The organism is Paraburkholderia sp. GAS333 (genome assembly GCF_050435665.1).
Classification (GTDB): Bacteria; Pseudomonadota; Gammaproteobacteria; order Burkholderiales; family Burkholderiaceae; genus Paraburkholderia; species Paraburkholderia fungorum_A.
On sequence record NZ_JBNDKS010000012.1, the window covers coordinates 57,672 to 115,342 of the forward strand.

Annotated in this window: 45 protein-coding genes and 6 pseudogenes (1 of these 51 only partly in view); 25 read left to right on the forward strand and 26 right to left on the reverse strand. The window is 56.1% G+C overall.

Features of this window, described 5'->3' with window-relative positions; all coding sequences use genetic code 11:
• Positions 1-1,885, forward strand: partial view of a molybdopterin cofactor-binding domain-containing protein gene (locus ABH945_RS34380; protein ID WP_429253609.1) — the 3' portion only. Its footprint begins 380 nt before the window's first position; only the last 1,885 of its 2,265 coding nucleotides appear in the window; its start codon lies off the left edge, out of view; it ends in the stop codon at positions 1,883-1,885.
• A gap of 59 nt (positions 1,886-1,944) precedes the next feature.
• Positions 1,945-2,739, forward strand: coding sequence for an SDR family NAD(P)-dependent oxidoreductase (locus ABH945_RS34385; RefSeq protein WP_429253610.1), 795 nt, complete (start codon positions 1,945-1,947; stop codon positions 2,737-2,739).
• An 80-nt stretch (positions 2,740-2,819) separates the two neighbouring features.
• Here the strand turns inward: ABH945_RS34385 and ABH945_RS34390 are convergent, their stop codons facing one another.
• Both ABH945_RS34390 and ABH945_RS34395 read right to left on the reverse strand, forming a co-directional pair.
• Positions 2,820-3,347, reverse strand: coding sequence for a DsbA family protein (locus ABH945_RS34390; RefSeq protein ID WP_429253611.1), 528 nt, complete (start codon positions 3,345-3,347; stop codon positions 2,820-2,822).
• Positions 3,344-3,865, reverse strand: a complete 522-nt coding sequence (locus ABH945_RS34395; protein ID WP_429253612.1) for a redoxin domain-containing protein — start codon at positions 3,863-3,865, stop codon at positions 3,344-3,346. The genes ABH945_RS34390 and ABH945_RS34395 overlap by 4 nt, the downstream gene beginning before the upstream one ends.
• A gap of 348 nt (positions 3,866-4,213) precedes the next feature.
• Here ABH945_RS34395 and ABH945_RS34400 point away from each other — a divergent pair, with 348 nt between their 5' ends.
• Positions 4,214-4,396, forward strand: a complete 183-nt coding sequence (locus ABH945_RS34400) for an H-NS family nucleoid-associated regulatory protein (RefSeq protein WP_429253662.1) — start codon at positions 4,214-4,216, stop codon at positions 4,394-4,396.
• 211 nt (positions 4,397-4,607) lie between these two features.
• Complete coding sequence (locus ABH945_RS34405) at positions 4,608-5,018, forward strand: DoxX family protein (protein WP_429253613.1); 411 nt, start codon at positions 4,608-4,610, stop codon at positions 5,016-5,018.
• 42 nt (positions 5,019-5,060) lie between these two features.
• Here the strand turns inward: ABH945_RS34405 and ABH945_RS34410 are convergent, their stop codons facing one another.
• The 3 genes and pseudogenes from ABH945_RS34410 to ABH945_RS34420 all read right to left on the reverse strand — a co-directional run bounded on the left by ABH945_RS34410 (position 5,061) and on the right by ABH945_RS34420 (position 10,185).
• The gene (locus tag ABH945_RS34410) at positions 5,061-6,674 is read right to left on the reverse strand and encodes a Na+/H+ antiporter (RefSeq protein ID WP_429253614.1); all 1,614 of its coding nucleotides are present in this window, start codon (positions 6,672-6,674) and stop codon (positions 5,061-5,063) included.
• A 21-nt stretch (positions 6,675-6,695) separates the two neighbouring features.
• Positions 6,696-8,443, reverse strand: a pseudogene (gene dld, locus ABH945_RS34415) (D-lactate dehydrogenase).
• A 266-nt stretch (positions 8,444-8,709) separates the two neighbouring features.
• Positions 8,710-10,185: a mechanosensitive ion channel domain-containing protein gene (locus ABH945_RS34420; protein WP_429253615.1), complete on the reverse strand. Its 1,476-nt coding sequence runs from the start codon at positions 10,183-10,185 to the stop codon at positions 8,710-8,712.
• Between the two features lie 249 nt (positions 10,186-10,434).
• Between ABH945_RS34420 and ABH945_RS34425 the strand changes: the two genes are divergently transcribed.
• From ABH945_RS34425 to ABH945_RS34445, 5 genes are all read left to right on the forward strand, one after another.
• Positions 10,435-10,953, forward strand: coding sequence for a Dps family protein (locus ABH945_RS34425; RefSeq protein ID WP_429253616.1), 519 nt, complete (start codon positions 10,435-10,437; stop codon positions 10,951-10,953).
• A gap of 463 nt (positions 10,954-11,416) precedes the next feature.
• The gene (katG, locus tag ABH945_RS34430; protein WP_429253617.1) at positions 11,417-13,597 is read left to right on the forward strand and encodes a catalase/peroxidase HPI; all 2,181 of its coding nucleotides are present in this window, start codon (positions 11,417-11,419) and stop codon (positions 13,595-13,597) included.
• A gap of 100 nt (positions 13,598-13,697) precedes the next feature.
• The gene (locus ABH945_RS34435) at positions 13,698-14,828 is read left to right on the forward strand and encodes an NADH:flavin oxidoreductase/NADH oxidase (RefSeq protein WP_429253618.1); all 1,131 of its coding nucleotides are present in this window, start codon (positions 13,698-13,700) and stop codon (positions 14,826-14,828) included.
• A gap of 529 nt (positions 14,829-15,357) precedes the next feature.
• Positions 15,358-16,518, forward strand: a complete 1,161-nt coding sequence (locus ABH945_RS34440) for an NAD-dependent formate dehydrogenase (protein WP_429253619.1) — start codon at positions 15,358-15,360, stop codon at positions 16,516-16,518.
• Positions 16,519-16,615: 97 nt separating this feature from the next.
• Positions 16,616-17,947, forward strand: coding sequence for an NAD(P)/FAD-dependent oxidoreductase (locus ABH945_RS34445; protein ID WP_429253620.1), 1,332 nt, complete (start codon positions 16,616-16,618; stop codon positions 17,945-17,947).
• 201 nt (positions 17,948-18,148) lie between these two features.
• On the opposite strand, the gene ABH945_RS34450 is transcribed toward ABH945_RS34445, so the two are convergent.
• Complete coding sequence (locus tag ABH945_RS34450; RefSeq protein WP_429253621.1) at positions 18,149-18,931, reverse strand: LysR substrate-binding domain-containing protein; 783 nt, start codon at positions 18,929-18,931, stop codon at positions 18,149-18,151.
• A gap of 373 nt (positions 18,932-19,304) precedes the next feature.
• Here ABH945_RS34450 and ABH945_RS34455 point away from each other — a divergent pair, with 373 nt between their 5' ends.
• The gene (locus tag ABH945_RS34455; RefSeq protein WP_429253622.1) at positions 19,305-19,940 is read left to right on the forward strand and encodes a hypothetical protein; all 636 of its coding nucleotides are present in this window, start codon (positions 19,305-19,307) and stop codon (positions 19,938-19,940) included.
• A 52-nt stretch (positions 19,941-19,992) separates the two neighbouring features.
• Positions 19,993-21,120 (forward strand): annotated as a pseudogene (gene istA, locus ABH945_RS34460) (IS21 family transposase); the annotation flags it as partial.
• Between the two features lie 388 nt (positions 21,121-21,508).
• On the opposite strand, the gene ABH945_RS34465 reads toward istA (ABH945_RS34460), so the two are convergent.
• The 5 genes and pseudogenes from ABH945_RS34465 to ABH945_RS34485 form a co-directional block, all read right to left on the reverse strand.
• Complete coding sequence (locus ABH945_RS34465) at positions 21,509-22,351, reverse strand: tetratricopeptide repeat protein (RefSeq protein WP_429253623.1); 843 nt, start codon at positions 22,349-22,351, stop codon at positions 21,509-21,511.
• Positions 22,348-23,286, reverse strand: a complete 939-nt coding sequence (locus ABH945_RS34470; protein ID WP_429253624.1) for a Ku protein — start codon at positions 23,284-23,286, stop codon at positions 22,348-22,350. The genes ABH945_RS34465 and ABH945_RS34470 overlap by 4 nt, the downstream gene beginning before the upstream one ends.
• A gap of 263 nt (positions 23,287-23,549) precedes the next feature.
• Complete coding sequence (locus tag ABH945_RS34475; protein ID WP_429253663.1) at positions 23,550-23,786, reverse strand: hypothetical protein; 237 nt, start codon at positions 23,784-23,786, stop codon at positions 23,550-23,552.
• A gap of 61 nt (positions 23,787-23,847) precedes the next feature.
• Positions 23,848-24,047: pseudogene (locus ABH945_RS34480) on the reverse strand (hypothetical protein); the annotation flags it as partial.
• Between the two features lie 646 nt (positions 24,048-24,693).
• Complete coding sequence (locus ABH945_RS34485) at positions 24,694-24,837, reverse strand: hypothetical protein (RefSeq protein WP_429253625.1); 144 nt, start codon at positions 24,835-24,837, stop codon at positions 24,694-24,696.
• Positions 24,838-25,544: 707 nt separating this feature from the next.
• Between ABH945_RS34485 and ABH945_RS34490 the strand changes: the two genes are divergently transcribed.
• The 5 genes from ABH945_RS34490 to ABH945_RS34510 all read left to right on the forward strand — a co-directional run bounded on the left by ABH945_RS34490 (position 25,545) and on the right by ABH945_RS34510 (position 29,960).
• Positions 25,545-26,024, forward strand: a complete 480-nt coding sequence (locus ABH945_RS34490) for a hypothetical protein (RefSeq protein WP_429253626.1) — start codon at positions 25,545-25,547, stop codon at positions 26,022-26,024.
• 33 nt (positions 26,025-26,057) lie between these two features.
• Positions 26,058-27,557, forward strand: coding sequence for a hypothetical protein (locus tag ABH945_RS34495; protein ID WP_429253627.1), 1,500 nt, complete (start codon positions 26,058-26,060; stop codon positions 27,555-27,557).
• Between the two features lie 266 nt (positions 27,558-27,823).
• Positions 27,824-28,510, forward strand: a complete 687-nt coding sequence (locus tag ABH945_RS34500) for an MFS transporter (RefSeq protein WP_429253628.1) — start codon at positions 27,824-27,826, stop codon at positions 28,508-28,510.
• 4 nt (positions 28,511-28,514) lie between these two features.
• Positions 28,515-29,600 carry an amidase gene (locus tag ABH945_RS34505; protein ID WP_429253629.1) on the forward strand — a complete coding sequence of 362 codons (1,086 nt, stop codon included), beginning with the start codon at positions 28,515-28,517 and terminating at the stop codon, positions 29,598-29,600.
• Positions 29,601-29,636: 36 nt separating this feature from the next.
• The gene (locus ABH945_RS34510; protein ID WP_429253630.1) at positions 29,637-29,960 is read left to right on the forward strand and encodes an amidase family protein; all 324 of its coding nucleotides are present in this window, start codon (positions 29,637-29,639) and stop codon (positions 29,958-29,960) included.
• Positions 29,961-30,534: 574 nt separating this feature from the next.
• Here the strand turns inward: ABH945_RS34510 and ABH945_RS34515 are convergent.
• Together ABH945_RS34515 and ABH945_RS34520 are read right to left on the reverse strand one after the other, a co-directional pair.
• Positions 30,535-31,893, reverse strand: a complete 1,359-nt coding sequence (locus ABH945_RS34515) for an MFS transporter (RefSeq protein ID WP_429253631.1) — start codon at positions 31,891-31,893, stop codon at positions 30,535-30,537.
• A 65-nt stretch (positions 31,894-31,958) separates the two neighbouring features.
• Positions 31,959-32,609 (reverse strand): 4-carboxy-4-hydroxy-2-oxoadipate aldolase/oxaloacetate decarboxylase, encoded by a 651-nt coding sequence (locus ABH945_RS34520; protein ID WP_429253632.1) that lies wholly within the window; start codon positions 32,607-32,609, stop codon positions 31,959-31,961.
• A gap of 87 nt (positions 32,610-32,696) precedes the next feature.
• Between ABH945_RS34520 and ABH945_RS34525 the strand changes: the two genes are divergently transcribed.
• The 3 genes from ABH945_RS34525 to ABH945_RS34535 all read left to right on the forward strand — a co-directional run bounded on the left by ABH945_RS34525 (position 32,697) and on the right by ABH945_RS34535 (position 37,336).
• Positions 32,697-33,590 carry a LysR family transcriptional regulator gene (locus ABH945_RS34525; RefSeq protein WP_429253633.1) on the forward strand — a complete coding sequence of 298 codons (894 nt, stop codon included), beginning with the start codon at positions 32,697-32,699 and terminating at the stop codon, positions 33,588-33,590.
• A 1,479-nt stretch (positions 33,591-35,069) separates the two neighbouring features.
• On the forward strand, positions 35,070-36,407 hold the full coding sequence (locus ABH945_RS34530; protein ID WP_429253634.1) for a hypothetical protein: 1,338 nt from the start codon (positions 35,070-35,072) through the stop codon (positions 36,405-36,407).
• A gap of 17 nt (positions 36,408-36,424) precedes the next feature.
• Positions 36,425-37,336, forward strand: a complete 912-nt coding sequence (locus ABH945_RS34535) for a restriction endonuclease (RefSeq protein WP_429253635.1) — start codon at positions 36,425-36,427, stop codon at positions 37,334-37,336.
• Positions 37,337-37,388: 52 nt separating this feature from the next.
• Here ABH945_RS34535 and ABH945_RS34540 read toward each other — a convergent pair.
• Positions 37,389-37,995: pseudogene (locus ABH945_RS34540) on the reverse strand (ISKra4-like element ISBusp5 family transposase); the annotation flags it as partial.
• Between the two features lie 194 nt (positions 37,996-38,189).
• On the opposite strand from ABH945_RS34540, the gene ABH945_RS34545 reads away from it, so the two are divergent.
• Positions 38,190-39,527, forward strand: coding sequence for a hypothetical protein (locus ABH945_RS34545; RefSeq protein WP_429253636.1), 1,338 nt, complete (start codon positions 38,190-38,192; stop codon positions 39,525-39,527).
• A gap of 231 nt (positions 39,528-39,758) precedes the next feature.
• On the opposite strand, the gene ABH945_RS34550 is transcribed toward ABH945_RS34545, so the two are convergent.
• From ABH945_RS34550 to ABH945_RS34600, 11 genes are all read right to left on the reverse strand, one after another.
• Positions 39,759-41,780 (reverse strand): DUF3732 domain-containing protein, encoded by a 2,022-nt coding sequence (locus ABH945_RS34550; RefSeq protein WP_429253637.1) that lies wholly within the window; start codon positions 41,778-41,780, stop codon positions 39,759-39,761.
• A complete protein-coding gene (locus ABH945_RS34555) occupies positions 41,777-42,259 on the reverse strand; it encodes a three component ABC system middle component (RefSeq protein ID WP_429253638.1) in 483 nt (160 codons plus the stop codon). The genes ABH945_RS34550 and ABH945_RS34555 overlap by 4 nt, the downstream gene beginning before the upstream one ends.
• Positions 42,256-43,482: an ABC-three component system protein gene (locus ABH945_RS34560; RefSeq protein WP_429253639.1), complete on the reverse strand. Its 1,227-nt coding sequence runs from the start codon at positions 43,480-43,482 to the stop codon at positions 42,256-42,258. The genes ABH945_RS34555 and ABH945_RS34560 overlap by 4 nt, the downstream gene beginning before the upstream one ends.
• Positions 43,483-43,813: 331 nt before the next feature.
• Positions 43,814-45,343 carry a UvrD-helicase domain-containing protein gene (locus ABH945_RS34565; RefSeq protein ID WP_429253640.1) on the reverse strand — a complete coding sequence of 510 codons (1,530 nt, stop codon included), beginning with the start codon at positions 45,341-45,343 and terminating at the stop codon, positions 43,814-43,816.
• Positions 45,340-47,100, reverse strand: a complete 1,761-nt coding sequence (locus ABH945_RS34570; RefSeq protein WP_429253641.1) for an ATP-dependent nuclease — start codon at positions 47,098-47,100, stop codon at positions 45,340-45,342. The genes ABH945_RS34565 and ABH945_RS34570 overlap by 4 nt, the downstream gene beginning before the upstream one ends.
• Before the next feature lie 86 nt (positions 47,101-47,186).
• Complete coding sequence (locus ABH945_RS34575) at positions 47,187-47,822, reverse strand: SLATT domain-containing protein (protein WP_429253642.1); 636 nt, start codon at positions 47,820-47,822, stop codon at positions 47,187-47,189.
• A gap of 194 nt (positions 47,823-48,016) precedes the next feature.
• Positions 48,017-49,417, reverse strand: coding sequence for a reverse transcriptase domain-containing protein (locus tag ABH945_RS34580; protein ID WP_429253643.1), 1,401 nt, complete (start codon positions 49,415-49,417; stop codon positions 48,017-48,019).
• 948 nt (positions 49,418-50,365) lie between these two features.
• Entirely contained in the window at positions 50,366-50,806 is a 441-nt protein-coding gene (locus ABH945_RS34585) for a hypothetical protein (RefSeq protein ID WP_429253644.1), read from the reverse strand.
• 211 nt (positions 50,807-51,017) lie between these two features.
• The gene (locus tag ABH945_RS34590; RefSeq protein WP_429253645.1) at positions 51,018-51,416 is read right to left on the reverse strand and encodes a hypothetical protein; all 399 of its coding nucleotides are present in this window, start codon (positions 51,414-51,416) and stop codon (positions 51,018-51,020) included.
• The gene (locus ABH945_RS34595) at positions 51,413-51,742 is read right to left on the reverse strand and encodes a BPSL0761 family protein (protein WP_429253646.1); all 330 of its coding nucleotides are present in this window, start codon (positions 51,740-51,742) and stop codon (positions 51,413-51,415) included. The genes ABH945_RS34590 and ABH945_RS34595 overlap by 4 nt, the downstream gene beginning before the upstream one ends.
• Before the next feature lie 562 nt (positions 51,743-52,304).
• Positions 52,305-52,547, reverse strand: a complete 243-nt coding sequence (locus ABH945_RS34600; protein ID WP_429253664.1) for a DUF6471 domain-containing protein — start codon at positions 52,545-52,547, stop codon at positions 52,305-52,307.
• 161 nt (positions 52,548-52,708) lie between these two features.
• On the opposite strand from ABH945_RS34600, the gene ABH945_RS34605 reads away from it, so the two are divergent.
• The 3 genes and pseudogenes from ABH945_RS34605 (at position 52,709) to ABH945_RS34615 (ending at position 54,576) form a co-directional block, all read left to right on the forward strand.
• Positions 52,709-53,227 carry an HAD domain-containing protein gene (locus tag ABH945_RS34605; protein WP_429253647.1) on the forward strand — a complete coding sequence of 173 codons (519 nt, stop codon included), beginning with the start codon at positions 52,709-52,711 and terminating at the stop codon, positions 53,225-53,227.
• Positions 53,221-53,718: pseudogene (locus ABH945_RS34610) on the forward strand (TniQ family protein); the annotation flags it as partial. The gene ABH945_RS34605 and the pseudogene ABH945_RS34610, both read left to right, overlap by 7 nt.
• A 102-nt stretch (positions 53,719-53,820) precedes the next feature.
• A complete protein-coding gene (locus ABH945_RS34615; RefSeq protein ID WP_429253665.1) occupies positions 53,821-54,576 on the forward strand; it encodes a hypothetical protein in 756 nt (251 codons plus the stop codon).
• Between the two features lie 183 nt (positions 54,577-54,759).
• Here ABH945_RS34615 and ABH945_RS34620 read toward each other — a convergent pair whose 3' ends face one another.
• Positions 54,760-55,725 (reverse strand): hypothetical protein, encoded by a 966-nt coding sequence (locus ABH945_RS34620; RefSeq protein WP_429253648.1) that lies wholly within the window; start codon positions 55,723-55,725, stop codon positions 54,760-54,762.
• A gap of 212 nt (positions 55,726-55,937) precedes the next feature.
• Between ABH945_RS34620 and istA (ABH945_RS34625) the strand changes: the two genes are divergently transcribed.
• The gene (gene istA / locus ABH945_RS34625; protein WP_429253649.1) at positions 55,938-56,948 is read left to right on the forward strand and encodes an IS21 family transposase; all 1,011 of its coding nucleotides are present in this window, start codon (positions 55,938-55,940) and stop codon (positions 56,946-56,948) included.
• Positions 56,945-57,666: pseudogene (istB, locus tag ABH945_RS34630) on the forward strand (IS21-like element helper ATPase IstB). Before istA (ABH945_RS34625) ends, istB begins: the two are co-directional and overlap by 4 nt.
• Positions 57,667-57,671 lie beyond the last annotated feature (5 nt).

Below are 57,671 nucleotides of genomic sequence, written 5' to 3' on the forward strand. Positions count from 1 at the left end.
CAGTCACACGATTGCCGACAGCGGCAGCGCACTGCTCAATGCGTCGGCTCAGGTACGTGGACTGCTGGTCAACGCCGCCGCACAACACTTCGGCGTAGCCAGTGCGCTGCTAGTTGCGCACGATGCAGTGATCAAGGCACCGGACGGCCGCAGCATGACGTACGGCGAAGCGGTTGGACTTGTCGATCTGCATCGCGTGGCCTTACCGGTCTCGCCGTTGAAGAACCCCGCGAGTTTCGACATGATCGGCACGTCGCTGCCACGCGTGGATATCCCGCGCAAGGTAACCGGCGGCGTAGCCTACGTCCAGGACATGATCCTGCCGGGCATGGTGCACGCTCGCGTAGTGATGCCGCCCGTCTACGAGGCGCAGTTGTTGCAGACAAATACGCCCGCGATTCAAACAATGCCGGGCGTGCTTAAGGTGGTCAGAAACGGCAGCATGCTCGCCGTGATCGCCAGCGGCGAATGGCAAGCAGTGCAGGCACAACGCGCGCTCGCTGCGGGATGCCAGTGGACGGTCGGCCGCCCGCTGCCCAATCCCGCCACCGTGCACCGCGATCTGAAGACGATTGCCACCGAACACATCGAAATCGCCAACACGCACGATATCGCCGGCGCGGCCGTCAAAACGCTTGGCGCGACCTATACGAAACGCTACATGATGCACGGCTCGATAGGGCCGTCCTGTGCAATCGGCCAGTTCAAGGACGGCGCCATGACCGTCTGGACGCATTCGCAAGGCGTCTATCCACTACGCGACGGACTCGCCGAAATGCTGTCGATGCCGAAGGACAAGATCCGGTGCATTCACGTCGAGGGCTCCGGTTGCTACGGTCATAACGGCGCTGACGACGTCGCCGCTCACGCCGCGTTGCTCGCGCTCGAGATGAAAGGCCGACCGGTACGCGTGCAGTGGATGCGCGAACAGGAACACACATGGGATCATTACACGCCCGCAATGGTTACCGAAGTGAGCGCCTCACTTGATGCGAGCGGCAGCATCGTCGACTGGAACTACGCTCTGTGGAGCAGTTCGCACAACGAGCGCATCGTTAACGCGGGACGGCTCATTCCCGCGCAGTGGCTCGCGAAACCGTTCGTACCTGCACCTTCGGTGCCGATGGTACAACCCGAAGGCGGCGGCGACCGCAACGCAATTCCCCTGTATGCATTACCGAACATGCACGTGATGAACAATTTCTCGCCGACCATGCCACTGCATTCGTCCGCGATGCGCTCGCTTGGCGCGCACATGAACGTCTACACGATCGAGACATTCATGGACGAACTGGCCACCTCCGCCGGCACCGACCCAGTAGTGTTCCGGCTGAAGCATATGCATGATCCGCGCGCCCGCGACGTCATCAAACTCGCTGCCGATCAATTCGGTTGGCCGCGAGCACCGCGCAAACGCAATCACGGCGTCGGGTTCGCGTTCGCGAAGTACAAGAACCTGATGGCCTATGTGGCGATCGCGGTAGAAGTATCCGTCGTGCCCGAAACGGGTCAAGTGATTCTCGAACACGCCGAGGTCGCCGTCGACTCCGGGCAGATCGTCAATCCGGATGGCATCCGCAATCAGATCGAAGGCGGCGTGATTCAGGCTGCCAGTTGGACGCTTTACGAAGAGCTGCAGTTCGACACGAAGCGAATCCGTAGCTTCGACTGGAGCAGCTATCCGATACTGCGATTCTCAGCCGTGCCACGCAGAATCAACGTCCATCTGATTGATCGCCCGGGCGCGCCTTTTCTTGGTGCCGCTGAAGCGTCGATGGGCCCCACAGCAGGTGCATTAGGCAATGCGCTATTCGATGCCACCCGAATACGCTTGCGGAACATGCCCCTGGCCGGCGAGAGTCTGCAAAGGCAAATCGACACATAGCAAAGTTGTACCCGGCATAGCGTAGCTTTCACCAACGATTTTTTCTCCGGAGCAAATCAGTGATCATCGACTTATCAGGCAAGACAGCCATTGTCAGTGCCTCCGCCGGTGGTATCGGCCTCGCAATCGCAACAGGCCTCGCCGCTGCAGGTGCTACTACCGTGATCAACGGACGCGAAGAGGACGCGGTTGAGCGCGCGCTGGCAGCGATTCTGGACAAGTTTCCCAATGCGAAGCTGCAAGGCATTGCGGCGGACCTGGGAACCGCAGCAGGGTGCGCCTCCCTGGCCCAGTCGATACCGAACGCGGATATTCTCGTCAACAATCTCGGCGTATACGGTCCGGGTGATATTTTTTCCAGTGAGGACGCCGACTGGGAACGCTACTTTCAGATCAACGTGATGTCAGGGGTTCGGCTCACCCGCAGCTATCTGCAAGGCATGATGAACCGCAAGTGGGGGCGTGTTGTCTTCATTTCGTCCGAGTCAGGCCTGAATATCCCGCCCGATATGCTGCCCTATGGTTTCTCGAAGACAGCACAACTGAGCATTGCACGCGGTATCGCCAAGCAGGCAGCAGGTAGCGGCGTGACGGTCAATGCCGTGCTGCCCGGGCCGACACTATCGGATGGCTTCCGGGCGATGGTCGAAGAAACCGCGAAGCAGCAAGGGAAAACGGTCGAACAGGTTGGTATCGAATTCGTGCGCACTCACCGCAGCAGTTCTCTCATCCAGCGTCCGTCCACCTGCGAAGAAGTCGCAAACATGGTCGTCTATGCCTGCTCTCCTCAGGCTTCAGCGACCACTGGGGCGGCATTGCGTGTAGATGGAGGCGTAGTCGAGACTATCGCCTGACTAATCTCATTACAACACATGGTGGGCGGCAAGATCCACTGATCGTGCCGCCTGTCTTACGGATCAGTACCCGCCCCCGCTCAAGTCTCGTGTAAGACTGCACGCAACGCTTCGAGCAGACTTTCGGCATCGGGATTGCCGTCATACCGGTGACCGTTGATGAACAAAGTCGGTGTACCATTTACACCGCTCCGCAGCCCACTCTCGAAGTCTTTCTGGATCGCGTCGCCATAAGCCCCTTCAAACGCACCGGCGAGGTCGCGCTCGCGAATACCGAGTTGCGCCGCGTATCGCGCGAGACTGGTATCGCTCAATGCCGACTGATTTTCATACAATGTGTCATGGGCGTCCCAGAACTTGCCTACCGTAGCGGCAGCCTCCGCGAAGGCAGCCGCGTGCAGTGCATGAGGATGCATCTCCGACAGCGGAAAGTGCCTGAAGACAAAGCGAAGTTTAGGCCCTAAAATTTGCTGCACCGTCTTGATTACCCCATACATCGCACCGCAATACGGGCATTCGAAATCACCGTACTCGACAAGGGTCAGAGGCGCGCCTGCGTTGCCCTGAATGTGGTCGATTGATCCAACGGGCGGAGTGAGATGGCTCATGGTGTGTCCTGTTTTGAACTGACGCTCAATTTCTCAAGCGCATCGAGTATCCCGTCGACACCGGGGTTGACTGAAATAGGAGAAACATAAGACCACCGGACAATGCCCTCCCCGTCGAGAACGAATAACGCACGCTCGCAGATTCCTTCGGGCATCCGGTACACCCCATAGCTTTTCGCGACGTCGCCCTTCGGTTCGAAATCGGCAAGGAGCGGGAAGTGAAGATTGCGTTGGGCCGCATAAGCGGAATGCGACCAGGGACTGTCGACAGATATCGCGACAAGTTGCGCACCAAAGCGACGAAACTCGCCGAGAGCCGCATTAAACAGGCCGAGTTCATCTCCGCATACCGGGCTCCAGTCGGCCGGATAAAAAGCAAGAATGACTGGCGCGCCGCGAAGTTCCGTTAAAGAAATCTTCTGGTCGGGCGTCGCCGGCAAGGTAAAGTTCGGCGCACTCATTCCGGCCTTCAGGTCGGAAACAACAGAAATCGGGGACGGCGTAATCGGCGTAGTCATGAATTGATCGCTCCTCGCGAGTCGACTTCAACTGCAAAAAAAACAGAATGGCTTTGCGTTTCCACCAGAATACGTCGTGCAACGCTACTGCAGTAGCTATGCATTGGGATCGGTACGGCACCGAAACGACCGTGCGACTAAGACGTTGGTATAACGGACGCCAGACAATTTTTCGCAGATTGTCTCGGCTTTGAAAAGCGCAGTGCTTTTTTGAAAAACCGGTCGCTAATCCGAGGTTTAAATCAAGGCACCCTCTTCTACTTTTCGTGCCCACCTATCATGCCTACGTTGATCGCCAGACCCGACGCAGAAACCCGCGAGCGCATTATCCTGTGGATCAGAAGAAGGATGGATGAATGCGGTATTACTGTCGCAACGCTGGAGCAAGTGCTGGAGAGAGAGACCGTCCAGCCGTTCTACCGGGACGCATTCGGCAACTGCTGGACCGGCGAGGGAAGCCTACCTGAATGGTTGAGGCGAGCCGTGGCGGCAGGGCAAACTATTGAGCACTTCCGCGCGTCGAACCGGTAGCGGATAACGTGGCAGATTGTTTCTTACGACCTCCATGATTCGAGGCGATATTGGATCGATATTCACGTTGATCGGTAACCTTCCGCCGCTTGCAGCATTCCACGAAATTGTGCGAGTCCAGATCAACGCTTAATAACATTTAAGGAATGTAAAGGACTGTTAGCCTTCGCGCGCCTATCATCGGTCACACAAGAACAAAGGAGGAAGATAAGTGCAACCCAAGGCAACGATTGTAGATGTTGGATTGCTATATTTGCGCGTAAGCGCCTGTTTGCTCGTACTGGTCGTTCACGGCTTGCCCAAAGTCATGCACTACGCAGAGCAGGCTGCGGTCATCGAAGATCCGTTTCATCTCGGCCGATCAGTTTCTATGGTATTTGCCATTTTTGCCGAAGTGGTTTGTCCGCCTTTTGTCATTCTCGGCATTGCAACGCGACTGACCGTATTGCCAATTCTGATCGTCACCCTCATTGCGCTAACCTTCGTGCATCGCGACTGGACTTTGGCAGAAGGGCAATTTGCGTGGATGTTATTGATACTCTTCGGCACGCTCGCCATTACCGGCTCGGGACAAATTAGCGTGTACAACTGGACGAGAAGGTCACTTATAAGCTCCCCGTAAACCCGGCTCTTCATGTTTGCCACGTCAGTCCGCATGGCTCCTTTACGGGCCGACCAGTCTCTTCAATCTGGCCTCTTCGAGATCCAGCTCAGATTCGATCCGATGTAAGGTCTTGTCATTGATCCGGCTCTCGTCATGTAACTTGAGTAGCGCTGCACGGCCCGCTTGCACCGCCTGCAATCCGATATCTAACCGGGTATGTCTTAACCGCACCAGGTCTGCACCACCTACGTGCGCTCGTGCGTTACTTTCAACCCGATAACTGTATTCGTCGATCAGCCGCAGCACGACAGCCTCATTGCCTTTGCATTGGCCGATATCAATGTTCCTCAGCGCGTCGAGCGATGCCTGAAACGTAACCGAGCGAGCCTCGAATTGCGTCAGGTACTTTGGTTCGGCCGGCCCATGTATATCTCGAAAGCCGATCCGACGTGCGAGCGGCGCAAGCGTCAACCCTTGCACAACAACAGTGACGAAGATCACCGCAAAGGTCGAGAAAATCAGCGTGTCGCGGTCGGCCAGAGAATCGGGAAGCGCCAACGCAGCCGCAAGACTCACTACGCCCCGCATTCCCGCCCAACCCAGAATCGTCGCTTGCCTGATGTCCGTTCTGACGGGCGTGCCGCGTACGCGCGCCAGGAACTGTTCGGGTAACACGATCGCCGTCACGACCCAGAGAAATCGCGCAAGGATAACCACGGCTACCGTCGCACCAGCGAGCATCCAGACCCGCTCCGGCAGCCATGAAGAGAAGTTCTGCCCGGCGCTGAGCTTTTCGAGCGGGCTGCGCAACGACACGCCAATCAGGATGAATACCAGTGCTTCCAGCACAAAGACAACGACGTCCCACGTTCCAGTGATTTGCAAACGGGTGGTCGCATCCAGAACCGTGTGCTGACGCCATCCGACAATCAATCCGCACACTACGACCGACAGCACGCCCGACCCATGCAGGTGTTCGCCGAACAGATAGGCTGCCCACGCTGCAAAAAACGTGAGCACCACAGACAAGCGCGCGTCTTTGAGCCGTCCGAGCAGCCCGATCGTTGCATAACCAGTGATCGCTCCCATTGCGATTCCGCCCAGCGACAGCACGGAAAACGTGACGACCGCGTCCTGCGCGCTAAACACGCCTGCGGACAGTGCGACGACAGCAAAGCGGTAGATCACAAGGCCCGACGCATCGTTGACGAGACTTTCCCCTTCGAGCACCGTGATAAGACGCTCAGGAAGCGGTAGTTTGGCGAGCAGAGCTTTTGCAGCGACCGCATCGGGAGGCGATACGATTGCGCCGAGCGCGAAACAGGCCGCCCAAGGTAACCGTGGGTCCACCCAGTGCGCGACGCAAGCGACACTCGCGGTAGTGAAAATCACCGAACCGAGTGCGAGGGATGCGATAGACGCGGTCTCGCGGCGAAACTCGCGCCAGGCTGTATAGAACGCACCGGACATTAACAGCGGAGGAATCAGCACGACCATGATGACATCCGGGTCGAGCGCGACGGCGGGAGCATCGGTTGCGAAGCAGATCGCTGCGCCGCCGACCAGCAACACCGCGGCGGCCGGCAGATTGAAGCGACTTGCGATTAGCGATAGAACGCACGCCCCCAGCAACACCAGCAGCAGGTCCTGGAAGAAAAGAATGGTGTGGCTCATTTAAAGTGCACCGTCGCCCTCTTAGACTACAGTCTCTCGATAGCGCTCGAACTTCGAGGTTTGTCCAATGCCGGGATTGAAGCAATTGCACGGGTCGATTTTTTTGTAGAACGCGACAAGTTGAGGCTTCGCTTTGTACAGGTGACCAACATTGTGTTCCGCAGGATATTCGGCACCCCGGTGATCCAGCAAGGACCACATTTTGTGCTCGAGCTCCGTGCAATCGTTGCCTTTTTTGACGATATAGTCCTGATGGAATACGTGGCAAAGAAAGTGCCCGTAGTACAGCTTAATCAGGATCTTCTCGTCTATTTCAGATGGCAATGTTTCAGGCCAGTTGCGATCATTACGACGTAACGCGATATCCAACGCAACGATATCTTCGACCTCCCTGCCATGAAGCGTGCGGTATCGCACCGCGGCTCCCGCAGTCACGAAACGATGCAGGAACGCTTTGCTACCCTCGTCGTCAGTGCATTCAAAATATTCGCCAAAAGACGTTTCGAAATGTGACGATATCAACGCGCGAGCTTCGTCGACGTTCTCCCCCGCTACTTTGAGCATCAGATGGTGCTCATATCGGTTTCGGAAATCCTTCAGACGCGGAGGCAAGTGACTCGGAAACAGCATCCCTACTGATTGTAGAACCCTGTCGGTGAAATTCGACGGCAAAAATCCGATGCGGCCGAACAGTTCGTCGAGGCGACTCTTCAGCGCAAACAATGCAGGCATGCGTGACGTACCCAGATGGCGGATCGCCAGAAACGTGTCCTTGCCGTATTTCTCTGCAACATCGAACGCATCACGATGAAGATACTCCGCTGAGATCGGGAGGGGACTCAGTTTTTGTAGCACACTGCGGCGAAGTTCAGTGAGATCGTCGGGTTCATTCGTTCCGATATAGAAAACCTTCGCGTCCTGTTCAACAGGAAACGTGTCCATTCGAACGCCGAACAACATCAACTTACCCGCCGAACCCGAAGCTTCATGCAATCGCTGCGGGTCGGCGTTGTAGCGAGCCGGTGTATTCGCGTCGACTTCGCGTACGTGACTCGCATAGTAGTGGTCGGAACCGGCCCCGGCGTCCTGTCGAATATCGCGTTCCGTGAACACGCCTTGTTCGAGTCGAGCAAGCATGACGTCTGGCTTATCACCGAGCTCAATTCCCAAATGGTTGACCAGTTTCAGCGCACCAGACTCGTCGACCTGAGCGAATAGTGCCATTTCGGTGTAGGCCGGACCGCGTTGAACCAGCGCTCCTCCCGAGTTGTTACAAACGCCACCGAATACCGACGCGCCGATGCAACTCGAGCCGATAACAGAATGCGGCTCCCGGCCAAAGGGTTGCAGCGTTTTCTCCAACTGGTCCAGCGTGACGCCCGGCAAACAGACCACCTGCCGCCCCTCCACGATCACATAAGCCTTGTTAATGCGTGTCGGACTGACAATCACGATATCTCGATCGTAATCGTCTCCGTCTGGTGTTGATCCACCTGTGATACCAGTATTTGAAGCCTGGCAAATCACCGCGACATTCGCCGCGATACACGCCTGGAGGACCTTCCATTGCTCGACGAGAGTACCGGGCCGCACGACGCTAACGCGTTACCGCAGCCAAATCGAAAGCCGGTTCGATAGCGGCGGGTTTGTGAAGGTGAGATCAGTGTGTATTTGTCGCCGACGATCCCTCGCAACTCGAAGATCAAGGCGGTAGCCTTGACAGCGCGCGTTGGTGCGCGTGCCCCAAATGCAGTGTAGACGGTGGCCATAGTTTTTCTCAAAGATGCAGGAAATGAGCAATTCAATCATTCCGGCCGGAAGATCTTTTTCAAAAAAGCACGGTATGGCTCGAGCCCGTCGAGAGTCATGTGCAGCAATGCCCGCGATTCTTGGTCTAAAACTGCACGCTCTCGTACTGATGAGAGAATTAAACACAAACCTTTGCAGGTTAGCGAAGAAATAGTGAGGCGTGGTTCGCGCGATCAGTCCTGTAATAGCTGATCCTGCTAATCAGGCGCAGTAGCCAAGAACAGAATCAGATCTGTAATTGGTGGAACCGCTTGACGCCATCACGTATCCATTGCAACACGCCACTCTCGGATTGCTCAATTTCAGGCGGATTGGCAAACAACAATTCTTCGCTAGCAAGGTGCGCCGACACCAGCCTGCACATCTCTTTGGCCACTTCGGGGCGTCGCGTAAGCAACGATGTCAGCACCGACTTGTCCAACTGATATACCGTCACTCGGGTTAGCGCACGCGCAACGACAGCGCTCGCAACGCCGGCAAGTATGCCTAGCTGCCCGATCGCGTCGCCTGGCGATAACCGGCGCGATTCGACCTCTTCCCCTTCCTTTTCCTTTCGCACCGTGACCTTCGCAACGCCCCGCGCAATGATATGCAGATCGTGAGCGCTCTCGTCTGATGCGGTATATATAGTCTGGCCCGCGTCGAATTCATGCGTTATCAGCCTGGCTGTCAACTCCGCTAATTCACCGTCGTTCAAGGTCTGAAAAATTGGCACATTGCGAAGCAGGATGCGCTTTCCGTCGGCGCCTGGCGTGCCTTGCTCCGCCACCGACAGCGAATGAAGAGTCACCCCACGCGAGAGCAGGTGACGGTATGCAAAATCGTACAAACGATTTCGGACTTCATCAGTCTTGTCCAGCGAATCCACGAAACAGACGATTTCATACTCGATGGCGTCATTGGTCGCGCGGCGAACGTTCGCACTTGCCTTCGGGTCGGTGAGCACGTCAGTTGAACTGAGTGCGGCGTTAGCCAGAGCACTGAGTACCAGCGCCGGCCTGATCGCCGGGCTCAGTGCAAGAACCACGCTAATGCCATGCGTATGCGGCGGCTGATTCGCGTTAACTATATTGGCACGCGCCGCCACGCTGTTGGGGATCACAACAAGATTTCCCTGGCCGTTGAGCAGGCTGGTCGCGCGCCAATTGCTTTCTATCACTTTGCCTTCAGCATCGCCGATAGTTACCCAGTCGCCCAGACGGAAAGGCTGGGTCGCATTCAATACGGCTCCGGAAAATACGTCGTTGAGCGTACTCTGGATTGCCAGACCGAGCACGACAGCGAGCGCGCCGGAGGTCGCCAGCAACCCCTTTACGGGGAGTTGCAACACGAAAGCAATTGCACCGACCGTGGCAGCCAGAAATACGAGGGCGCCGAGCACGTCCTGAAACAGTCGCTCTCTATGCCATGCTTCCGGCAAAACGACGCGATCGAGAACAATGATGACAAGGCGCGCGCCTTGTAACCACCATACCAACTCAAGTACCTGCGCCAGTAAATGCCGAAACGGGTCGGCTGGCCACGGTGCCGCCCGCAGTGGACTGATTCCTGAACTGAAGAGGATGTAAGTAGACAGAGCGAACATCAATGCCCGGATCAAGAACCGTAAAAGATCCTTCCTGCTGTCCATAAAACGCCAAGCGAGGAAGTCCAGAATAAGAATTCCTGCCGCGTACAACGCACCATTGGTCAGAGTAGGCATGACGGTTTCCTGACACGAAGCTTCGCATTCTAGCGACCACTCTCTTGTCGGATTTGTCGAAACAGCACGGAATAGTCATAAAAGAACGCCACGAAATAAGTGCGTTTCTTATCTTCGCGTTGCCTTATTTTTTCTCAGAAAAATTCATGTTTTATGCAGGACTTTATGGACAACGTGCTCCTAAACTGAAGTCTTCCCCAGCACGATTCGCATGCTGAACCCGTGGGCTTGTTTAACCAAGGACTTGCTATGAAAGATGCTACGAAAGCAGCCGAACATCGCGCTGCGCCATTGAAAACGCCGACTCGGCTCACGCAGGAGGCGACTCACGATATCGCCGCCGCCTTAACCGTTTTACTCGCAGACGTGTTTGCGCTCTATCTCAAGACAAAGAATTTTCATTGGCATATGTCGGGACCCTACTTCCGCGACTATCATCTGCTGCTCGATGACCAGTCCGACCAGATATTTGCAACCACTGACCCCATTGCAGAACGCGCACGCAAGATTGGAGGCAGGACGTTGCACTCAACGGGTCACATTACCCGACTGCAGCGCATTGCTGACAACGACGCCGAATTTGTCACGCCTGACGACATGCTCGCTGAACTGCGCGAAGACAATCTCGCGCTGGCAGGTTACATGCGCGAGACCCACACGTTGTGCAATGAATTCGGTGATGTTGCCACGACGAGTCTGCTAGAAACGTGGATTGACGAAGCCGAACGGCGCGTCTGGTTCCTGTTCGAGTCCGGACGTCGGTCGTAACATAGTTTTCGGGTTGAACGGTGGCAACTGCTGCCGTCCCACCTTCTCCGCGCCAGCTTGAAGCTGGCGGAGCAGCTCGGCAGGCCCTCGACAAAGAAACTTCATTTTCTAACTGCCGCTGCGGTCATCGAGCGCAATATCGCTTCTCTCCAAACCTGGCTGCATACCGTCAGCAGCGTCGAACAACATTCACGTTTTTTCATTTACAGAATCGCTGTGTTCCGCAAAGTCGGGACGCTCGTCGTTTTCGAGAAACGTACGATTGTCGTGCTTGCCAAGCCTCTCCTCTTACTCATTTACCTGAGAAACTCGCGACATAGTGGGTTTGTAGCCGGGCCCGTGCCACGAAAACGAGCCACCGTCGAATCGCGTCGTGCAAATCTGCAAAGCAAACCCCTTACATGCAATCGGCACTCGTCGAAATGGCTCAAGCTGACTTCCATTCACTCAATGGAGAAGGTGCATGTCAACAGAAGCGAAATGCCCATTCATTCACGCGGCTGGCAGCGGCACGTCGAACCAGGAATGGTGGCCGCATCGGCTCAACCTCGGCATTCTCCGCCAGAATTCGCCGCGTTCCGATCCTATGGGCCAGCATTTCGACTACGCGCAGGCATTTAGCTGCCTTGATCTGGATGATGTTAAGAAAGATCTGCTGGAACTGATGACGTCCTCGCAGGCGTGGTGGCCCGCCGATTTTGGTCATTACGGTCCTTTCTTCGTCCGCATGGCATGGCATAGCGCCGGCACTTACCGCACAACTGACGGACGCGGCGGCGCCGGCTCCGGTCAGCAGCGCTTCGCACCGCTCAATAGCTGGCCCGACAACGTCAATCTCGACAAGGCACGTAGGCTAATCTGGCCGATCAAGCAAAAATACGGCAGCAGCCTCTCGTGGGCGGATCTGATCGTCCTCACCGGAACAGTCGCTTTGGAATCAATGGGGTTCAAGATCCTTGGCTTTGCGGGGGGGCGTGAAGACGCATGGGAAACTGATCAGTCAGTTTACTGGGGCGCTGAAACGAGCTGGCTTGGCGACAAGCGCCACTCAGATCAACGCGAGCTCGACCAATCGCTCGCAGCTTCCCAGATGGGCCTGATTTACGTCAATCCTGAAGGTCCGGACGGTAACCCGGACCCGGTTGCCGCAGTGAAGGACATTCGCGACACTTTCGCCCGCATGGCGATGAACGACGAAGAAACGGTCGCGCTCATCGCCGGTGGTCACACTACGGGCAAAACCCACGGTGCCGCGCCGGCGTCAAACGTAGGACCCGAGCCGGAAACTAGCGGCCTCGAACAACAGGGCTTAGGTTGGAAGAACGTTTTCGGTACCGGCAACGGTGACGACACAATCTCCAGCGGTCTGGAAGTTATCTGGACGACTACGCCGACGCAGTGGAGCGGCAACTTTTTCGAAAACCTGTTCGGCTATGAATGGGAATTGACACGCAGCCCGGCAGGTGCACATCAATGGACGCCGAAGGGCGGGGCCGGCGCGAACTCTGTGCCCGATCCGCAAGACCCGGCAAAGCGCCGCTCGCCGTCACTGCTGACCACGGATCTTGCGCTGCGCTTCGACCCGGCATACGAGGCTATCTCGCGGCGCTTCCATGCTAACCCGGATCAATTTGCAGACGAGTTTGCCCGAGCGTGGTTCAAGCTGACACACCGGGATATGGGACCGCGAACACGCTATCTCGGCACCCTCGTGCCGGCAGAGCAGTTCATCTGGCAAGACCCTATTCCCGCCGTCAATCACGAGTTGATCGACGAGCAGGACATCGCTGCGCTCAAGTCGATGCTTCTGGGGTCAAGGCTGTCTGTCGGACAAATGGTTTCGACCGCGTGGGCGTCGGCGTCCACGTTCCGCGGCTCAGACAAACGTGGCGGTGCGAACGGAGCGCGCCTCGCTCTCCATCCGCAAAGAGCGTGGGAAGTCAATCAGCCCGCGGAACTGGCCACGGTGCTCGAAATTCTCGAAAGTCTTCAACGCGATTTCAACAGCGCGCAGAGCGGTGCCAAAAAAGTGAGCCTCGCCGACCTGATTGTGCTGGCCGGATGCGTCGGCATCGCCAAGGCCGCTAAAAACGCCGGTTACGAGCTCACTGTCCCATTCACACCGGGACGCATGGATGCTTCTCAGGAACAGACAGACGTCCACTCGTTTGCAGCACTCGAACCCATGGCCGACGGTTTTCGCAATTATCTCCGGGGCGACTGCGCCGCAGCGTCTGAGGCACTGCTGATCGACAAAGCGCAACTGCTGACGCTCAGCGCACCGGAAATGACGGTATTGATCGGTGGCATGCGGGTTTTGAATACCAACTTCGGCGAAACGCGTCACGGCGTCTTCACCAGTCGGCCGGCAGCGCTAACTAACGACTTCTTCGTGAACCTGCTCGACATGGGCACGCAATGGAAGAGCACAGCGGATAGCAAGGACCTCTTCGAAGGATTCGACCGGGCGACAGGGCAACCTCTCTGGACCGCCACACGTGTCGATCTTATCTTCGGTTCCAATGCCGAATTGCGGGCTCTGACAGAAGTTTACGGCAGTCTGAACGCACAGGAAAAGTTCGTTCACGATTTTGTCGCGGCATGGGTAAAGGTAATGAACCTCGATCGTTTCGATGTCGTGTAAAAGGATACGCAGCATACGGCTCGAAATTTACCTTCTCTCGGAGCGTCAGTGCTTCGGGCGAGTCAGTAGCATTCACATTTGTATTTGCAGGAGATGAAACATGACTTCCTCGCTTTTTTCCCCAGTTCATGTCGGCCCCGTCGCTCTCGCGAACCGTGTAGTCGTCTCGCCGATGTGCCAGTACAGCGCCGACGATGGTTGTGCAAACGACTGGCATCTGATGCATTTGATGCAGCTCGCCATTTCCGGCGCAGGACTCGTCGTTCTCGAAGCCACGGCGATCGAACGACGCGCCCGAATCACGCACGGATGTCTCGGCCTCTACAGCGACGCCAATGAGGCCGCTCTCGCAAGAGTGATGGCGGCAGCAAGGCGCGTCGCGCCCCCGCAGACCCGCTGGGGCATCCAGATCAACCATGCGGGACGCAAGGCATCGGCCCAGCGACCGTGGGAGGGCCGTGCCGCGTTGGGGCCAGCCGAAGATCCCTGGCAAACGGAGGGACCTTCACCGATCGCGGCGGGCGGCCATTGGCATACTCCGAGAGAGATGACCCATGACGACATCAGACGGGTCCGCGAAGGATTTGTGGCAGCGACCCGCCGTGCGATCCGACTGGGTTTTGATGTGATCGAAATCCACGCCGCCCACGGCTACCTCATCCATCAGTTCCTTTCGCCATTGGCTAACCAGCGCACCGATATGTACGGCGGATCGCTAGAGAATCGCTTGCGCTTCCCGCTGGAAATCGCGACGGCGGTTCGCGAGGTGCTTCCACCCAAGGTTTGTCTGGGCCTCCGGATCACGGGCTCCGACTGGACGCCCGGCGGAATCGAACTGGCTGAGACCATTGTTTTCGCCGATGCCTTGCGAGTTCGCGGCGCCGATTATGTGTGCGTCACCACCGGTGGCGTCGTCAACGCCCGCATCGACGTACGCCCCGGTTATCAGGTTCCGTTTGCCGCTGAAGTCAAAGCAAACGTCAAGCTTCACACCCGCGCAGTCGGTATGATTGCCGACGCACACCAGGCCGAAACGATCATTGCATCCGGTCAGGCAGACACCGTCGCACTCGGCCGGGCATTTCTGGACGACCCGCGCTGGGTCTGGCATGCGGCTCAGAGTCTGGGCGACGAAAAATCGATCACCTTCCCCCCACAATACGAGCGCAGCAAGCCCTCCTTGTGGGCCGGGGCTGACCTGGCCCGTCCCGCGACGGCGAAGGCCTCCTGAGGCCGCCCAGCCGATCCGTACGTGCCAGCAAACATAGCAGCGCGCCTGATTCCAGACCGCGCCAAGTTTCCCGTCGTGAATCGAGAATCAAGTCTCGTCGAAGCGTGGTGACGCCCGATATGCGGCCGATGCTTTAAAGAGCAGCGGTCTCATCGCAGACTTGCTCTTAAGCGCTGCATTAACCGGGTTGACGACCCCGGTCTGCATTTCCCGGTAGCCGCGTATAGGCTTCCTCCGTTTCCTCCATATCTCCTCCTGATATGGTTTGGCCCGCCCTCGCGCGGGCCTTTTTTCTATCCCCTCCCGCTCGGTATCGCCCACCGATATTCCCGGTCGCCCGCACGCACCATTGCTCGCCGTGCATCTGTCTGTCGGCATCCGTCGCAAACGTATGTCGGCTACTTCGGTATCGTTATATCCAGTGAAATATAACGATACCGTGCAAATCTGAAAAAAAGCCCGAATGACGGGACCTAGACTCGGTAGGCCGATGTGGCAAAACGCTCTAACCGTCCTTTCAGGAGTTGGCATGGCAAAAATCTTATGCGTCCTCTATCCCGATCCAGTCACTGGATACCCTCCGAAATACGCCCGCGACGATATCCCGACAGTTACTCATTATCCGAACGGCCAAACCGTACCGTCGCCCGTGGGACCGCTGGGGTTCAAACCCGGCGAACTGGTCGGTTGCGTATCAGGCGAACTGGGACTACGCAGTTACCTCGAAAAGAACGGTCACGAACTGGTTGTCACCAGCGATAAGGACGGTGCGGATTCGACTTTCGACCGGCATCTCGTCGATGCCGATGTCGTCATCTCGCAGCCTTTCTGGCCCGCCTATCTGACGGCTGAGCGAATCGCGAAGGCGAAGAAACTGAAACTCGCGTTGACCGCCGGTATCGGCTCCGATCACGTGGACCTGAAAGCCGCTGCGGCGCATGGCATCACGGTCGCCGAGGAGACGTTTTCGAATAGCATCAGCGTCGCCGAACACGTTGTGATGATGGTGTTGTCGCTGGTGCGTAACTATTTGCCGGCACATCAGTACGCCGTGAACGGCGGCTGGAATATCGCTGACTGCGTGAGTCGCAGCTACGATCTGGAAGGGATGCACTTCGGTACGTTGGCAGCAGGGCGCATCGGTCTTGCCGTGTTGCGCCGACTCAAGCCGTTCGACGTGAAGCTGCATTACTACGATCCCCATCGCTTGTCGAAAGGCGTGGAGGCGGAGCTCGGTCTGACGTACCACGAGACGCCAGAATCGCTGGTGAAAGTGTGCGATGTGATCAATCTGCAGATGCCGCTTTACCCATCGACCGAGGGTCTGTTCAACGACAAACTGCTGAACCTCACCAAGCGCGGCGCTTATCTGATCAACACCGCGCGAGGCGCGCTGTGTGATCGCGACGCAATTGTTCGAGCATTGCAATCTGGACAGTTGGCGGGTTACGCCGGCGACGTGTGGTTCCCGCAGCCCGCACCGGTCGATCATCCGTGGCGAACCATGCCGAACCAGGGCATGACTCCGCACATGTCCGGCAGCTCGTTGTCGGGTCAGGCTCGATACGCTGCTGGCACGCTCGAAATTCTCGAATGTTTCTTCGAAGGCAGCCCAATCCGTCCTGAGTATCTGATCGTTGACGGCGGCAATCTCGCAGGCACAGGTGCCGGCTCATACAAGCTGACCTGAGCCTCATCATTTCTCCGGGTACGCGACAAAGATCTGATTTCTCGCGTACCCGTGATTGTCGCGTTTCGGTAAGGTTCGACATCGGAGAACCCACTATATGCATCGCATCATCATCGTCGGCGGCGGCGCAGGCGGCCTCGAACTGGCAACACGACTGGGTAACAAGTACGGCAGCGCGGTCCGAAAAAAAGGGCCGCCGCCGCTCGCTCAAGTGACGTTGATCGACCAGAAGCCCACGCACGTATGGAAGCCTCTTTTGCACGAGGTCGCATCGGGAAGCATGGACTCATTTGCCCGCGAACTCGAGTACGCGGCTCAGGCACGCTGGCACGGCTTTGAGTTTCATCAAGGTCCGCTGACTGCACTGAATCGCGCGGGAAAATCCGTCACCATCGGTCCGCTGCTCGGGACCGACATGAGTGAGGTATTGCCGACTCGAACACTCGAATACGACACTCTGGTTTTGTGCCTCGGCAGCACAACTGCCTACTACGGTGTGAAAGGCGCGCAGGAGAATTGCATTGCACTGGACACGGTGGAACAGGCCATTTCGTTCCGCGAGCGGATGATCGCAGCCTGCACGCGCGCAGAATACAGAATGGACGAGACGGTAGCTGACAAGGCGTCAGTCAGCATCGCAATCATCGGAGCCGGCGCAACCGGCGTCGAGTTGTCGGCGGAATTGCGTAATACAGCTGAGGTTCTGCACGCCTACGGCTTGAAGAACCTCGATCCGGTCCGCGATATTGATATCCGCATCATTGAGGCAGCTCCGCGCATTTTGCCTACATTATCGGAGCGTCTGTCCGCTGCGGCTGTTGAACTCCTTAGGCAAAAAAATATCATTCTGATGACGGGCGAAGCAGTCTCCGAAATCTCTGCGGGTGTGGTCCACACTGCGAGCGGAAAATCGGTCAACGCGGATCTCATTGTCTGGTCTGCAGGGATCAGAGCACCAGCAATCCTTGCCGAACTCGATGGGCTCGAGGTCAATCATACCGGCCAGATTGTCGTGGGACAGACACTGCGAACGGAAACCGATGAAAACATTTTTGCATTGGGTGACTGCGCAGCATGTCCGTGGCCGGACCATCAACGCGGCGTGCCGCCGAGGGCGCAAGCCGCGCATCAGCAGGCCAGCTTTCTCGCTCGTGCATTGGCGCTTCGCATGCAAGGCAAGCCACTACCGGTTTATACTTATCGTGATCTTGGCTCGCTCGTCTCGCTGGGACGCTACTCGGCAGTCGGCAGCTTGATGGGCAACCGCTTCGGCAAAAAGATGTTTGTCGAAGGACTCGTTGCACGCTATATGTACACGTCTCTACACCGGATGCACGTTGCGACTCTCCAGGGATACCGCTGGATGTTGCTGGATATGCTATCCGACTGGCTGCGGCGCGCAACCGCACCACGCGTGAAATTGCACTGAATATCTGATGTTGATAAGCAAAAAATCGGATCTATATAGCCAGCCAGAACGGCCATATGCAGGCGTGCTAGAAGATCAATCTCAAGCGCGCTTGGTTTAAAGCGAGGCCGTCGCGGAATCTCGAAAAATCAACTAATACTGCAAAATTCTATCCCGTCCCTCTTGCTGAATTAAGTCTAAAGGTCGTCGCCAAAATTCTCGTCAATTCATTCGACGAATTCGGAATTGGGACTGACGGTAGACGTCGACCGGTATCGACGATCTATTCCTGGTCAATTGACTCGACCCGACTAGGCAATTCTCACGAAGAATCGTTCGATCATTTTCAGGCGAAGCTAATTGCTCGATCCACCAATCCAGCGCTTTCCCAATCTTGTCCCGACGCCACGCAATGTAACAATTAGAATATTCACGCACACCGACAACCTGTCGCGTTACCAATGTTCCCTTGCGTAGATAAAAATTGGCCAATGGACTAGGGAGCATACCGACAGCGATACCTTCGCGGAGCGCGTCGAGTTTGGACTCGCGGTTCGATACGAAAAGTAGAGGCTGTCCGTCATGTATCGCCACAGACTCGGGATCCAGCTCCCGTGATGTATCACTCATGACCACGCCCAGATGCCTTGCGATTGTCTCGCTATCCAGCGGCTCGGGATGACGGGCGAGAGGATGATGGGGCGCCATAAGAAATACGTGATGAAGTATTCCGATTGGGCGCGCCACAATATTGGAGTCCAGCGGCGGTTCGCCAACGGTGCCAATCGCCAGATCAACCCGCCGCGAAATCAAGGCGTCCCATACCCCTCCAAGCACTTCAGTCGAGATGCGGAGTTGCGTAGGTATTTCAAGCTCGTAGAAACCTTTCACATAGGGCCACATTGATCCGAGCTGGAAAATCTCGTCAAAACACAAACGAAGCTCAGATTCCCAACCGTCGCGAATGCCTTTGGCTTTGACTTCGAGTTGCCGTACTGCCCGCAAAAGGCGGCGACCTTCATCAACAACCGCGCGACCTGCCTGCGTGAAAGTCGCGCGTCTACCGCTACGATCAAATAGTTCAATATCAATGTCGCATTAAGACAACCAATCTTTGTCGTATTTGAGGTCCAAACTCCCGATTTACCCCAGCGGAGAGATCTGATAACAACCTATTGCTGTCGCATTGACATGTAGACGCTTAAACTCACGACGCTCCGCCTCTCTTGCAAAAAATTGAACGCGTTCGACTAGCGACTTCTTTGTCGTCGCGCACACAAGAAAGAGGTTTAAACTAAATCTTGCACCGCACTTTATCTGCAACTAGGCTACCTACTAAGGTTGCGGATCCGCATGTGATATGCGGGAGGAGCTCAAGATGATGAATGATGAACCGGCCGTCATGTCAGGCCAACACATCCGGGCGATTCTTGACGAATTGCGCTCGGACGTTGATACGGCTTTCTCCAACCTTGACAATAGTCCCACCTCGCAAAGCGGTCGAAGAGATGTGCTCAACGCGGTGATTAACTACCTGGACACAGCTCGCACGCTGCTATTTCGACTTGCGCAGATCAGAGAAAGGAAACAACCTTTTAACATCCATAAAAGATCGATTCTCATCGCTTTTGAATCGAACAGTGATAACGCTACACAACTCGAGGAGCGCTTGAGACCGCCATCGTGGGAGCAGAGTATAAGCGGAATGTTCGTACCTGCAACGATCTTCTCTCGCGTTGAAACTCAAGAGTTCTCTCCAAGCAGGAAGGTCTCTAATGATCTTGCCACCTTAGCCTCCGCGCGAGCAAGGCTGCTGGCACCTCGAACCCCATCAAGCCTACAGATTACGAAGCAGGAGCTACTAAGCGCTTCGCGCACAATCACTTGGGTCCACGCAAAGGCGCATGAGCTGTTGATGGTTGCGTCCGAGAGTCCAGCGCAGGAACTCGAGCGAAGGCTCAAACTCCGCGATCTTTATGACCTGAAGATATTCGATCAGCTCCACGGTGGATAACGACGAACACCGACCGTAGCTCCGGTCGCCCACGCTGACGGGGACGTCGACGATTGATCTGGGAGATGTTGTGACGATCTTGGAATTGCATCGGCATGGCCTGAGCGTCTTAGCCATTGCCGTCCGGCTTGGTATGGATCTCAAGACAGTGCGCAAGTACATCAAGGATGGCCTTCAGGTGCCTCGTAACGGCCCGCGTGCGCCCCGACCCTGCAAGATCGATCCGTTCGTCGGTTATGTGACCCAGCGGGTGCAAGCCTTTCCGGAGCTGAGTATTGAGCATTTGTTGCACGAGATCAAGGCGATGGGCTATCCGGGCGGCCGCACCGCGGTGGGCAATCTGGTGCGCAAAGTACGCCCACCGCGTCAACGCGGCTTTGAGGTGCGTTTCGAGACACCGGCGGGAAAGCTGGCGCGGGTGGACTTCGCCCATTTCAATGTTGATTTCGAGGAGACACCCGGCCAGCGGCGCTCAATCTGGCTGTTCTCGATCGTGCTTGGACACAGCCGATATCTCTGGGCGCAGTTCGTCGGACATCGTGATCTGCAGACGGTACTGCGCTGTCATATGGAAGCGTTCGCCCATCTCGGTGGCGTGCCGCACAAGATTCTCTATGACCGAATGAAGACGGCGGTTCTCGGCGAACTCGAACGACAAGTCGTGTACGGCGCGAAGATGGTTGCGTTCGGCCAGCACTTCAATTTTACGTCACATGCGAGCAAGGCGGATCGCGCCAAGACCAAGTGCAAGTTTGAGCATCCGTCCCACTACATCCGTCGCGACTTCTTTCTTGCACGTCGTTTCCAGAATCTTGACGACCTGAACCGGCAACTGCGGAATTGGCTTGATACAGTGGCCAATGTTCGCGTCCACGACACGACACAGCGTGTCGTGTCCCAGCATTTCGAAGAAGAACGCGCTGCGCTCCAAGCCTTGCCAACAGGTATGTTCAATCGAGTAGTCTGGCTTGAGCGGCTTGTGTTCCGCGAGGGGCTCGTGGCTGTCGGTCGCAATTACTATAGCGTGCCGGACGGCATGCGCAGACATAAGCTGGAGGTTCACAGACTGGCCCATGAGCTTCGCATCTACGAGGATGGTGCGCTCTTGGCTGTTCATCCGGTGCTCGAAGGCAGACGCCGAGCTGCGCTATTGCCCAGCCATAGCCGCGCGCACCATCGGCACGATTGTCTAACCCGAACTTAAGCCTACGTATCGCGTGAGCTCCCCTGCACACAACAGTCTGCTGATCGTCGACGGGATCAGCTACCTGCCGGTTGGTGTGAACGGTGGCAACCGGTCTTTCAATCCGTCAACACCTGCGATGAGCAATGCGCAATCATCCTGATCTGTATAGCAAAACCTGTCAGACTTCCGGCCACTGAGTCCCCATCCTTCTCGGCTTTCAGATCGGCCTGTTGGCTGAGGCCGTGTCGTAGCGGTTGGACGCACTACAGCCAAGCTACGCTGGCAGATTAACGGCGGTTTCCTATTGCTTAATCGTCTCGCCGCTCAACGGAGGCGTCTTGTGTCAGGCCTTCAGCGCAGAGTCTCCAGCCAGAATAGGCTACTAACCAACGAGCTTGCGATACGCGCTCAGGTGCCGAACCAAGCCCTGCTTGTCTCCGCGAATTTCGCTGAGCCGAGCCATATTGAAATGTGCATCCGCGTGCATCGGGTCTAGCTCAACGCTTTTGCCGTACGCTTCCAACGCCGCATCGTATAGTTTGAGCTCTTCGAGAACGACGGCGCGGTTGAAGTGCAGCAGCGCATCGTCGGGAAAATGCTTCAGTGCGTTATTGAACACGTCAAGCGCTTCCTCGCACCGTGTCCCGACTTCACATAGCAAGACGCCGAGATTGGTGTAGGCGTCGTAGTGCGGCTGAGGAGCCAGATCAACCGCCTTTCGGTAAGCCTGTTCGGCACCAACGACATTCGTTTCCATCAGTTGCTCAGCGAGCGCAAACCAATCGTTGGCCTGCTGCTCGCGATTCCTCAAGCTTTGCGGAGCCGCGTCGAGAAATGAGACCTCTCCCTGCACCGGAGCAACTTCGAAGTCGAGCAGGTGCTGACCGGAGGCCGCGTCCCATTGCGCCTGCCCCGACCTTACGGCAACGTTGTCACCGACTGCGGTGATACGGATCCCGGAAAGCGGCAGCTCCTCCGGGAGTTCGGCCTTGAGTTTGGCAATAGCGCGAAGAATCTTTCGAGAAGCGATTTTTGCTGACTGCAGCTGAAATGCAGTGCGCAAGACTACGACATCCTGGAATGAAAAGCGCAACTCGTTGCGGCGTCCGCGTGCCGGCTGGACAAAGCCTGCGTCTATCAACCCTGTCAGGACCCGTCGCGAAACGCCCAGCAGCGACTGAAGGCTGCGCAGAGAATAGTCGTGGGAGTGAGTACGTCTGGTCACTTGCGTGCTCGGACCTTCGCGGGTGGCGCCTCCTCGACCTCGGTTCGAGGTGCGGCTCGTTTAACCGGGCGGCGGGGTTTCGCCGCAAGCACTGCATCTTCCGTGGGGGGCACCGGCTTTTTCGCCGCAGCTCTTTTAGTAGGAGTCGCCCGTTTGGTTTTGTTGGCGTTCAGGCTTGCACGCAACGCTTCCATCAGGTCGATCACCTGGCCACCTGATTCTTCAGTGGACTCCTGAGGATAAACAATCTGCTTCCCGGCTATTTTGCGGTCGATGGCCTCGAGAATCCGTTTCTTTTCGTCGTCTTCGTAAGCTGCCGGGTCGTAAGCGTCGTCAGACACCTGCTCAATGATTTGCAATGCAAGCTGCAGTTCATTCTTGCTCACGGCTACATGTTCGATATGCAATTCGCTCAGCGCGCGCACTTCGTCAGCAAAAAGGAGCTGCTGGAAGACCATTCCATCTTCCGCCGCCCGTACCTGAACGATGCGTGTCCTGCCTTTGTAAGACCATTTGGCGAGCGCGCAGCGAGCGCTTTCCCGTAAGGCTTGCTGAAGCAGACAGTAAGGCTTTCCGCCGCGCTTGTCGGGAGCGATGAAATACGCCTTGTCATAGAAAAGAGGGTCGACCGACTGCTCCGGGACGAACGAGACAATCTCCACGACATGGCTTGCACTTTCCTCTAACGCTTTCAGTTCGTCCGGCTCGAATACAACGAACTGGCCTTTTTCAAACTCGTAGCCCTTCTTCATATCGGACCGCGCGACAACTTCGCCGCTCGCTTCCGACACGTACTGTTGCTTTACGCGGCCCCCGTCGGGTGTGAGTAGATGGAAGCCTACGCCGGCAGCGCTGTCCGTCGCCGAATAAAGCTTTACGGGTATCGAAACCAGTCCAAACGAGAGGGTCAAGGATGCAATTGAACGCGCTGCCATGGAAACCTCCTGATAGCCGCCGACAAGAGTCTGTCGTTTACTGCTGAATCCGGACGCCTTCGGGGCGAATAACCCATCCCGCTGCGGTTAAAAGCACGTCATAAGCCTGTGGCCTTGATCGCGATAAGCGGATCACAGGAAAATCCAACCGCCGCTGCCTGCACTCCCGGCTCAGGACAAAGGGTTATCGAAGACGCTTAATCGCCCCGTCAGCAACTGGCCTGTCGTCCAGTATGTACTCCACGGGTCAAGCGCCTGAAAGCTCAGGTATTCCCTGGCCGTTTGCACGATCCATTGTGCGCCGCCTCTGACGTCGGACAGTTTGTCCCGCGATTCCGGCGTTGACACCCCCATGCCCGGGGTGCCCGGGCCAAGAACGCAGTCGCGGTGCTCTGTGCTTCCGCGTTGCGAAGATAGTCCACGAAGACCTTGCCGATTCTGTTCGCCACGCCCGATTTTGCGGAGAACCGCTCGAAGATTGCCTTCGCCAGATGCCGCACGAACAGCTTCGAGAAGTCCTTTCACATTTTTATAGTCCAATCTCGGCGTCAGCGGCACAACAAGATGCAATCCCTTGCCGCCGCTCGTCTTTAGCCACGCCTGAAGGTCGAGTTCTTCAAGCGATGCCCGAACAAGGAGCGCAACTTCCTGAACTTCCCTCCATTCACGCCTTCGCCCGAGTTAAAGTCAAAAATGACGTGGTCGGGCATGTCGCTTTTACGAGCGGTCGAATTCCACGTATGGAACTCGACGACGTTCATCTGTGCTGCAGAGGTAGACTGTTGTCAACAGAGTACAGCGCTGTCTGTGCATTTACGTCGTTTGATAAGGGACCGACCAGCTCGTCCACTAAGGATCACGATATATGAGTACGAAGGAGCCTATCAACCGCCAAGCGAGAGTTGGCGATCAGCCCGGGTGGCACCTCTATTCAGAGATGTTTGATCCTGACCATGTCTATCTTGAGCTCGACGGCATCGCGGCCGAAATCACCATGACTGGCAACATGGAGAGGCCGCCCGGGACCGTGTTACTGCGCCTGCCCGTTGCAACCGCAAAGCAACTCCGCCTCGTGCCTGAATCTTGGGACAGCTCATCGGTGCCTGAGTCTACGGGCGCGTCCGCTCGCCGGGAAGCCGCCGCATTACGGCTCGCAAGTCTAGGTGGAGACGAATCTGAAATGAAAGAGGTCCCGCGACGTCGTTCGGATGTCGGTAATAGTCCTAACGAGGAATAGATAACCAACGCTCGACCTAGACTTAGTTTTTACTCGCTCCGAGCGACAGTCGCTGACTGTACAGCGCTCTAAACTTGCGTGCCAGCAACCCCCGATTTTTCGGAGCTCACAGTCAGAAGATCGATAAATACGCCGTCGCGGCTGGCCTACACTTTTCGTCGATTGCAGAATTATCTCGCAAAGAAGATCAGACCGATCGTCACAACACCGCCAGCGAGGCCGAGGGCAGCGATCACAAGCGAGACAACCGCTTCCTTGCCGCGCGCCGACGGGAAAATACGTTCAGCTAATACCAATATTTTCGACGTTGTCATATCAGATGCCTCTGAACCGAAAGTTGGGCAAACCCGAAAATAGCGTACAGATAAACATATCACCCTCAAACCAATCCTAGACACCCTCTTGATTGGTCCCCCGACTGCTCATCGACATCAGTCAGTAATTTTGAGCATTAAGTTCTCAAAATGCAAAAAAGCCCGGCGTCAGCGCGGGCTCGCAAGGACCATCTTTAGCCGGCCGAGTTCGCATGTTCAGCGCCACCAAGTCGGTTTGACGCATCCTGGATTTCCACAGTCTGAGCGCGAACGTGCAGCATGATGCCAAGTTGCGAAACCCGACATCTGTAAATAGCCAGAACCCGACATTAGGATATAGCTGCGACTTAATAATTATGTCAAATTGTAAGCGTGGGGGCAGTAGTCGTGTGTCTGATTGCTGCGCACAACACGCAGCTCGGTCCATGTCGTCTTGACATCACCGCGCCCTCAGTTTTTAAACAGAAACGTTCCCGTTCGGTGGCGCAGTGCTCGATCGTGATTTAACGTTTGGCCGCTATCCTGTTGCACAACAACTTCCCCAAGGCCGCTTCTAATTCTATAAACTTTCTCCAGACAAACGCAGGCCCGAAGAACAAGAGTCACTTGATCGAACCCCACTTTTTAAGCTTGTTGCACGAGTGTGGTCTAGCCGACAAATGTCCTCTCAATTGGTGATAGCATGGAGCATCTGGAGGCTCGATACTATGCGGCAGTCTGAAGAGGTGGTTTCTCTTCCTGATCTCGTTGTTTCAATCCTTTCGCCGAGACTGCAACAGCTCGCGCGATCGGAAGGCGATCTGCGCTCGCTCGTCCGGGCCAAAAATCTCATTTTTGGTGAAGATCGGCTGGCTGTCCTGGTTGCTGTATCGCCATTCGAGTTTCGTTCTGATTTGGAGCGTTTTATTGCTCTCAAGAGTGGAGAATCCAGCGGCGTTGGCATCATTCTCATTCCTTTTGCCCTGCCGACACGCATGCTGGCCGCTCTGGTCGGCCCGCTCTCGCAACTTGGAATCCGAATCGTGTCATCTACGGAGCTCGATTTGGCGGAACATGCACGACGCCTGATCCGCGAATCCGAAGATCGCCTTGCGGCTGCAAGAGCCCGATGGGAACCACGGAAAGAAGTATTCGACGAGTCGCAGTTCAAACTCATATCCAGCAAGCACCGCTCGTCCGCATTCTGACAAAAGCCGCGGTGGTCGATCAATAAGAAAAGCATGGCCGCAAATCAGGTTCTGGCATACCACCGTGTTGCTCCACGTGTTTACAATCTGACTGGTCTTCGTACAGGGAGCGTGCGCGATCAGATGCTTCGGGCGATTATGCTGACCGAAGCGATCTATCACGACACCGACGAACTTAAGGGTAGCTCGCCTGAACCTGATGATGGCATTCTGGTGATCGGCGGTGGCGTAGCGGGCGTTTCATGCGCGCTCATCGCTTCCAAGCTGAATATTAACGTCACGATTCTTGAAAAGAACGGCATTCTGTTTTCGACTTTGCTCAATGCGAATAATCGCCGCATAGATCCGTTCGAATATGATTGGCCTCAGCCTCCGGTCGCTGTCGGGACTACTTTCCCCCGCCACTTGAGATTTCCTCTTCTGTACACGGGAGGAACTGCGGCACAGGTGGCGCATGACTGGGAGCTGCAGTTTAAAGACTGGCTGCGTTTGCGCAATCCTGGCATTGGCAGTCCCGGCCATGTTGAGGTGTTGTGGAACACCAAGGCGGAGTCTTATTCCTACGCGATTGCCATAGACCCGGATTCCACAGATCTTATAGGCGTGTCAGACAAGCGGACATCAGGTTCAACTGTTCGGAAGTATCGGGCGTTGATCATCTGTGCCGGTGTTGGGGGCGAGAGGACGTACGATGATGCTTCGGTACCAGCCTATCAATATGTAGGCCCTGGTTTCTGGACGTTTCCCGATCAACTGGAGACTGCCGATTTTGGCTTGCCACCCAGTGGGGGGACTCCGCGGCACATCCTTATTTCCGGGGGCGGTGATGGCGCTATGCAAGACCTGCAGAGGGCGGCGACAGGAAAATTCGGGATGGATCTTCTCACCGAACTGAAAACCGCGCTCAACCTGCCCGATGCACTTGAGAAAGAGTTTGCTCGCCTGCTTATTGCCGATGATCGCGCCAAGCGTGCCTATGCATGGAAGGGCGATTCTGGTCCCCGTAAAGCACTCGATGGAGTGATGAACGAGTGGCACCGGGAATTTGGTCTTGCCGTTAGTGCAATCTTTCAGGCGTATGCCACAGCAAACAGCATGACGGATTTGTCGGGCAATCCTGACGAAGCTAAAGCGCAGCGAGATTTAGCGGGCAAGCTGCTTCGCTCCGAGATTCTGGCCGGCGCAAAAATCAGTTGGGTATTCGCAGAGAGCAACCCTGGATATGCCTATGCGCTGAACAGGTTTCTTTCTGATCTCATTGTGAAACTGCTTCGCGCGAAGAGCAATCATCGGGTTTATCGCGTACAAACCAAAATCCTGAATATTGCTGCTGTCACGTCAGCGCCCCATACGTGTGGGTCTGCCCTCGGCTGCTACGGCCACATTCATGATGTCACTTTCAGCAACACCAAGAATCCAGAGCCCTTCGACATTATCATCATTCGGCACGGCATCATTCCAGGGGAAATAGCCGGCCTTCCGTTCAAAGCTCCGGTTCCGGAACAGCTTGCGCCGTATGACATCCCCGATTGATTGCAAGGCGTTTTGACGCTCGATCCAGCTTGCTGGGTAGAGTCAGTTTCTCGCTGGGCCGTTACTGATGAGTCAGAGCGCCAGTCGCGTTTTTCATAGGCGGTAACGCGCTTAGCAACTGAACGACTATGTGGTGTTGAATTGCCGCGGGGGCGCACTTCGTTCTTGATGTCCACGCAGAATGACCCCACGATCGAATCGGATGAGCGTGTGGGGCTCAGATGCGGACGACGCGAGCGGTCCCGTCCCTGAGGGCCTAGCGGCGCGTGGCGCTCCAGCCATTTGTAGCCGGTCTGGCGGCTGATGTTGAAACGCCGGCAAAGCTCGCTGAAACTCAGGGCGAGCGGGACAGTGCTAGGTCCACGAAGCTCGACAGAAGGCTTCCCACTTGCCGAACAACCATATGGCTTCTTGCATTGACCAATTTTGCTTTGCTCGCGAACGTGGTTACTGCCTTATGGCTGCCGTCGTTGATAAAGGGCTCGGGAATTTCCGATCCGCTGCACATTGGTTGGATGACAAGCATTCCTTATGCGGTGGCAATCACGACGATGATTCTGGTGGCACGGAATTCCGACCGCACAGGTGAACGTCGATGGCATGCAGTTGTGCCGGCCCTAGTCGCGTCGATTGGCGTCATTTGGATGTCGTTTTCGCTGCACGAGCCTGTAATGCTAGTGTTTGCAGCTGCCCTTTGTATTGGGGGCGCGCTCACCCTCAATGCTCTTTTCTGGAATCTTCCGACAGCTTTGCTCTCTGGCAATGCGGCGGTGGTGGGCATTGCATTCATCAATTCCGTCGGACAACTCGCAGGCTTCACTGCGCCGGCAGTTTTTGGCTGGCTCTTCCAGAAGTCAGGTTCGCCGGCATACGGTCTACTGTCTCTCGGGGCGCTCTTCGCCGTCGGAGGACTGGCCGTTCTCTGCATTCCCAAAACCGCTGTGAATCGCTAAAACCGTGAAACAAAACGAATACATTGCCCTGGACGGGCTGGCAATCGCTGAGCTTATTCACAAGCGAGAACTTCGCCCCATCGAAGCGTTGGACGTTGCAATTCGGCACATTGAAAAGGTTCAACCGCAAATCGGCGCAATCTGTTGGCCACAGTTCGAATCGGCTCGTAAGCATGCGATCTCACTGGAGGCAGATCGGACGCCCGCGGGCCCATTCCATGGCGTTCCTCTTCTGCTGAAAGATGCATTACTAGAGGTGGCAGATTTTCCACTAACTGGAGGGTCGAGACTATTACGGGGGAACATTAGTCAAGAGGATAGTGCCTTGGCTGTGCGTCTTAGGGCTGCTGGCTTTAATTTCTTCGGCCGCACAACATCTCCGGAATTTGGAGCTAATGCGGTGACCGAGTCCGTTGTCTACGACGCGCCGACGCGCAACCCCTGGAACCTCACCTTTACTCCGGGAGGATCATCAGGGGGCGCCGCTGCCGCGGTAGCCGCAGGAATCTCGCCCCTCGCTCATGCGTCAGATGGGGGTGGTTCAATACGTATTCCCGCGTCGTGCTGCGGCCTGTTCGGTTTGAAGCCAACACGCATGCGAAATCCCGTTGGGCGTGGTGGCGAAGGATGGGGAGGGCTCATAGTTGAACATCTGGTATCGCGCTCTGTGCGCGACAGCGCTGCCGTGCTGGACGCGACGCAAGGCACAAATATCAGGACGGGATACATCCCTCACGCCCCTACGGGTACATATCTAGAGCATGTACGGAAACCGCCTAACCGCTTGCGCATTGGACTGATTACTCGGCCACCCTCGGGAGCGGGCGTGGATGCAGACTGCACGGCCGCTGCAATGCAAGCCGCGCTCCTATGCGAGCATTTGGGGCATTCCGTCGAATATGCCCAGTTTCCTGCGACCGACTATGAGAGGTTCGGTCGGTCGATGCGGCTGGTGGTCGCAGTTGCCGCAGCACGTACGGTGGAAGACGCATGTAGACGACGTGGGCGCGCCGTAACCCGCGACGACCTGGAAGAATCGATGTTTACTGCGACTGAGCTTGCAAAGCGTAGTTCGGCGATTGAATATTAGGACGCCACGGACTATCTGGCAGAAGTCGGTGCCGCAATGCATCCACTCACTCGCGAGTTTGATGTCGTACTCACCCCTACCTTGACTTCGCCCCCGGTCAAAGTAGGTCGCTACGCGGCAGATCGCGAATACATCGCACATCGATCAGATACGCTGCTCTTTACCGAATTCCTGCCGTACTTCAATGCCAGCGGTCAGCCCGCAATGTCGGTGCCGTTATATTGGAACGAAGCCGGTCTTCCTATTGGTGTCCAGTTTGTTAGCGGACTTGGGCGTGAAGATCTGTTGTTTCAGTTGGCTGGACAACTCGAGCTAGCAGAGCCGTGGTTCAAGAAAATACCGGAGTTGGCGAAGCGCTAGACGGACTGGGTAGCCTTGTCCGGTTTCTGGAAGAGTCTGGTAGTAGACAACGTGACGCTCGGTCGATGTGTCGATACAACAATCTAAAATCGCTCGATTTTCCAGTCTCCGGTCGATACATAAGACCTGCTACGGTAAGTTCTTCGCTAGCAGACCCACTGACATGGGCCGCCGCAATTGTTTTACGGCCGGTTTGCCGACGAACAGGTGCGGCCCTGCAGGAAATGCTGGGGGGCAACAGCCTGATTGCGTAGATCAGGCTGGCATTCTCAAGGCTCGCCGTTAGCTATTTGTCTGAAGCAGGTCTTGCGCGCATGCTTGAGCAACCCACGTTCGTCATGGTACCGACGCGATCTTCAATGCCGCCGGTGAGATGCATCGCAATGCGTCGGGCTAACCTGTGGCATCCGCTGAGCGCCGCCGTGGCCAGCCAGGCCACGCAATAATGAAACTTCTTCTTAAAGCTGCTCGATCGGGGATAGCTCGAGGTGAAGCATTCACCGTGGTCAACGACTTTGTCGATTTGCGGCGCGAACCGACGGCATGCCAACGAATGCCGCACAAAACAGCCATCTCAACGCCGCAGAGGCTCGACGTCCAGCGGCTCCGAAATGGTCAGCAAAATGACGAACGTGAGCGCGGATATCGCCGACATGAAGCCGAACACGTAACTCCATCCGTAATGATCCAGCAGCAGTCCTGCGATGAACGGCGTCGCTGCGCCGCCCAACTGCCCGCCCATATTGACGATGGCGTTCGCGAGCGGAAACTTTGCCTTCGAGACAAACGACGTCGGATAGACCATGTATGCTGAAAACCCGATGCTCAGCGTGACGCCCGTCAAAAAGATCAGTACGCCATACACGAACGGCGATACTGGCGACTCGATGAGCGCCACCATCATGACGGCGGTCGCGATGGCGGAGAACATCATGCCGGGCTTGCGCCGCTTGCCGAGCGCGCGGTCGGACAGCAAGCCGCCCAGGATATTGCCGAACACCGCCCCCACCCAAGGCGCCGCGGCGACCAGCCCCATCCCGGCCACGCTGAAGTGCTTCACGTTGAGCAGATAGGTCGGAATCCATGCGAGCAGCACGCTCGAAATGCCAAGCTGGCAGCAGTAGCCGAGCGCACAACCGTAGATATTCCAGGAGGTCGCGACTGCGCGCGTCGTCTCCAGCGGCTTCTCGCTGCGCACGCGCGTCAGCCGGTCCAGAAGAGGCATCGCGCGAGTGCGTTCAATACGCATGGCCGACGCCGCGCCGGGACTCGCCGCATCGATCAGTTCCCGTTCAGCTTCGTTGACGCTGCGGCTCTCGGACGGATGGTCGGCGACCATCCAGTACCAGACGATCGAGAACGCAATGCCGGGCACCGCGAACACGATGAAGATTTGCTGCCAGCCCCATAGCGAGATGACTGTCGCACCGATGATCGGTGTGATCACCGGGCCGAACTTCACCGCTGACAGGAACAGCCCGGACGCCGTGCCTTTCTCTTTGGCCGGGAACCAGCGATTGATGGTTGCGGCAATCCCGAGCGGCAGCGGACCTTCCGCGAAACCCAGTGCGAACCGGCACAGCTTGAGCGCGAACAGCGAACCCACGACCCCCGTCAGTGCAGTGGCGAGCGAGGTGAGGATCATCGAAATGGGTAGCGTGCGGCGCACGCCGAAACGCGAAACGAGCCACGCAGACGGCAATTGCGCGAGCGCATAGGCGATGAGAAAGACGCTGACGAGCGCGCCGGCCTGCGCATTGCTCATGGCGAATTCCTTGCGCAGAAACGGCAACGCGATGCCAAGGTTCGCGCGATCGGCGGCCGCGACCGTGTAGATCACAAAGAAAAGGCTTGCGACGACCCAACGATAGCGTGTGGGCCGCGCCGAGGTGGCCACGGCGCCCGATGCGGGCATGCTGGTCTGCTCTTTCATATTGTCTCGCTCCATGCTGGCGGTTTTTATGTGGTTTTTATGGGCTGCTTCGACGGCGAGATCGTTTATTCGAGACCGAACCGGCGCAGGGTCTCCTGCAATCCCAACAGTTCGACCGTGCTCGCGCCCTGGCGAATCCGCTCACGGAATGCACGCTCCTTGTCTTCGCGCTCGCGGCTGACCTGCACGACGCGCGCGACATCGTGCTGCGGAACGACGACGACACCGTCGATGTCGCCGACCACGATATCGCCGGGTCGAATCGGTACATCGCCGATACATATCGGCACATTGACCCTGCCCGGCTGGTTTTTGCCCGTGCCCTTGATGCTCAGGCCGCGACTGAACACCGGAAAGCCCAGCTCGATGATCGTGCGTGCGTCGCGCACGGCGCCGTTGATGACGAGTCCCGCAAGGCCTTTTTGCAGCGCGAGTTCGGTAAAGACGTCACCCCATGGGCCTGCTTCGAGAAATCCCTTGGCGTCGACCACGAGCACGTCGCCCGGCCTCACCTTCAGCATCGCGTAATGCAGCATGAGGTTGTCGCCAGGCCGCGTATCGACGGTAACAGCTGGGCCGGCGACACACATGGACGGATGAATCGGCTTGATGCCGCTGTCGAGCGCGCCGTGCGCGCCCTGTGCTTCGTAGACCGTTGCGCTGCCCAGCTCGCGCAGCGCAGTGATCAGGTCGGAGGATGTCTCGTGGATGCTCATGTCTGTTTGAAGTTTGATGGCAGTCACATTTTTAAGTAAAGTTTCACCGCTATCAAACATCGTTTTATGAGCCTAAGCTCAAAAAAAATGAATCTACGACAAGTTCGCTATTTTTGCGCGGTGGTCGAGGCGGGCAGCGCAACGAGCGCAGCCGACTCGCTCCATGTCGCGCCAACAGCCATCAGCATGCAACTCGCGCAACTCGAGGCTCACCTCGGCGGCGAGTTGTTCGATCGCTCGCGCCGTCCAATGGAACTGACGTCGCTCGGCAAGTATTTCTATCCGCGCGCGAAGGAACTCCTTTCCCACGTCGGCAGGCTCGACGACGAGGCGCGCGGCATCGCGTCCGGTCAGCGCGGCTGGCTCGGAATTGGCTTCGTGCGCTCGGTGTCCTTTTCGGTGCTGCCCGCGGCCGTGCGGCGCTTTCGCCAAAGCTGTCCAGACGTGCATCTTGATCTGGTCGAAGCCCTCTCCGAGTATCAACCGGAGCGGTTGCGCCAAGGGCGGATCGATGTGGGTGTCTCTCGTTTTATTGGCCCGCTCGAGCCCAGCCCGGATCTCGATCACACCGTGGTGCTCGACGAACCATTCGTTGCGGCTGTGCCGCTGGGCGACCCGCTGGCCAAACAGCGGTCGGTCACGGCTGCCGAGTTATCCCGGCTACCATTCATTCACTATCCGAAAGACCCGCGCAGCCCGTTCGGGCAACAAATGCTGACGGCGCTGAAACTGGCCGGCGGCGATCCGCGCGTGGCGCATGAAGCGATCGAAATCCATACAGCTCTGGCGCTGGTGGGCGCAGGGCTGGGTGCAACGCTCGTGGGCCGCTCGACGTCCAAGAACAATCGGCGTGATGTGCGGTTCATTCCCGTCAAAGACCTGGATCTGCGCACCAGGCTCGTGATCCTCACGCGCGCGCGCGAGGACAACCGGTTGGTCGCAACGTTTCGCGACGCACTATCGAAGTCATGTGGACGGTGATTGCGAGGACTAGGAACGACGTGCCGACCTACGCACTCCAAAATTAATCGCCCATCGTGAAGAATTTAACAGCTGCCATCGAGATAAATTTTTGCCTGAACGATGCGGATGGTTCGCCAGAACTCCGGATCAACACGGCACTTCCACAGGCTCTCATCTTGATCGTTAAAAACGAATTCGAGGTAATTGACCTCATTTCGAAAAGCCAACTGCCAACTCGTGTAGTCGATGCATCCTCGATATCCATCTGTTGAAGTTCGCAAATTCCGCTAATGATGCCTGTTGGAGCGCTAATCTTGTCCATTTATTCTGCTAGCGCGGCTCCTATACTGCAACGCGAACCCATGCCCGACGCGACTGACGAGGTGAAAAACGACGCCGAGCTGACCAACATCCACACAAGGGGATGTCGAACTCGCCGACACAACACACAAAGTGCGGCAATGTAAGTCGTTTTTGATCTCCGCACTGAGATGAACAGCTTCCGAAGATCAAAAAAAGCCTCCGGTATTTGCACGTGCGACCGCTTCAAGCGAATGCACCTGTCGCGCTCCTCTACAACCGCATTAGCCGAATTAGCGGAGACGCCAAACGCGTTAGCAAAATAAACGGACATCCAAGCGTCCGTGCGCTGCCGAAACACAACGCGTGAAAAGGCGTGCAAAACCACTGCTAAGCCGTATTTCGCGGGATCAAACTTAAATATTACATTAGCGTAATCTACGGACACGATTAGCACTTTCTGCGGACTGCAACAGCAAGTAACACCCTCACCTATCCCCCGACGTTCCGCGCGACGTGCCGTGGCGGTCCAAGAGAAAACTGCCTGCCATGCGGCTAATAGAACTATTGCGCGAAGGCAATACGATCCTGTCTGCGCATCTTCGGCGAAGTCTTACTCGACGAGATACACACGATTTTGTGGTCAATCAGCCACCGCTTCGTGTCTGATAGTAGTACCAGGTATTTAAAGTTATCGGATCGTGCCCATAAAATTAAGGCACATGTCGCTCATCGAGTGCCGTGGGCACGCCGCAGTATGAACGACTCAAAACCTCTCAAAACGTCGACCATGTGTATCGGCCTGCTAGCGGATTTCATGGTCTAGGACGAACGCGAGTTGACGAATTTAATTCGCACTAACGCGAAGTGACGAATTTACTTCGCAGAGAAACGAATTAAATTCGTCAACTCAGACGCTCGCGCGCTTTCCCGGCGGAAGTTCGACAGTGACGACATTACTTCACTCTACGGCTACGTCCATCAAGCAACACTTCGCTATGACAACTTGAACGGCGAGCGTCGGCAATGGTCGACAAGCGAGCTTTCGCCAATGATCAAGAACAGCTGAATTATGGAGTAGACCAACGTTTGAATGTTACTTCGCCTGAGTTCAAGATCTCCACGTGGCGTGCGCCTCCGCCTCTCACCTATAATCCGTAAATTGCAAGTGATTTCAACGGCGGAGAGCCCCACTATATGAGTCAGCCACACGGGCGATATCCGGGACCTCGGGACAAGGGCGTGCGTCCAACGCGCCAGCCCTCAACGACATCCCACCGACAGAACAAACCGTACGTAAAATCTCCTTCCGCGCGCGATGCGGCCCAGACGGCATCCATTTTCAAAACGCGTTCATTCAAATGGTTGGTAGATACAGTGGGCGCAGAGAACATCGCGCTCGGCCTCGACTCGAACCTGTCGCGCGTGGCCGAACTGATCAACGGCGAGAGATTCACGCCCGAGACGGCCTTTCATATTGAAACCACGCTTGGACTGCCCGACGGCTTTTTCGATCAGCCTAACCCTGCCCTCCCATCAGAAACCATAAGTCGTCTGAAGGCGCCGCTCGACTTCATCCGCGCCAGTGTCGAACCCGAAGCGGCGGACGAGCATGTACCTTCAACGCTTGCGAACCCTCGCACGCTTGCTGACCGTTTGCCCAAGGAGCCGGAAATGCCCAAGAAAACTGATGGCGGCTCGCCACAGACCATCGCGAAGAACAAACCTGCCGCAGATAGGTCAGTTACAGCGCCTTCGCCGAAAGCGGCATCGACGAAAACCAAGGCACCCGTGAAGCGCGGTGCTCAGCAGTCACTGCCACTGAACGACGAGGCGGCGCTGCAAAACATCCGTCGCGCCAACCTCCACGTCCTCACCTCACGCAAGGGATCGAAAGTCCGGCTCGCCGTGGTGGTTGAGATCAGTGCGTCGAATCTGGACAACCGTCTGTATGGCCAGAAGCGCATGGACGACACCGAAGCGCAACGCTTCACTGAACGCCTCGGCCTGCCCTCTGGCTGGCTCGACGTTCCGCGCGCGGTCACGGACGTTCCTGAGTCCGTGTCGGCTCTGCTCGATCCGCAATCGGGTCGGCCTGCGTCTGCTCAACAGGCGTCGCTCGCGACGGAACCGGGAATGGTGGTGGCGCGAAAGGCCGCGAACAGGAACGCGAAAACTGCGAGCACCCCGCCCGTTCAATCGTTTGGGGCCGAGCAACATAGCGGCGACGCTGCTGCAAAGGATGTCGCAGAACAACAAGATGCGACGCCCGCATCGGTTTCCGATCTGGTGATCATTCAACCTGCCGACAACGCAGTCCCGGCGTCCGCTTCCCAACCGCAACCTGTATCAGCGGCCTTCACCGAAATTGTCGCGGAGCCGCGCCGGTCTGCGGCTGTGACCAGCCTCGACGATCTGATCGGTATCGCACCGATCGCAGAGGCGCTGATCAAGACGCTCGCCGGTAAAGCGCGTACTGGACGGCTGGACGAAGTGAAAGCGCTGGCACTGTTACAGCAGATCGTTGCACTCTGATTTCAATCAGCTGTTGAGTGGGACACTACGATATCGGCTGCAATGGATGGGCCTGCCTTCGTTATCCGTTCCTCGGCCTGAGTCAGATCGTGCCAAAGCGTTGCCCAACAGTCCCGCTGACAAATGTGGACAGGACATTACAACTTTCACAGAAAATAATTATGGCTTGGCAGAAGAACAACGGCAGTGATTTTGAGAGCTATGTTCAATACGTCTATAGCACTCTGCTTAATTTGCGAGGGGAAAAGGTCCAGGTGTCACGGCGGACAACATTTCGCTTGCCTGGCGGAGACAGTTACGAGGTCGACGTCTACTATGAATTTCACAAGGCAGGCATACGACATCGAGTTGCAATTGAATGCAAGGACTGGAGCCGGCCGATTGATCAAGGAAAAATTCTCGAGTTCCATCAAAAAATTAAGAATATCGGAAACGACGTTGTGGGCGTTGTTATTTCTAGATCTGGCTTTCAATCTGGCGTCAGCACCGTCGCGGCACGACACAACGTTTTGTTACTTACCGCCGATGATCTGCCATCCCTAGCCCACCTGGTAGGTCGACAGCTTATTAGCAATGCCTTGCACGAGCCTGGATTACTGGGCGAGCCGTTTTGGGTAATAGCCAAACGCGGCGGATACCCCGACGGATTGAGCGATGGGACATACTATGCGGCACAATTCGAGGAGGGGATAACGATTCCCCTGTTTATATCTAAAAGTTATGCGGATCTTTATCTGAAAAATCTTAGGGACCGCAGTTTGTGGGATGTGTTTGGCATGCCGCAGTACAAGTTCAAGGTGTTTTTGAATCTAGTGAAACTAGGACGCCCTCGCCTGGCTACTGTACTAACCCCTCCTGACTCGAACGGTGCAGTCTACGCTAGTGCTGTAACAGTTGAGGAACTCGAACGAGATTTCGTTATTTCTTAGGCACGGAACCCTCGACAAAGCCAGTGGAGATCCGCCTTTCCACGCGTTGTCACGTGCGATTGTCGATCAGCGACTCACATTACTCTTAGGGTACTTGACCGCATTGGACAGGGCACAACTCGCTTTCCTGACCTGTCTGCTACCCGCCCGGGTCTCGATGCTCACGCAGATCATGGAGGTGAGCGAGATCAGTTGCAGATTCCTGCCACTCCACTGCATTTCCGATCCACACATAATGTCGGAGGTGGACAAACAGATCTTGCAGATCGAATGCTGATCTATTCTTGGTGAATCGTCCATATGCCAATGGTGCTATAGCCCGATCAACGCGACGCACGAGCCGTCCAATATGTGCCCGATCCAATCCCAGTCGTTATCGCATGGAAGGTCTTCGGCGACGTCAGCCAAGTCCCGATGTCGATCCGTCAACACGACCACTTCATCGATCGTTGCATCCACTGTCCTCAAGGAATCGAATCATCTCCTTATCCAGCTTGGTGCGCGGCATGGCTGAAGCCCGTACGCGTGGCGGATATGGAAATGGCCTAAGGCAGCTACGACAACTGCGATCTACCCGAATAGTTTCTAGCTTCCGCGCGATTCTGCTTGCCCGAACCTTTGCGTTGTCACCGTGCACGGCGGACATAGCCGACGTCAATGGGATGGAATACTGGGAAGCTGCTTCCGCAAGCGATATTCGCATGTCAACTAGCCCAATCTCGTTCGTCGTCGAATCAACCCTCACCTATTTTCGTCCGCTCTCTGTCACTGCTGACGGCAACAACAGTTGTTTGCTTTCGAGGCGTTACAATGCGTTTAAAAGAGGCCCAGTTCATCCCATATCCAGAAAAGCATGCAAATTTCCGTTGGTGCCGACGTAATGAATACTCCTATCAGGCTAGAAGACGTTTTTGGTGTTACATCCCGACCGATTCGCTCCTATGTAGAGCGGAACGACATTGATAGCCGTTTCCGTGAGGCGCTCAGGTCGGGGAAACAGATTGTCGTGTATGGCTCGTCCAAGCAAGGAAAGACTGCTCTAGTATCCAAACACCTCCCGTACGACGACAACCTTCTCGTGAGTCTTACCCCGAAGACCCAGTTGATTGATATTTATCAGCGCATCCTCAATGCAGCTGGGGTCCGACTGGTGGCTGGGGCGACAGAAAAGAGCAATACTGACGCAAGCGTTGGAATAGGCACCCGGTTCAAGGCGATGATTCCGATTTTTGGTTCTGCCGAAGCCGAAGCCAAAGGCGAGTTTAAGACGGGGTCGGGCAAAGAGGTTCGGTACGATGAAATACCGATCAATCTTGAGTTGCCTCAGTCTGTGGCTGACCTGCTTGATAAAGTTGGATGCTCGAAATTCGTCATTCTCGAAAATTTCCACTATCTAAACGATGAAATCCAGCGGCAGTTTGCCTTCGACTTGAGGGCTTTTCAGGAACTTGGTGTGCGATTCGTGATCCTCGGAGTCTGGCGGGAAAAGAATCGAATGGCACAATTTAACGGTGATCTACTGGACAGAATTATTGAGGTCCCTGTCGAACCTTGGCGAGACTCTGATTTTCTCGAAGTGGTGGCGCGCGGATCCACCGTACTTAATATCGAGATATACAGTCACATCGTCCAAGGCGCGATCGAAGCTTCCTTCTCAAGCATCGGCGTTTTTCAAGAGTTGTTAAAGGCGATCTGCATCGAGGCGGGAGCAATGCATCCGCAAACACGACTGAGAAAAGTAATCTCTGATTCTACTTTCTTGGCAAAAGCCATCGAAACAAAGACGCACGATTACGCGTCTCGTCACCAACGGGCCCTCGAAGCCATAGCGGCCGGACATACGACCGGAGGTGCAAAAGGCGATCTACAACCACTTTACCTTCCCTACTATCTTGTACAGGTAGTACTGAAGCAAGGTTTTTCCGGTATATCAAATGGTATGCATCGCAGTACGTTGCACGACGGGATCAAGGAGATGCATCACCGGGGCGACGATGTTCGGTCGTCAGACATGACCAATCTGCTCGACGGTCTCGCCAACTTGCAGGCCGCGAAGTTCATTTCTCCACCGATCATTGACTTCGACAAACAGAACCGGATGCTTCAGGTCGTCGACTCGACCTTCTACTTTTTTATAAAACACGTGGACCTGGCGGAAGTCGCCGACGCAATCCCCAACCCTCTTCAGTGACGCGAAGGGCCATTGCAACGCGCCCCGCGGGCGTGTCACGCAGCATTAGATTGATCCACAGGCCTAACAGCGCTGAGCTTACGCTTAGCGGTAGTGGACGGAATCTTGTCAACCCGACGCTGGTCCAAACTGTACAGGAACACCGACCGGGACGATGGCCATGGAATTGCATTGGGCCCGACGCCGCGGCTCGTCCACGACAAGTCCGACACGCCACGGAGTCCAGGTGCCCTATGCTTGGCGCCGTTTCCAATTTCGCGGAATCAATCCCTTGCCGGAAGCGTGGGTCCATCGCTCCTTGGTTGCCTTGACGTAGCGAGCATCTGACGGGAAGTAGGCGTGCTCAAGCAGCAAAACTTGAAGACCGCTGCGCGCCTCAACCTCTTTGAATAGAAAGTCGATATGCTGGCGCATCGCTTCATAGTCTTCGTCGCCGGCTTTCACTAGTATCTCATCCGGGCGCTCATCCTCACCGATGTCCTCCCCTTCGGCGTCGTCTTCTTCATCCAACTCTTCGAAATCGCGGCTTTGATTTGGGAAGTAGGGGCGACTAAGCTGATCCAGCACAATTACGCCCGGAACGGGTCGGTGCTCATTCTCAAAGTGCCGCTGCATTCCAAAGGCTAGCGCCACGTGGACGGCCAGCCAGTTCTGATCGGATCCAAGGTCGGCCATTGAAAGAACTGCCCCATCCTGACCAGCCTCAATGACGCTCACCTGAGGCTCACGAGCCGAGAAGACCAGTACAGCATCAACGCACGGCTCGACCTTTGGCAACTTGGAGAAGACCTCAGATGCGTACCTAGATACAGCATCCTCGGAGTAGCGCATCCGGACCCTGCGATTGTCCGCGTCGATTTTCGCTTCGAGGTCAGCGATCTCATCCCGCTGACCTGACAAGTCCTTGGTTGGCCGAAGCAGCTGATCGTCAATTGTCTCCAGGAAATACGAAACCTTGCCGCGGAAGAACGACTGAACTTGAGCCAGGTCGGCGAACTGCCTCGCTTCGGCGATCTGACCAAGAACAGAGACCACATTGGCGTCCAGCTCCCGGAGAAGGCCGCTCAGCTCTTCCACGCGGCTGTTCAAAGCAGCGGCAGCTTCACTGATCTGTGGCCGCAGTCGCGCCACCGCGCTCGTCTCAGCACGAATCGTTTCCAGTGATCGTTTGATCGCGCTCGCCATGGCAGTACCGGCGACGGTGTGTGACTCGCATACCGGACAGGTGCTCGGAACATCGAGCAAGTGCAGATGTTCAGCGATAAGAAGCTTCTGGTGCTGGATAGTCACCGCGGTCTGGTATTCCTTGGACTCCTGCTCGGTCACCTGCATCGCTCTCAGCTTGCGCTTGGTCTGGTTCAACTCCCTCAAGGTCGACTGACGTCGCGCCTGCAGCGCATCAAGTTGGTCAGCGCCCGGGTACTGTAGAGGTACAGCTGTCGGCGCGGCCGCGCGCCGCAACAAGCTCACCAGCATGGCCTCATCGGCAGCCTCGGGCGGTCGTTCAATCAATCCGAGTTGCTGGGCTTCTCCAAGCAGGACGCGCGATCTCTGTCTCATCACGCTGTCTTTGGCGATGCGCGCCTCTTCGCGTGCAATGTCTATTTCCAGCGCCCTGCGAGCTTGTCTGAGGCGCCTCTCGGCTGAAGCAGTCTGCCCAGTCACCGCGCCTAAAAAATAGGGCATTGTCGCGACAATTTTCGGGGCCTTCCGGTTGTCGTCCAATCCGTGTAGTAGCACCGTCTCACTGTCAATGACTTCCTTGGTGACGAAAACGTACGGAGTGAACTGCCGCACCGATGGCCGATCCGGCGACTCTTTCCCGGGCTGTTCCGTCTCTGTCATCGACATGGACTCAATCCCGAATGCTGCGCCGAGCCGGGCCTTGCTGGCGGCAACGCTTCCCCTCCCTTCGAATTCATCCACGGACTTCGGGACGGTCAGGTTTCTGCCAGTGGTCACGTACATGTAGGCGTTCGGCGCCTTGCCAACCAACGGGACCTGGCGACAAGAAATCATCTCGTCTTCCCCTCTGACCCACTTCACGCCCACTGCCAGGCAGCGCCGTCTCACGTAGACAGGCAACTGACACCTGGACGAGCCCAAACAGTAGTCGAGCGCCTTGATGACAGCGGATTTGCCAGTTCCTGAAGCGCCGGTGATAACGTTCACACGATCTGCGTCAAGCTCAATTATGCGGAAAGCGCCTTCTTCGCCGATGAAGAAGATACTCCCGATGTTCCATCGCTTCATACCGATACTCCTAACGCTTCCAAAACAGCTCTTGGGGATCCCATCCCGGCCATCCAAATTCCGAGCAGGCGAGCTCGTTTCAATGCGCTCGAAGCCACCCCACCTGATATTGCGGCAGGCAAGTTCTCCAGCAACGACTCCAGGTTGCCATCGGCTGTGAGTCGGAGTGCACCACCGATGCAACCAAAGCGAATCGCTGCCGACGTGATATCAAGCGTCAGATTCACCTTCTTGGCGAGATCAACCGTGACCTTCGGATTTCGGCTCAGCCAAACGGGAAGTCCAGTCTCTTTGTTGCACTTTTCAAAAGTAAGCGCCAAGTCCTCCGATACTGCGATCGGCACAATCAGGTAGATCAGAGCGCTGACTGGCGATCGCCCCGCCGGATGTGCCAACCGGTAGGCCGAGCAAAATTGGGCGAAAACGGCACTACATAACGCGGGATTTGTCTCTGCGAATACGTCACGTGCTGCAATCACGGTTTCTCCGCAAGCAAAGTCTTGAAGTCAGGATGCCAGCCGACGGTTTGCTCGATCGCCAAGACCTGATAGCTACCCCGAACGTAATAGTTAGCGCTCCAGTTCTGGGCGAACGAAGTGACTTGCGTAGAGGCTTGATAGTAAGACCATTTGAATATCTCCAAACCCGCTGCCCGCTTGATGTCATCGGAAGAGGTTTCGTTGTCCTCCGCCATCGCGCCGTGCTTGACGCTCCACTCGTCCACCAGTAGCTGGTCATAAAGCGTGATACGGATAGCCATATCGACACGTTCAGTGATCCATTTGTGCCGCTGCGATCTGGCTCTCCATTCCTCCCGTTCCGCGGCTTGAATTTCAGTCTTCGAACAGTTGACGAGCTGAAGTTGCCTTGTAATCATCGACGGCGGCGTGTGATCGTCGGGCGGGCGAACGAACAGGAAGTCGGCTAGAAGCTCATCGCGGTCTAGCTGTCCAGCAATCTCAATCAACTGTTGCTGGACCTCGAGCATCGATATAGCTCGCTCCCGGTTCCCGCAAAACGAGTGAATCACCTGCAAGTCCCACCATTCAATCAGCCTTTGCGTGATGGTCTGCCGCTGGTCGGGAGGAAAGCTCTTCAGTTCTTGAGCAATATCCTTGGGAATGCCGGTGATATTGCTCACGCCAGGCCGGATGGTGACCCTTAAGAGAAGTTTCTGCCGCACATCGCTGTCGAGCTTCATGAAGGCAGCACAACACTCCACGCGCATTGCATGAGGAAGTGGCGTCGTTCCATCAGCTTTCGCCGCAGCATGTTCATCAACGACGCGCTGCGCTTCTGCTTCCAGCAGCGTGCGGAGATGGTCTCGAGAGGCAGCGGCGTCCAGGAGCGGCTCAAGAGGACTGCCTGCGGTAAGCGGCGCCACAGTCACCAGCTGGAAATGTGTCTCCGCGAGGCTGATCTTTGGCAGCACATCAATCCACGCCTTCAAGGTTTTCCATAAAGGCAGTGAGCCTATCGTCACTGTAGCCGGATTCTGACTCAATGAATGTTTAAGCTGCGCCAGGAGCGGCTGGCCATTCGCAAAGATCTCGACGTCATCCAGTCGTTCCAGGCACACCGCCGCATCGTCATCAGACGCCCTGACGATGCATAGCAGGCCATAAAGCGACTGGTAGTAAAAACCCAAGGCCGCGTCGACGGCAGAGTGGCTACCGTTCCCGACTTTCTTTGAAGAATCCAAGTCTTCCCCTTTTCCGCATATTTTTGGCGCAGATTTCTGTCAATTGGCGACCAGACAACTAATATTTTTTGCGTTTTGAACTGTAGCAAACTCTGAGATAAAAAAAGAGCGGAGTCGTCTTCGGCAAGTGATAGCCACCGGGTGCAGACGTGCGCTGCGACTCCGAACTACGCCTGCGATCGCGAAGCCGTGTACCCACTACCGCGCTATGCCTTGCATCGCAACACTGGCGCCTTCCCTTCGCGAAACCTGTCTGAACGAAAACCTGTTCGTCCTTCCGCAACCGAGCGAGGTTTTCGTCGCTGAAGAAGTTGCTCATGTACTCGGGCTCTCAAGGCAACTTGAAAAGAGGACTCGGGCAGGATGTGGACACCACCAGCGTCAGACTCTTCCTGGCCCTGCTGAGCGCGACATACAACTTGGACTTCGCGTACAGGGTCGACGTGAACTGCGCCGTGTCACAGGCCATCAACATTGCGTGATCACACTCCAGACCCTTCGCCTTATGAATGCTGCTGAGCACCTTTTGGGGTGGCGACAGGCGGGAGTACGAGCGCATGCGCGACACTTCAGCAAAGCCTTCATCGGCCCCCTCGAACTGGCCAATACGGACGGCATCCCGGAGTTCAGAACGATGGTCGATTTTCACCGTGTCAAACCCCGAAGCGGCCTCTTTCACCAGATCGCTTATTTTGGAAAGTGCTTTCGAGACCCCTGAGTGCGTCGGATCATTCAGGAGACAACGCGCAATCGCCTGTATGTGGGCCGGCTTTCCGGTGGTGGGACGAACTGCGCCAGCGCGTATCTCCTGGATCAGTCTGTCGCCATGGCTCGACGGATTGAATCCGACGGCGACGCTGCCCATAAAGGTAATCACCCCCTGTGCCATCGCCTCCGCATTTCCATGCCCGTCACGCAACGTTTGCACCAGTGCGCCCAGCGCCTCCCGTGTATGTCCCTCCCAGATCGGTACCGTTCGTCTCCAGAAAGCCCGGAGTGCGGTCACCAAGTCGTTCTGTGACGCCAGGATCATCATCTGCGGATTGCTCCTGAGCACTTTGTCTATCGGAGCCCTGTGCTCTTTGGACAGCTGGTACCCAGTACGCGTCCGGGAGATATCGTTCCCTTCCAGCACCCTTACCGAAGGAGGCAGATTGTCTGCGAGATCGATTGGAGTGCCCTGCTCCAGACTCTGCCGAGCCTTGATAACCCATGCGCCCAACCGGAGGCATCCCCCTTCCCAGCGATGTGGAGTGATCAATCTCTCGCTGGCGCCCGACGTTTTCAGCGCCTCCCAGCGTGCACGGTCTTCAAGTACCGCCTTGTTGCTTTTGGCACCGTAGATACGCTGCATTAGATCGCCAAAGATCCGGACCTTTGCGCCGGCCGACAACAGGGACATCACGACACCGTGCTGGTCGACACTGGAATCCTGGTGCTCATCACAGATAATGACGGGATAACGACATGCAAGCGCGCGTGCCACCATGGGCTGAACGCGAAGAAATCCCGAAACCTTGGCCGCCATGATCTCGAAACCCTCGCCACCATTTCGCCACGCCCACGCCGTCAGATCCCGGGGTAGATTTAATGGCTGGTGGTAAGCCAACGCGATTTGCGCAATCAAGGCATCAATGGTCTTGATCTCCACACGTGAGCCTGCAGCCCTCGTGCGGTCCGCGAAAACGGAGCACGCGGCGTGGGTGTGCGTCAGGATCAGCAGGCGACCATCGCCAAGGCTTTTTACGACCTCCTGCGCATAAGATGCGCCCTGGTACGTTTTGCCACAGCCGGCGGCGGCTTCAATGATCACCAGCGGTTCGCGCGACCGCAGAAGTCTGGCGACGGCCTCGTCGCTCATAGATCGAGCTTTCCCAAAGCGGGCAGCCCCACAGATATCAGCACCGAATTGACGAGCGGAAGCAGTTTCTTCTCCACGTCGACCCAAGCCCCCAGCGCGACCATCTTCTCGGCAAGCTCGCGCCCGCCGGCAGTGGACTTGAACCATTGCTGCGAATGCTTCTTCCAGGCCTTCTCCTGCCCCGAAGGAGCGCCATCTTTGTTGCCCGTAGCGGCCGAGATGATCAGGGCTCGCCAACTCTTCCCCGCAACAATCAATGCGGCATCGATCGCCTCCGGCGTCTTTTCCTGGATACCAAGCCGATCAGCCAATGTTCGAAGGCGATAGCCATCCAGTTCTCCATCGCGGTCCCTGAGCAGTTCAAGAAGCATAGCCTCCGGAACAGCCCCAAGCACGTGATCTTCCGTGCAACCATCTGGCCATTGATACAGCCGCTGCCCGAGCTTCGTCTTGAGATTCTTCCAGCGTAGTGGCGCACTACCTTCATCGTCTACCAGGCCAGCGAACAGCAAACCGGAAGAGGCAAGTGTCTCCAACAGATCCAGCGCGGCCTCGTTGCCTTGGCCATCGCATACGCGGACGCCGTAATCGAGCGGACTGCCCCCGAAAGCCTTCTCGAGCAGATACTGCAAAAAGCCCACCTCGGTGGGACCCTCCGCGATAACGGCAACGCGCGATAGAAATGTCTCGGGATCCCGCTTCTGCTGCGAACGAATCTTGTCTCCAGGCAGTGAGCCAATGGCTCCGCGGCTGTCGAGATACCAGAGGTGTCCATTCGTCGCGCACGAGATGGCGACGGGACTGTGAGTGGTCAGAAATATCTGGCCGTGCTGTTCGGTCAGGATGTTGATCAGCTTGCGCAGACGGTAAGGTTCCAGTCCACGCTCGATCTCGTCGATGAGTGTGACACTTGCCTCCTTGTCCGTCGACGAAGCGATTTCCAGCGCGGCCATCCTGCGAGTACCGGCTCCCCAACTGCTCAGGGGTAGAGCAACACCATTCCTGGTCGCCAACAAGCCAATCAATGCGCCGATGGACAGCCCCTGGCTGGTCGTAAGGCCGAGTGTCAATTCACTGGGAAGCGCTGCATCTGCCATGCGCTTGTCCAGCGCCTCAATCGCCTCCTTGCCTTTCTCGTTCAGTGCTTCGTCAAGGTCAAGGTCCGACACCCGCTTCCCGATTCTGGCCCGTAAGGCACTGTCAGCCAGCAAGCGGTCGAGAGCCGAGCCGTAGACCAGACGCAAATCGCGATCATTGCGCTCGTCGGCACTCATTCGCACCATGCCAATCCTCCGGCGAACCGCTGTGGAAAAATGATTGAACTCACCATTGGGCTGGACGATTTCCCACGCAAGCTCCAGATCCGCGGTCCCTCTCACACGCACGCGATACACCGGCTCGCTGACATCTGGCGTATCTTCACCTCCCTCGGCGGATGGAGTGAGGGCGTCCTCGCCATTCCATGCCCACGGCCATGCGAAAGTATTTTGTGTCCCGATCGCAGTAGCATCGGGTAGCGTCATAACGGCCTCGATCAGAAACTCCTTCGTGCTGTCTCGGGCCCAGTAATCTGCCTCTGAGGTGACCACGCTATTCGATGGAGCAAGCAGCAACGCGATCGCTTCCAAGACTGTAGTCTTTCCAACATCGCCTCCGCCAAGAATGACATTCATACCTTCTGCCGGTAGCCAAGTCAGGGACTGGATACCCCTGAAGCGCTGGATGAACAGCTTGCGGATTCGTGCATTCGAAACCATTGTCTCCCTCAGTTCCAAAACGTAGCCTATAGCCAGAGGCAATCATCGGACCGACGAGTCTATGACGAAACCGTTGGACTTCCCCGCTACCCGCGAAAAAGTAACCAGTTCTCTACGCACAGGCTCCCAATCACAAGCCAGAGAACGATGAAGTACCAGACGGTTGATACGTACCAGGCAAAAATCACGCGCAGATAAGCTGCCGTCGACATCGGGGGCTTCCCGTCAATGGCCAGTTCCTTTGCAGACCGCTTCTCGCCAAGGAAAAGTCGGTAGTCGCGGGGGGAATGGTTGGTAGTGCAGCGTGACTTGATCTGCTCGTATTCAATTGCGAACCGTTCCACCTCACCCTGACCCAGTAGATTTCCAGTGAGATGTGCGGCGAGCCGGATATCGATCCCCCTCGTTAATGCTGTCAGATCCTCGGCGTTACGGTGTAGCTCATCAGCTCGCAGCGCGTTTCCCCGTCCTGCTTCGAGCAGACTGACGGCCAACAGAAACGCGCCCAGAAAGACGCCAAGAACAGTCCCGAACTTATCGGCTGGCGAATCCGAAATAAAGTACACCTTCTGGACAATGGTCAGTCCGATTGTAATAACAGCGAAGAGTGCTTGGCTGGCGGTAGAAAAGGTATCGCGGAGCGTAAGTCGTCGTGCAGCGTTGTAACGTGACCCTGCCGTTTTCCAGATCGTGAGGTTCAGGCTGCGCAGTGCGTCGTTCATTGTTGGTAGTTGCAGGGCGCGACGCCCATAAAATCAGGAAATATCCACTCGCACGACAACGACTAGCGTCCGTGCGAGGTTCCCACCATCGGGATCGATCTCGTCGAAATGGAGCACTTCCGCCCACCTCCGGTAGAAGATGAGGTATCGCCGCAGCGATAGGCGTCGCGCGTGGTGAGTATAGCGCGGCGCAATCAGTAGATCACCCCCTCATCGGCGTGCATCTCGGACAGCTGACGCATCACATAGTTCTGGAATCGCGCGGTGATCTGGTCGTCCGATAGCTGCTCGCTGGGGTCTACGCGACCACGCTGGCTCAGGAAATACAACATCTGAGCAGGCGTTTCGAAAATGTCGTAGTTACGAATGTATCCGGCCGCCGGCCGGTGCCGCATCTCGAACAGCGCCCGCGCGAAGCGCTTGAGTCCTGGGGGTGGGCGCCGGTTAAATTCGGGCAGCCGTTCGAACATCGCCGTGACCGAGCTATCGAGCCTGTGTAGCAATGTTTCATCATTAATCTGGCCGAAGTAGGCAATCCATCCGTAGCGTCGGCTTTCCCTGATTGCGCCGGTAATGCGATCGTTCAATTCCATCATGAAAATCTCTTTCAGGCGCTCAGGTGTCAGGTATTGCAGTTTTGCCAATCTGCGTTCCTTGTTGTGCGAGAAGTCGCTGAATAGCGACGCGAGCGACTGAAGCAACCTCTCGACGGTCGAAGCGCGGACCGTGATCGTAGGAACGGCGAACAGATAACCCAGATACCCGAACGGGCGAGTCAACGGTTCGAAATGCGATTTCCCCGATCCCGGCGGGTGAAGGCTAAGCCCCCGACGGCGCAGGCGTGCCCGCAGCGATACGCGCGCGGCGTCCACAGCGTCCTGAGCCCCGTACATCAGGATATCGTCAACGTACCGGAAATAGCGAACGTTGAACGCGCGCGGCATCGCTTCGTCGAGATCATGCAGGTACATCGCGGCGAGAAGATTTGAGATGGATAGCCCTTGGGGGACGCCGCGGTCTTTTGGCTGCCCGGCAGTGCGGCTCGCTCGTGTGGAGTGCTTGGTCACGATCGGAGTGGCAAGCGCTCGCCGGACCAGATCGAGCGCTGCCGGGACTTCGATTTTCCTGCTCAGGATATGCAGCAACCTCGACCGGGGTATCGAATCATAAAAATTACGAATATCGCCACTGAAAACGCATGTTAAAGACGGTGAGCATGTGCCAATATCCGTCGCGATCTGGCGAACATAGCCAGATGCGATATGCGCTGGCACCGACTCCGGGAAAATCGTTTTCAGGAATTCGTTGAGCTGATGCAAGACCACCCGGTCGCGCACGGTCGGGATGCCAACGAGCCGCGGTGGCTTGTCACGCCCCTTGAGCTTTAGCACTTCAAGGTAGGGTGAAAATCGAAAGCTGCGCTCCCTCACCTTGACAGTCGCCACCGAGAGTTCGACGGCGGACCGTCCTGCAAACTGCGCACCGCTCAGTCGATCAATACCCTTGCTGCGTGCCCGAGCGAATCGCTCATCGAAGATACTGGTGAAGGCGGCCGGTGAAAATAGTTCGGCGAATACCTCGTGCTGCGTCGTCAAGCGTCCCCCTCTCATATATATGCAAATGTCTTTTCTGATTTGTATGGGCGCCCCTGCCCTGCCGCCGGACGTGAGCACCCATGAATAACTCAGGAGGGATTTTACTGCGCGCTCCTCCATATGAGCCGTTCAGAGCGAGCACCGTGATGGAGCGGGATACAAGTACATTCTTGTGTGCAGACTCTAAGGGCACGACGCCCGCGATGTCAGTCACTTCAGAAAACGGGTAAACAACGCGATCAGTCCGACTGCGCCGTCCCACGTTATATCACCCGATGCTGATTGACCGCGGAGTCGCGAACTCCTCCGGCTCCTGCCCGACAGGAAAGCAACCGGATAAAGCACATTGGTATCGAACGGAATCGCATCTGCGGCGCGGTTGAAATTCAACCGCAGCTTGCTCCGCGTACGCGGCGATACCAATCGTGCTCTCAGTGCACCGATGTCGCACTGCAAGTCGTCGTACACGTCGAGCTTCTGCGCTTAATGCCGATAAGACCGACTACACTCGTACGCGTGAATGGGCTGCATGGAGCTGAAAGAATCCTCCGCACGCTAAGAGTTCGTTGTGGATGTCCAAACAAGACAATGAATCAAGAGCCGTAATTCTTTCCGGCGGCAGGATGAGCAATCCCATCGTTGACCTCGAAAAGTCGCGTCCCGTATTCGAGTATGAGAATCTGATATTGGAACCGCTTGCGGAGTTGGGAGCCACCATTGCCCAGTCGGTTTGAGCAAAAGGCGCGGCAGAAAACAATGTCATCCGCGGGAGTATTGAAGACGATTCACGGCGCGTCTGAATCCAAAAACAAGCTTCTTAACCGCCGGCGACTTACTAGTGCACCCGCTCAAATAGGTTCTCCCGAACAACCGTCCATTCATCACAATCCGACTGCATCTGATTACTGGAAGTAGCCCACCTAGCTGCCATTCTCACGCCGTCCTTCACTAACGGCGTTGTCCGTTGAGAAAATCGAACCAGTCGTGCGCATAGGCGCATTCATGGTCAGGAATGCCAGAACCGGTCAGCGTCTTGTCGAAAAAAGTTCTCGCCGGCTCCGGAATGTCATTCAGATGCACGTACCGGAAACCTGCATCGTTTGTATGGACTGTTACCTCGGGTGAAGCTGGGCGTGGTGGCAAGGCTTCTCGCCCCTGATTCAGTGCGGTGGCAAGACAGCGGACAACCAGATCCCACACGCTGCTCGCCCATCGCGGATAACCACTCACGACAGCCCGCTCGCCAACCTTACCTAGTTCTGCATCCTCCAGATTCACCCGGTAGTCCGCGAGGGCGCCCCCATCCAATCTAGCTATATCCGCTGTCGCGATGACTCGCTTTCCAAATTCTTGTCCTCCGGGCAGCAACTCAATTGTGACTCGAAGCATCTCCTTTTCCTTCTGTTGAATCGAATGTTTGGTGCGACAGTCCTGCTAATACCATTTGCTGATCGATAGTCTAGGCAGACTGCCGCCCCGTAAGCTAAGACACCGTGACCAAGATGGTGTGTCGTCGGACCAGAATTGCGCTTCTGCCTCGGAATCGCCCACGGGCCACATAAGATGGCTGTTCCCTACATTTGCGACTCGCACGACATCCTCAAGCAATGTACGTTATAAGCCTGCGCTTGGCGGCGTTAACAACCGCGTCGCGTCGATCGAGCGCATCCATCGGAGAGACGGGCTCGCCTTCATGCTTACCCGTACCTGAAATCCATCCGTTCTCGAAGCAAAACCATGCGGCGATTTTCCACGAATCGGCTACGGGACCAAGTGCATCAAGGATCTCCTTAATGACCGGCAACGGCTGACACATAGAGTCGAACTGGTAGCTGGCAAAATATTCCTTGCCGTCGATAAACAAGCTAAATATGCGGCCATCTCGCTTCCAGTTGCTAGCGGGATGCGTCTTGATGGTAGGTGGTACGAGTTGACGCAAGTTGATTTGCTCTGCCGTTAACCAGTCGCCTCGCTCTAGAATTCGCGGCTGACGGATCATCGGGTCCTCATCTGATCGCTTGCAGCCGATAAATCAACCTCGTCGGCATGGTCTCGAGTGACGTTGATCGTTTTGGTACTTTTACTGCGGCGTCCCACTACTTCAGTCGACAATATGCGAGAAGGATGTTCGTGCAGCGATCCCCATATTGTTGGAAGCGAGTCGCTTGAAAGTCCGATGTCAGCATTCGACGGAAAGTGTCGGGCGAGTTGAATCGCCAACGTACGAACAAGGTTATGGTCAAACCGACCTGAAGACCTCGCAAGTATTTCGATCAACCGCCTCGCGCCCAGAACTGAGCGCGTTCGTTCTGCCGGCGTAGTCATGGTCGCCTCCCGCGCCTTGTCGCCCCTATCCGTCAACGGCGCTCAAAAATTTGATAACTCGCATAAGCTACTATAGTCTCATATTCGAGATATTCAACAAGATATATGCACTGCGCGGCGCGCTGATACTCCGGCTGTACGGGAGCGCGAACTGAGGTGTGGCTACGGGATGGTCTGAGTAAATATTGTGTGTTCCGATCTGACCTGCACCCGTAATCGGTGACTAATCATGATGCCAGTTCGCGGATCGACAGTTTGCTCGCTCCCGGGCGCGGCTACGTCACCAACTGGCATCGTGCGGCCGCGCTGGGAACGCAGCTACAACCGTTCCAAAACGGAAGCTGTGCGCAGATTTTGAGACACAATTGCGTGAGGGGTTGCGTCCGTCCCACCTACCCGACTACCTAGGGAACTTCTACCCAGACGATTCGTATTCAGCGGCATGACCACATTATGTTCTCGTCGGGCGATCCAAAATCGCGTTCGGAAAAAACAATGGCATAGAAGCATCCGTATCTTCCAAATCGGAAAAGCCGCGCACTCGCGAAAAAGCTCTTGATGACTAAGACACGTCGGTGATGTCTACCCGAAAATCCGTTCGACCTAATGCCTTCATGCATTGAAGATAAAAGGCGAAGCTAAAGCTTCCTCTAGACAGTTTGTTAGCAATTGATCGTTCGGTCTCGATAACGCCGATGCCGGCGAGCATCACCGCCAGTTGTCGATAGCTAACTCCGTGACGAACAAGTTCGGCACGAAGCACGTTCCTAGCTACCTGATACCAGTCCATCCGCCTCGACCCCATCAAAAAGGCGGATTATTCCTTGCCTCTCTCGCATACGCTCCTATAATCTCATTTATGAGATCATAGGCTTGTATATGCTACCTATGTCACCGCGCTTGAGCATACGCCCGACGAGCCCGTTGCGGTTTGAACGCAGCTTGTGCAGGAGGAGAAGTAAAAACATGGTGCTCCTCTTAAATTTTGACGGCGTGCTGCACCCTAACGCCGTCGAATTCGCTAGCAATAGCGCTCCGATTCTGGATGCGCCACAGCACAATCTCTTCGAAAACAACGAGGCGCTCGCGACTCTTGTGGAACAGTTTGCTGATCTGCGTTTGATCTTAAACACTTGGTGGACATACGTAGTGGGAATTGATGAAAGCCTCCGCCAATTGCCAAGATCAGTTTCATCGCGCGTTGATGGATCGGTTCTTCCGCATAACAGTTGCTGCACAACGTTTCCTCATCGTATCTCCCTAGCCACGGACGCGGTCGAGACCTCCTGGGAACCAATACTCGTGCTGGATCACGCAGATGCCCGTTATCCAAAACACATTCTTCGCTGCGCATTCCTCGTAGATCCCCAACTGGGCTTATCAGATCCGCGCGCAGGCCGGGCACTGTGCCGTATTATTTCGAACTCTAGATTGCACGGCTCTTCGAGCAACATTGGCACTCCAACCTCAACTTCAAGATGGTAGAAGTTTGGAAACCAGCTCTATTGCCTGAAGGCTGGCCTTCAGATACCCCGTCACGTTCGACTTTGTTCGGCGTGACGCCTTATGGGTTCGACGGCCTAAGCCACGAACACATCGTAAGCTTTTTCAGACGCGCATCTACTGCACATGCGTTACTGCCACGCACTCTCGCGTATCAGCTGGTAGTCCCGTCTTTGGGCCATAAGACGTTAGTCTCAGCAGATTTTATGGCTGATGCGTGCTACCGCCTCGATCTATGCGGATTCAGCGCGAATGCCATTCGGTGGGTCGAGATACTGAATGAACTCACCTCACGCACAGACTTAGAATCGCTCACGTTGTCTTTTCTGAGGGGCATTGTTTCTCCATATCAACTCATCGCACAAACAGATAAATTCTGCCCAGCTTGCTATGCAGAAGACGAAAAGGCAGGACGTCAAAAGTACGATCGCCTTCTTTGGGCCATCCGTTGTGTCGCGGCATGCCCCCTCCACGAACTTCGGCTCACTTCGGAGCCGCGATATCAGAAACAGCGTCCCCTTAATTTCACTGTACCGGGCATATCACGAATAAGTGGAACTAGTCTCGCAAACGTCGTGACTTCTCCCGCATCCGAGGAGGAAATCACCATCGCGAACCTCGTAGCTCAATTCATAGACAGCTCGCGGTACGTAGAAAACGAGCTATCCTCATCGTCAGATTTCTTGGCCCAAACCGCTCATCAACTATTCGACGGAAACTCTGCCGCGCTCGCACGCTACCTAGGTGTCGCCAAATCGCAAATTCATGGATGGATGTGCGAGGGTGTCTTGCCAAGTCTCTCGGCGGTTGTGCGGATCGCGTTCGCCCTCACCTGCTCTATTGCGAACGTAATCACAGGAAACGTGTCACGCCTCGAGCTCCGCCTCGAAAAACCCTTGTCCCACGGACTGTACAATCTTCCAAAGTGCTCGGGCTACAAGATTCATCGAGAACAACTTGCTTCTTCCCTTTCAACCTATGCGAAGATAAATCCTGAAGCAAATGCAAAAGAAGCTGCGACGTATCTCGGAGTGTCGATAAAGTTCCTTCGATCAAACTTCGCCGAGCAAAACCGGCAGCTCGTTTCGGCAGGTCGCCTTCGAATGGCGAGAATATCCGAAGAACGGAGAAACGTAAAAGATAGTGCGTATTACCAAGCGCATATCGCCTTGAAAGAGAGTGGCGTATATCCATCAAGAAGAAAAATTGTACAAAGGCTGAAAGAACAGGGAATTCGACTGACTTTCGCAGATGAACGTCGAGCTATGAAAGAAGTTAAAAAAACCCAAAAGGCAAAACTGCGCGGGGCACTCGCGTCAGCCAGCGTGTGAGTGGACGCGCTCCGGTAGCAACCGAGATATGCGCTACTGGACAGCTAGCGAACTCATCCAGTGCCTTCGTCTCAAAACAGGATTGCTGTGTAGCGCCTCTTCTACACACAGCGTGTCGCAAACACTCAGCCATGCCGCCAATTCCAAGCGAGTCCACATTGACCCTCATCCTGTGCCGACACGCTAGGAAGTAGCTACAATTCGCGATGCACGTTTTGGGGGCCGCACCCTGGGATTGTTATGCAACGCTTCCACAGCGACTGAATATACTTTGAGACAGTAGTTGTAGTATGCATCGTCCGCATCGCCAGCAAAGTCATACGCATTTATGAGATTTCGAACTTTGCTTGCAACCACATCCCTCAGGAGAGGAAGTCCGTCTCCCTCCAGCACCTTCAACGCCAAAGTTTCATACTCTTTGAAAACAAGCGAAAATACCGGATGTCGAGAAATATTTTTATGACTGTCGATAATTGCCTGCCGGTAGTACAAAGCTCTCGGAACATTTCTCATCAAAATGGCCTCGCGGTATAAGCACCATGACGCGACAAATCGCTCGAACATTTTCTTGTTTCGCTCTTCGAAAACTTCGTTTTTTTTTGACGATATCAAATATTTCATACCATCGTCGAGCGCTCTAACTTCCAACTGGATTGATGTTAGCTTCCGTCGCCACGCGAACGGCTTTGGCAGCCCCTCATCACCTGAAAAGAAAAAATAAGTTATGGGCGCCCCAACGAAATGGTCGTAGTCACCGAGTTCGTCGAGAATCAATGCGAGCTCATTGCGGACGAAATCTAGCGATACGTCCGGCACCATAAGTTCCCAAGGATCGTAGTAGTATCTCCGCGCTCGTTGAGCTCCATCGAGGCTATCCAGTTTCTTCATCCAGTTGTGGCCGTATCTACCGCGAGCCATGGGCAACAGCATGATTCTCCCGTCAATCCAACGGTAAATGTATTTGCTATTGGAGCCGGGTTTGGCATCTTGTGCAGAGCACAGCCTCGTAAGCGCCGAGGGATTGGTATCCAACAGATGCACGATCGCTCGTGCCCACGCCATCGTTGCGCGAGTACCCACTTCTTTCTGTAGCGCAGTGCGGACACTCTCTCCAGCCCAAGCCGGCATCCGCATAGATGATCTCGCCATGGCCGAACCTCCTTGCGGTGTAATCCGGTTGGGAAAAGACTACACTTTCAGACCGAAATTTCAAGCTTTCGTCGCTTCTCGCGCACACATTTATCCTCCGTTGTTACACCGCTCAAGCCTTGCTCCTGCTGCGAAATCGCGAGAGCATCGATTGATGTTAGCGCCGAAGTAAACGTGACCCACTTGGGAGACGATGGCGGCTTTTGCCGCCGATGCTGATTCAGGAGCAAGCAGTGGAAATCAAGGTATTGGCCCGGCGCGGGGTAGCGGTGCGTGAGATAGCGAGGCAAACAGGTTTATCGCGCAACACCGTGCGACGCTATCTGAGGAACGAGCAGGCTAGCCGTTACAGCCAGCATGAGCCGCGAGCAACGAAGCTCGCCCCGTTCAAGGACTACCTGCTAGAGCGCGTCGCCGCCGCGCGGCCGCACTGGATTCCGGCAACGGTTCTGCTTCGCGAACTACAGGAAGCTGGCTACGAAGGCGGCATCGATCAGCTCAAGGCGTTTCTGGCGCCATACAAGCGGCCCGAAGTCGAACAGGTGGTGCGTTTCGAAGCCGCGCCCGGCAAGCAGATGCACCCCGACTTCACCGTTATCCGGCGTGGACGCGAGCCATCGCTCGCGCTGGTCGCGACGATGGGTTACAGCCGCGCGAGCTTCGTCCGGCTCACTGCGCGTGAGGACGCCACTACGTTGTGTGACTGCCTGCGTGACGGGCTTGTCTACGTCGGCGGCACACCGGAACATGTGCCGTTCGACAACCCGAAGTCGGTCGCTATCGAGCGCGATGCATTTGGCGAGGGCGAGCATCGCAGAAATACGCAGTTGCTGGCGCTGGCGGAAACCTATGGCTTCACGCCAAAGGTGTGCCGCCTGTATCGCGCGGAGACCAAGAGCAAGGTCGAACGGTTCAACTGCTATCTCAAGGAGAGCTTCGTTGTGCCGCTTGCCGCGACGCTCAGGTCGTCAGGGTTGAAGCTGGATTTGGAGGCCACCAACGCGCACATCGGCAGGGGGCTATCAGAGGTTGCCAACACGCGCCGTCATGCGACCACAGGCGGGCGTCCAGCGGTGAGGCTTGCTGCTGAGCAGGCGGCACTCCTGCCGTTGCCGGCGCAGACGCCAGCGCTTGCTGTGCCGGGCAACCGCCGCGTGCTGCCACGTGGGAGCCTGCAGCATCCGCTAGCGGTCTATGACGCGTTGCTGGAGGTCGCAGCATGAATCTGCAACATGAACGGATTTCCGGGCTGTGCGCACAACTGAAGCTCGACTGTATCGCCACTGACTGGGCCGACTTCCTTGAGCAGCTTCTGCAAGAGGAACTCGGCGCGCGCGAGCAACGCAAACGTCAGGTGCTGACGGAGCTGGCGGCATTACCCGGCGTCAAAACGCTGGAGCAATACGGTTTGGACTTCGCCAGCGGCGCGCCACGTGCGCAGATTCACGAGTTGGCGAGTCTGGTGTTCATCGCGCGTGCTAAGAACGTCGTGCTGGTCGGGCCATCCGGCGTCGGTAAGACGCATTTCGCGACTTCGCTCGCATACCGCGCGGCGCAGGCGGGCGTCAAGACGCGTTCATCACGGCCGCCGACCTGATGATGCAACTGGCCGCCGCGCGACAGCAGAACCGCTTGCGGGAGTTCTTCAATCGCGGAGTCATAGGACCTAGGCTGCTGGTCATTGACTAAATCGACTATCTGCCGTTCGGGCGCGACGAGGCAAACATGTTGTTCAATGTCGTCGCGAAACGCTACGAGCGCGGTTCAATCGTGTTGACCAGAAACCTGCCGTTCACGCAAGGGGCACAGCCTTCGCTGACGGCGGCGATGCTCGACCGGCTTCTACATCATGCTCGTATCGTGCAAATCGGCGGCAAGAGCTACCGCTTGAAGGACAAGAGAAAGGCGGGACAAACAGGCCGCGGGCAAGCACGAAAATAGTCGCG

Bases quoted from the DNA above. Each gene is read 5' to 3' on its own strand.
- ABH945_RS34390 (WP_429253611.1), bottom strand. From the start codon at position 3,347: ATGAGCCATCTCACTCCGCCCGTTGGATCAATCGACCACATTCAGGGC.
- ABH945_RS34395 (WP_429253612.1), bottom strand. From the start codon at position 3,865: ATGACTACGCCGATTACGCCGTCCCCGATTTCTGTTGTTTCCGACCTG.
- ABH945_RS34400 (WP_429253662.1), top strand. From the start codon at position 4,214: ATGGATGAATGCGGTATTACTGTCGCAACGCTGGAGCAAGTGCTGGAG.
- ABH945_RS34410 (WP_429253614.1), bottom strand. From the start codon at position 6,674: ATGAGCCACACCATTCTTTTCTTCCAGGACCTGCTGCTGGTGTTGCTG.
- ABH945_RS34420 (WP_429253615.1), bottom strand. From the start codon at position 10,185: ATGCCTACTCTGACCAATGGTGCGTTGTACGCGGCAGGAATTCTTATT.
- ABH945_RS34425 (WP_429253616.1), top strand. From the start codon at position 10,435: ATGAAAGATGCTACGAAAGCAGCCGAACATCGCGCTGCGCCATTGAAA.
- katG (WP_429253617.1), top strand. From the start codon at position 11,417: ATGTCAACAGAAGCGAAATGCCCATTCATTCACGCGGCTGGCAGCGGC.
- ABH945_RS34435 (WP_429253618.1), top strand. From the start codon at position 13,698: ATGACTTCCTCGCTTTTTTCCCCAGTTCATGTCGGCCCCGTCGCTCTC.
- ABH945_RS34440 (WP_429253619.1), top strand. From the start codon at position 15,358: ATGGCAAAAATCTTATGCGTCCTCTATCCCGATCCAGTCACTGGATAC.
- ABH945_RS34445 (WP_429253620.1), top strand. From the start codon at position 16,616: ATGCATCGCATCATCATCGTCGGCGGCGGCGCAGGCGGCCTCGAACTG.
- ABH945_RS34455 (WP_429253622.1), top strand. From the start codon at position 19,305: ATGATGAATGATGAACCGGCCGTCATGTCAGGCCAACACATCCGGGCG.
- ABH945_RS34470 (WP_429253624.1), bottom strand. From the start codon at position 23,286: ATGGCAGCGCGTTCAATTGCATCCTTGACCCTCTCGTTTGGACTGGTT.
- ABH945_RS34485 (WP_429253625.1), bottom strand. From the start codon at position 24,837: ATGACAACGTCGAAAATATTGGTATTAGCTGAACGTATTTTCCCGTCG.
- ABH945_RS34490 (WP_429253626.1), top strand. From the start codon at position 25,545: ATGCGGCAGTCTGAAGAGGTGGTTTCTCTTCCTGATCTCGTTGTTTCA.
- ABH945_RS34495 (WP_429253627.1), top strand. From the start codon at position 26,058: ATGGCCGCAAATCAGGTTCTGGCATACCACCGTGTTGCTCCACGTGTT.
- ABH945_RS34510 (WP_429253630.1), top strand. From the start codon at position 29,637: ATGCATCCACTCACTCGCGAGTTTGATGTCGTACTCACCCCTACCTTG.
- ABH945_RS34515 (WP_429253631.1), bottom strand. From the start codon at position 31,893: ATGAAAGAGCAGACCAGCATGCCCGCATCGGGCGCCGTGGCCACCTCG.
- ABH945_RS34520 (WP_429253632.1), bottom strand. From the start codon at position 32,609: ATGAGCATCCACGAGACATCCTCCGACCTGATCACTGCGCTGCGCGAG.
- ABH945_RS34525 (WP_429253633.1), top strand. From the start codon at position 32,697: ATGAATCTACGACAAGTTCGCTATTTTTGCGCGGTGGTCGAGGCGGGC.
- ABH945_RS34530 (WP_429253634.1), top strand. From the start codon at position 35,070: ATGAGTCAGCCACACGGGCGATATCCGGGACCTCGGGACAAGGGCGTG.
- ABH945_RS34545 (WP_429253636.1), top strand. From the start codon at position 38,190: ATGCAAATTTCCGTTGGTGCCGACGTAATGAATACTCCTATCAGGCTA.
- ABH945_RS34550 (WP_429253637.1), bottom strand. From the start codon at position 41,780: ATGAAGCGATGGAACATCGGGAGTATCTTCTTCATCGGCGAAGAAGGC.
- ABH945_RS34565 (WP_429253640.1), bottom strand. From the start codon at position 45,343: ATGAGCGACGAGGCCGTCGCCAGACTTCTGCGGTCGCGCGAACCGCTG.
- ABH945_RS34570 (WP_429253641.1), bottom strand. From the start codon at position 47,100: ATGGTTTCGAATGCACGAATCCGCAAGCTGTTCATCCAGCGCTTCAGG.
- ABH945_RS34575 (WP_429253642.1), bottom strand. From the start codon at position 47,822: ATGAACGACGCACTGCGCAGCCTGAACCTCACGATCTGGAAAACGGCA.
- ABH945_RS34585 (WP_429253644.1), bottom strand. From the start codon at position 50,806: ATGCTTCGAGTCACAATTGAGTTGCTGCCCGGAGGACAAGAATTTGGA.
- ABH945_RS34590 (WP_429253645.1), bottom strand. From the start codon at position 51,416: ATGATCCGTCAGCCGCGAATTCTAGAGCGAGGCGACTGGTTAACGGCA.
- ABH945_RS34595 (WP_429253646.1), bottom strand. From the start codon at position 51,742: ATGACTACGCCGGCAGAACGAACGCGCTCAGTTCTGGGCGCGAGGCGG.
- ABH945_RS34600 (WP_429253664.1), bottom strand. From the start codon at position 52,547: ATGGGGTCGAGGCGGATGGACTGGTATCAGGTAGCTAGGAACGTGCTT.
- ABH945_RS34605 (WP_429253647.1), top strand. From the start codon at position 52,709: ATGGTGCTCCTCTTAAATTTTGACGGCGTGCTGCACCCTAACGCCGTC.
- ABH945_RS34620 (WP_429253648.1), bottom strand. From the start codon at position 55,725: ATGGCGAGATCATCTATGCGGATGCCGGCTTGGGCTGGAGAGAGTGTC.
- istA (WP_429253649.1), top strand. From the start codon at position 55,938: ATGCTGATTCAGGAGCAAGCAGTGGAAATCAAGGTATTGGCCCGGCGC.